46 protein-coding genes and 2 tRNA genes (2 of these 48 cut by a window edge) are annotated in these 57,671 nt (G+C 60.3%); 15 read left to right on the forward strand and 33 right to left on the reverse strand.

Features of this window, described 5'->3' with window-relative positions; translation table 11 throughout:
* Together pncB and nadE are read left to right on the forward strand one after the other, a co-directional pair.
* Nucleotides 1–967 carry the 3' portion of a nicotinate phosphoribosyltransferase gene (pncB, locus tag E3O56_RS14055; protein WP_005784275.1) on the forward strand. The gene continues 248 nt to the left of window position 1, outside the view, so 967 of the gene's 1,215 nt are visible here — the last part of the coding sequence; the start codon falls outside the window, past its left edge; it ends in the stop codon at nt 965–967.
* Nucleotides 968–970: 3 nt separating this feature from the next.
* On the forward strand, nt 971–1,798 hold the full coding sequence (nadE, locus tag E3O56_RS14060) for an ammonia-dependent NAD(+) synthetase (RefSeq protein ID WP_248128440.1): 828 nt from the start codon (nt 971–973) through the stop codon (nt 1,796–1,798).
* Nucleotides 1,799–1,907: 109 nt separating this feature from the next.
* Here the strand turns inward: nadE and azu are convergent, their stop codons facing one another.
* A complete protein-coding gene (azu, locus tag E3O56_RS14065) occupies nt 1,908–2,354 on the reverse strand; it encodes an azurin (protein WP_122732382.1) in 447 nt (148 codons plus the stop codon).
* Between the two features lie 332 nt (nt 2,355–2,686).
* On the opposite strand from azu, the gene E3O56_RS14070 reads away from it, so the two are divergent.
* Nucleotides 2,687–2,869: a hypothetical protein gene (locus tag E3O56_RS14070; protein ID WP_005784271.1), complete on the forward strand. Its 183-nt coding sequence runs from the start codon at nt 2,687–2,689 to the stop codon at nt 2,867–2,869.
* A gap of 46 nt (nt 2,870–2,915) precedes the next feature.
* Here E3O56_RS14070 and E3O56_RS14075 read toward each other — a convergent pair whose 3' ends face one another.
* The 8 genes from E3O56_RS14075 to E3O56_RS14110 all read right to left on the reverse strand — a co-directional run bounded on the left by E3O56_RS14075 (nt 2,916) and on the right by E3O56_RS14110 (nt 14,963).
* Nucleotides 2,916–3,806 (reverse strand): transglutaminase family protein, encoded by an 891-nt coding sequence (locus tag E3O56_RS14075; protein ID WP_223018753.1) that lies wholly within the window; start codon nt 3,804–3,806, stop codon nt 2,916–2,918.
* Nucleotides 3,806–6,292 carry a circularly permuted type 2 ATP-grasp protein gene (locus E3O56_RS14080; protein WP_032878180.1) on the reverse strand — a complete coding sequence of 829 codons (2,487 nt, stop codon included), beginning with the start codon at nt 6,290–6,292 and terminating at the stop codon, nt 3,806–3,808. The genes E3O56_RS14075 and E3O56_RS14080 overlap by 1 nt, the downstream gene beginning before the upstream one ends.
* Before the next feature lie 158 nt (nt 6,293–6,450).
* A complete protein-coding gene (locus E3O56_RS14085; protein ID WP_248128441.1) occupies nt 6,451–9,741 on the reverse strand; it encodes a transglutaminase family protein in 3,291 nt (1,096 codons plus the stop codon).
* A 201-nt stretch (nt 9,742–9,942) separates the two neighbouring features.
* Nucleotides 9,943–10,434 (reverse strand): hypothetical protein, encoded by a 492-nt coding sequence (locus E3O56_RS14090; RefSeq protein ID WP_103733903.1) that lies wholly within the window; start codon nt 10,432–10,434, stop codon nt 9,943–9,945.
* A complete protein-coding gene (locus E3O56_RS14095; RefSeq protein WP_248128442.1) occupies nt 10,431–10,871 on the reverse strand; it encodes a hypothetical protein in 441 nt (146 codons plus the stop codon). Before E3O56_RS14095 ends, E3O56_RS14090 begins: the two co-directional genes overlap by 4 nt.
* A gap of 206 nt (nt 10,872–11,077) precedes the next feature.
* Nucleotides 11,078–11,527 (reverse strand): hypothetical protein, encoded by a 450-nt coding sequence (locus E3O56_RS14100; protein WP_103733905.1) that lies wholly within the window; start codon nt 11,525–11,527, stop codon nt 11,078–11,080.
* Nucleotides 11,524–12,456, reverse strand: coding sequence for an NAD synthetase (locus E3O56_RS14105; RefSeq protein ID WP_103733906.1), 933 nt, complete (start codon nt 12,454–12,456; stop codon nt 11,524–11,526). The genes E3O56_RS14100 and E3O56_RS14105 overlap by 4 nt, the downstream gene beginning before the upstream one ends.
* 203 nt (nt 12,457–12,659) lie before the next feature.
* Complete coding sequence (locus E3O56_RS14110) at nt 12,660–14,963, reverse strand: YgiQ family radical SAM protein (RefSeq protein WP_005784258.1); 2,304 nt, start codon at nt 14,961–14,963, stop codon at nt 12,660–12,662.
* Between the two features lie 314 nt (nt 14,964–15,277).
* Here E3O56_RS14110 and E3O56_RS14115 point away from each other — a divergent pair, with 314 nt between their 5' ends.
* Nucleotides 15,278–21,580 (forward strand): NEL-type E3 ubiquitin ligase domain-containing protein, encoded by a 6,303-nt coding sequence (locus tag E3O56_RS14115; protein ID WP_248128443.1) that lies wholly within the window; start codon nt 15,278–15,280, stop codon nt 21,578–21,580.
* A 12-nt stretch (nt 21,581–21,592) separates the two neighbouring features.
* Here E3O56_RS14115 and dnaB read toward each other — a convergent pair whose 3' ends face one another.
* The 7 genes from dnaB to rnr all read right to left on the reverse strand — a co-directional run bounded on the left by dnaB (nt 21,593) and on the right by rnr (nt 28,867).
* Complete coding sequence (gene dnaB, locus E3O56_RS14120; protein WP_003188079.1) at nt 21,593–22,990, reverse strand: replicative DNA helicase; 1,398 nt, start codon at nt 22,988–22,990, stop codon at nt 21,593–21,595.
* A gap of 111 nt (nt 22,991–23,101) precedes the next feature.
* On the reverse strand, nt 23,102–23,548 hold the full coding sequence (gene rplI, locus E3O56_RS14125; RefSeq protein ID WP_003171376.1) for a 50S ribosomal protein L9: 447 nt from the start codon (nt 23,546–23,548) through the stop codon (nt 23,102–23,104).
* 18 nt (nt 23,549–23,566) lie between these two features.
* Nucleotides 23,567–24,460: a hypothetical protein gene (locus E3O56_RS14130; protein WP_005784252.1), complete on the reverse strand. Its 894-nt coding sequence runs from the start codon at nt 24,458–24,460 to the stop codon at nt 23,567–23,569.
* Between the two features lie 36 nt (nt 24,461–24,496).
* The gene (gene rpsR, locus E3O56_RS14135) at nt 24,497–24,727 is read right to left on the reverse strand and encodes a 30S ribosomal protein S18 (RefSeq protein WP_002551829.1); all 231 of its coding nucleotides are present in this window, start codon (nt 24,725–24,727) and stop codon (nt 24,497–24,499) included.
* Nucleotides 24,728–24,756: 29 nt separating this feature from the next.
* On the reverse strand, nt 24,757–25,173 hold the full coding sequence (gene rpsF / locus E3O56_RS14140; RefSeq protein WP_005784250.1) for a 30S ribosomal protein S6: 417 nt from the start codon (nt 25,171–25,173) through the stop codon (nt 24,757–24,759).
* Between the two features lie 311 nt (nt 25,174–25,484).
* Nucleotides 25,485–26,240, reverse strand: a complete 756-nt coding sequence (gene rlmB, locus E3O56_RS14145; RefSeq protein WP_021493242.1) for a 23S rRNA (guanosine(2251)-2'-O)-methyltransferase RlmB — start codon at nt 26,238–26,240, stop codon at nt 25,485–25,487.
* Nucleotides 26,237–28,867: a ribonuclease R gene (gene rnr, locus E3O56_RS14150; RefSeq protein WP_248128444.1), complete on the reverse strand. Its 2,631-nt coding sequence runs from the start codon at nt 28,865–28,867 to the stop codon at nt 26,237–26,239. The genes rlmB and rnr overlap by 4 nt, the downstream gene beginning before the upstream one ends.
* A 225-nt stretch (nt 28,868–29,092) precedes the next feature.
* On the opposite strand from rnr, the gene E3O56_RS14155 reads away from it, so the two are divergent.
* From E3O56_RS14155 to E3O56_RS14170, 4 genes are all read left to right on the forward strand, one after another.
* Nucleotides 29,093–29,179 (forward strand) — tRNA-Leu (locus E3O56_RS14155).
* Nucleotides 29,180–29,333: 154 nt separating this feature from the next.
* Nucleotides 29,334–29,420: transfer RNA gene (locus E3O56_RS14160), tRNA-Leu, on the forward strand.
* Between the two features lie 145 nt (nt 29,421–29,565).
* On the forward strand, nt 29,566–30,591 hold the full coding sequence (locus E3O56_RS14165; RefSeq protein WP_032878194.1) for an iron ABC transporter substrate-binding protein: 1,026 nt from the start codon (nt 29,566–29,568) through the stop codon (nt 30,589–30,591).
* Entirely contained in the window at nt 30,591–32,144 is a 1,554-nt protein-coding gene (locus E3O56_RS14170) for an iron ABC transporter permease (protein ID WP_032878196.1), read from the forward strand. Before E3O56_RS14165 ends, E3O56_RS14170 begins: the two co-directional genes overlap by 1 nt.
* A 112-nt stretch (nt 32,145–32,256) precedes the next feature.
* Here E3O56_RS14170 and E3O56_RS14175 read toward each other — a convergent pair whose 3' ends face one another.
* From E3O56_RS14175 to E3O56_RS14230, 12 genes are all read right to left on the reverse strand, one after another.
* Nucleotides 32,257–34,191, reverse strand: a complete 1,935-nt coding sequence (locus E3O56_RS14175) for a methyl-accepting chemotaxis protein (protein WP_032878197.1) — start codon at nt 34,189–34,191, stop codon at nt 32,257–32,259.
* A gap of 139 nt (nt 34,192–34,330) precedes the next feature.
* Nucleotides 34,331–35,620 (reverse strand): adenylosuccinate synthase, encoded by a 1,290-nt coding sequence (locus E3O56_RS14180; RefSeq protein WP_005784238.1) that lies wholly within the window; start codon nt 35,618–35,620, stop codon nt 34,331–34,333.
* A 54-nt stretch (nt 35,621–35,674) separates the two neighbouring features.
* Nucleotides 35,675–36,862, reverse strand: coding sequence for an ATP phosphoribosyltransferase regulatory subunit (locus E3O56_RS14185; protein WP_032878199.1), 1,188 nt, complete (start codon nt 36,860–36,862; stop codon nt 35,675–35,677).
* A gap of 293 nt (nt 36,863–37,155) precedes the next feature.
* Nucleotides 37,156–38,022 carry a protease modulator HflC gene (gene hflC, locus E3O56_RS14190; protein WP_003188064.1) on the reverse strand — a complete coding sequence of 289 codons (867 nt, stop codon included), beginning with the start codon at nt 38,020–38,022 and terminating at the stop codon, nt 37,156–37,158.
* Nucleotides 38,022–39,197: an FtsH protease activity modulator HflK gene (gene hflK, locus E3O56_RS14195; protein WP_005784234.1), complete on the reverse strand. Its 1,176-nt coding sequence runs from the start codon at nt 39,195–39,197 to the stop codon at nt 38,022–38,024. The genes hflC and hflK overlap by 1 nt, the downstream gene beginning before the upstream one ends.
* A gap of 96 nt (nt 39,198–39,293) precedes the next feature.
* Nucleotides 39,294–40,595, reverse strand: coding sequence for a ribosome rescue GTPase HflX (gene hflX, locus E3O56_RS14200; protein WP_032878202.1), 1,302 nt, complete (start codon nt 40,593–40,595; stop codon nt 39,294–39,296).
* Between the two features lie 12 nt (nt 40,596–40,607).
* Entirely contained in the window at nt 40,608–40,868 is a 261-nt protein-coding gene (gene hfq, locus E3O56_RS14205) for an RNA chaperone Hfq (RefSeq protein ID WP_003188059.1), read from the reverse strand.
* A gap of 94 nt (nt 40,869–40,962) precedes the next feature.
* Nucleotides 40,963–41,934: a tRNA (adenosine(37)-N6)-dimethylallyltransferase MiaA gene (gene miaA, locus E3O56_RS14210; RefSeq protein WP_103733910.1), complete on the reverse strand. Its 972-nt coding sequence runs from the start codon at nt 41,932–41,934 to the stop codon at nt 40,963–40,965.
* Nucleotides 41,934–43,835: a DNA mismatch repair endonuclease MutL gene (gene mutL / locus E3O56_RS14215; RefSeq protein ID WP_164699556.1), complete on the reverse strand. Its 1,902-nt coding sequence runs from the start codon at nt 43,833–43,835 to the stop codon at nt 41,934–41,936. The genes miaA and mutL overlap by 1 nt, the downstream gene beginning before the upstream one ends.
* Before the next feature lie 14 nt (nt 43,836–43,849).
* Nucleotides 43,850–45,271, reverse strand: a complete 1,422-nt coding sequence (locus tag E3O56_RS14220) for an N-acetylmuramoyl-L-alanine amidase (RefSeq protein ID WP_032878208.1) — start codon at nt 45,269–45,271, stop codon at nt 43,850–43,852.
* 17 nt (nt 45,272–45,288) lie between these two features.
* Nucleotides 45,289–45,759 (reverse strand): tRNA (adenosine(37)-N6)-threonylcarbamoyltransferase complex ATPase subunit type 1 TsaE, encoded by a 471-nt coding sequence (tsaE, locus tag E3O56_RS14225; RefSeq protein WP_032878210.1) that lies wholly within the window; start codon nt 45,757–45,759, stop codon nt 45,289–45,291.
* Nucleotides 45,747–46,607: an NAD(P)H-hydrate dehydratase gene (locus E3O56_RS14230; RefSeq protein ID WP_032878212.1), complete on the reverse strand. Its 861-nt coding sequence runs from the start codon at nt 46,605–46,607 to the stop codon at nt 45,747–45,749. The genes tsaE and E3O56_RS14230 overlap by 13 nt, the downstream gene beginning before the upstream one ends.
* Nucleotides 46,608–46,670: 63 nt before the next feature.
* Between E3O56_RS14230 and queG the strand changes: the two genes are divergently transcribed.
* Complete coding sequence (gene queG, locus E3O56_RS14235) at nt 46,671–47,735, forward strand: tRNA epoxyqueuosine(34) reductase QueG (RefSeq protein ID WP_032878214.1); 1,065 nt, start codon at nt 46,671–46,673, stop codon at nt 47,733–47,735.
* Here queG and E3O56_RS14240 read toward each other — a convergent pair.
* Entirely contained in the window at nt 47,732–48,349 is a 618-nt protein-coding gene (locus tag E3O56_RS14240) for a trimeric intracellular cation channel family protein (RefSeq protein WP_172833454.1), read from the reverse strand. The genes queG and E3O56_RS14240 overlap by 4 nt on opposite strands.
* A gap of 119 nt (nt 48,350–48,468) precedes the next feature.
* The gene (gene orn / locus E3O56_RS14245) at nt 48,469–49,011 is read right to left on the reverse strand and encodes an oligoribonuclease (protein WP_005784217.1); all 543 of its coding nucleotides are present in this window, start codon (nt 49,009–49,011) and stop codon (nt 48,469–48,471) included.
* Between the two features lie 108 nt (nt 49,012–49,119).
* Here orn and rsgA point away from each other — a divergent pair, with 108 nt between their 5' ends.
* A complete protein-coding gene (gene rsgA, locus E3O56_RS14250) occupies nt 49,120–50,151 on the forward strand; it encodes a small ribosomal subunit biogenesis GTPase RsgA (protein ID WP_005784215.1) in 1,032 nt (343 codons plus the stop codon).
* A gap of 240 nt (nt 50,152–50,391) precedes the next feature.
* Complete coding sequence (locus E3O56_RS14255; protein WP_248128445.1) at nt 50,392–50,601, forward strand: hypothetical protein; 210 nt, start codon at nt 50,392–50,394, stop codon at nt 50,599–50,601.
* 61 nt (nt 50,602–50,662) lie between these two features.
* Here the strand turns inward: E3O56_RS14255 and motB are convergent, their stop codons facing one another.
* Complete coding sequence (motB, locus tag E3O56_RS14260; protein WP_032878216.1) at nt 50,663–51,682, reverse strand: flagellar motor protein MotB; 1,020 nt, start codon at nt 51,680–51,682, stop codon at nt 50,663–50,665.
* Between the two features lie 3 nt (nt 51,683–51,685).
* Complete coding sequence (gene motA, locus E3O56_RS14265; protein WP_005784209.1) at nt 51,686–52,537, reverse strand: flagellar motor stator protein MotA; 852 nt, start codon at nt 52,535–52,537, stop codon at nt 51,686–51,688.
* A gap of 166 nt (nt 52,538–52,703) precedes the next feature.
* On the opposite strand from motA, the gene E3O56_RS14270 reads away from it, so the two are divergent.
* From E3O56_RS14270 to asd, 3 genes are read left to right on the forward strand one after another with little or no spacing between them, the layout of a single operon-like run.
* Entirely contained in the window at nt 52,704–54,239 is a 1,536-nt protein-coding gene (locus tag E3O56_RS14270; RefSeq protein ID WP_248128446.1) for an HDOD domain-containing protein, read from the forward strand.
* Between the two features lie 57 nt (nt 54,240–54,296).
* Nucleotides 54,297–55,112 (forward strand): thiosulfate sulfurtransferase, encoded by an 816-nt coding sequence (gene rhdA, locus E3O56_RS14275; RefSeq protein ID WP_032878220.1) that lies wholly within the window; start codon nt 54,297–54,299, stop codon nt 55,110–55,112.
* A 15-nt stretch (nt 55,113–55,127) separates the two neighbouring features.
* The gene (gene asd / locus E3O56_RS14280; protein WP_032878223.1) at nt 55,128–55,988 is read left to right on the forward strand and encodes an archaetidylserine decarboxylase; all 861 of its coding nucleotides are present in this window, start codon (nt 55,128–55,130) and stop codon (nt 55,986–55,988) included.
* A gap of 141 nt (nt 55,989–56,129) precedes the next feature.
* Here asd and serB read toward each other — a convergent pair whose 3' ends face one another.
* Nucleotides 56,130–57,344, reverse strand: a complete 1,215-nt coding sequence (serB, locus tag E3O56_RS14285; protein WP_057702577.1) for a phosphoserine phosphatase SerB — start codon at nt 57,342–57,344, stop codon at nt 56,130–56,132.
* A 133-nt stretch (nt 57,345–57,477) separates the two neighbouring features.
* On the opposite strand from serB, the gene E3O56_RS14290 reads away from it, so the two are divergent.
* Nucleotides 57,478–57,671, forward strand: the 5' end (the start) of a protein-coding gene (locus E3O56_RS14290; RefSeq protein ID WP_032878227.1) for a HAMP domain-containing protein. The gene runs 1,342 nt beyond the window's last position; 194 of the gene's 1,536 nt are visible here — the first part of the coding sequence; its start codon is at nt 57,478–57,480; its stop codon lies beyond the right edge, outside the window.

Genomic DNA, 57,671 nt, shown 5'->3' on the forward strand with positions numbered 1-57,671 from the left:
GCCGGATTTTTTGCGCTTCCTCGGGCTGTTCCGTTTCAACCTGCGCTATGTGCAGACCGGCATCGAGAACGGCGAGTTGTTTATCCGCCTGCGCGGACCGTGGCTGCATGTGATCCTGTTTGAAGTGCCGATGCTGGCCATCGTCAGCGAAGTGCGTAACCGCTATCGCTACCAGACCGTGATCCTCGAACAGGCCCGCGAACAGCTGTACCGCAAGTTCGATTGGCTGACGGCCAATGCCGCCAGCGATGAACTTTCGGAACTGCAAGTGGCCGACTTCGGCACGCGCCGCCGCTTCTCGTACCGCGTGCAGGAAGAGGTTGTCAGCGTGCTCAAGCACGATTTCCCCGGCCGCTTTGTCGGCACCAGCAACGTGCACCTGGCCCGCGAGTTCGATATGAAACCGTTGGGCACCATGGCCCATGAATGGATCATGGCCCACCAGCAACTGGGCCCGCGCCTGATCGACAGCCAGATCGCCGCCCTGGATTGCTGGGTACGCGAGTACCGTGGCCTGCTGGGCATCGCCTTGACCGACTGCATCACCACGGACGCCTTCCTCGGTGACTTCGACTTGTACTTTGCCAAGCTGTTCGACGGCCTGCGCCACGACTCCGGCGATCCGATTCAGTGGGCGGAAAAAGCCATCGCTCACTATCACAAGCTGGGCATCGAGCCGATGAGCAAGACCCTGGTGTTCTCCGACAGTCTGACGCTGCCCAAGGCGTTGGAAATATTCCGCGCATTGCGGGGTCGGATCAATGTGAGCTTTGGTATCGGCACCAACCTCACCTGCGACATTCCGGGGGTGGAACCGATGAGCATCGTGCTTAAAATGACCGCCTGCAATGGCCAGCCCGTCGCCAAGATTTCCGATGAAGCGGGCAAGACCCATTGCACCGACCCGAATTTTGTCGCCTATTTGCGTCACGTTTTCAAAGTACCTGCCCTATCCAGCAAGGAGTGAAGCATGCAAGCCGTACAGCGTGAGATTGCGCAGCAGCTCAAGGTGCAAGCGCCGTTCAAAGACCAGGCCGCACTGGAGGCAGAAGTCGCCAGGCGCGTAGCCTTTATCCAGGACTGCCTGCGCAATTCCGGGCTCAAGGCCCTGGTGCTGGGCATCAGCGGCGGCGTCGACTCCCTGACCGCAGGCCTGTTGGCCCAACGTGCCGTGCAGGAACTGCGCGCCCGCACTGGCGATGAGGCTTATCGTTTTATCGCCGTGCGCCTGCCCTATGAAACCCAGTTCGACGAACACGAAGCCCAGGCTTCGGTGGACTTCATCGAGCCGGACGAGCGCCACACCGTCAACATCGGCCCGGCGGTCAAAGCCCTGGCCAATGAAGTAGCAGCGTTTGAAGGCAAGGCGGCGGTGTCCCGCGACTTCGTACTGGGTAACACCAAGGCGCGTATGCGCATGGTGGCGCAGTACACCATCGCCGGCGCGGCCAGTGGCCTGGTCATTGGTACCGACCATGCGGCGGAAGCGGTGATGGGCTTTTTCACCAAGTTCGGTGATGGTGCCTGCGATCTGGCGCCATTGAGCGGGCTGGTGAAAAACCAGGTGCGAGCGATTGCCCGGCATTTTGGTGCGCCCGAGTCACTGGTAGAAAAGATCCCGACGGCGGACCTGGAAGACTTGTCGCCGGGCAAGCCGGACGAAGCGTCACATGGCGTGACCTATGCAGAGATTGATGCGTTCCTGCACGGTGAGCCGGTGCGTGAGGAAGCGTTCAGGATTATCTGCGAGACGTATCGCAAGACTGAGCACAAGCGGGTGATGCCGTTTGCGCCGTGAGGTAGACCGCCATCGCAGGCAAGCCAGCTCCCACACTTGACCGAGTTCCAACATGAGAATGCGGTCGAATGTGGGAGCTGGCTTGCCTGCGATGAACGATAACGCGGTCTTACTTCAGAACCACAGTGCCTTTCATCATCGAGATGTGGCCAGGGAACGAGCAGAAGAAGCTGTACTTCTCATCGGCTTTGAGCTTGGAGACGTCGAAGGTCACCGAGTCTTTCTCGCCAGCACCAATGATCTTGGTGTGGGCGATGATGCGCTCATCACCGGCTTTCAGATAATCCTTATCGATACCTGCAGCCATACCGTCAGTAGCCACAGGCTGCATGTTGGCTTCAGTGGTCAGCACCCAGTTATGCCCCATCACGTTCTTGGGCAGGTTGCCCGAGTGAGTCAGCTCAACGGTGAACTGCTTGCAGCTCTTGTCGATGGTGATTTCTTTGGTATTGAAAGACATCTGGTCGGTGGAGTCGACAGTGACCTTGCACTCTGCAGCAAGCAACTGGCCGCTAGCCAGAGTCAGCAGGGAAACAGCAACGAGTTTGGCGAACATGTGAATCTCCAGGGCAGGGTTAGAAAACGCGTATTGCGACAAGGGTGCCTCAAGCAGGCTTAGTTTCTTATGATCTGCATCAACAGATTGTATACAACTTTAGGCTATCAGGTTGATCAACACAATCAACCAGCCAAACTGCCGCACCCTGCCTATGATCGCCCCATCACTCACGGGAGTTCATGCCATGCACCTCAATCACCTGTTCAACGGCCTGCTGGCCGCCTACGCCTGCGGTAAGTGAAAGCAAAGGGCCCCCTGAAGCTGCTACCATGACGACCCAAGGCAGCTGCGCGCCGCCTACCCTCACCTTCGACCCTAGAGGATCGCCCATGGCCAAACCTAATTACTCCTTCGCCAAACGTCAGAGAGACTTGGCAAAGGAACAGAAGAAAGAGGAAAAGCTGCAACGCAAGAAAGCCGCTGCAGACGAAGAAGCCGGCGCGCTGAACCCGGATGCGGAAGGTGAAGCAGCAACTGACGAGACCGAAACCCCGAAAGACCCGGCTGAATAAATTTTGTTGAGGTGAGCAGGCCCTCCCTGTTCACCCCAACCCACCGCTACTCCAGCGGCATCACCGTCACCCGCACCTCCGGGTCATGGCTCCCTCCTCCCAGAATCACCCCACGCAACGGCGACACATCGGAGAAATCCCGGCCCCAGGCCAGAGTGATGTGCTCCAGTGCCGGCTGCACATTGTTGGTCGGATCGAAATCCACCCAGCCCGACCGCGGGCAGAACACCGAGACCCACGCATGGGACGCATCGGCGCCGATCAGCCGTGGCTGGCCGGGCGGTGGCTGGGTCAGCAGGTAGCCGCTGATATAGCGCGCCGCCAGGCCCCGTGAGCGCAGGCAGGCGAGCATCAGGTGGGCGAAGTCCTGGCACACACCGCGACGGCGCTCCAGCACCTCCACCAGCGGCGTGGCGACCTGAGTGGCTTCGGCATCAAAAGTGAATTCGCTGAAAATCTTTTGCATCAACGCCTGCGCGCCGACCAACAACGGCTCGCCAGGCGGGAAGCAGCTTTCAGAGAACTCGACGAAGGTTTTTTTCAGATGCACGTAAGGCGATTCGAAGCGATAGCGGCAGGCTTCAATCACCTCCATCGACAGCGCCTGGCTGCTGTAGGTAAAACTGTCACGGGTGCGGTCCCACGCCGGCGATTGCCCCAGATCCAGCGCGGGTCGCGCCAGCACTTCCACGGTCAACCCGGCATTGACCAGCAGCTCATCATGAGGACGCTCGAACGCCAGGCGCGTGATCGGGTTGCCAAACACGTCCAGCTCATCACGGCGTGAAGAGGGCGGCGGGCTGATGTCCAGGGTTTGCCAGGTGCAACGCTGCCACGCACACGGCCGTGGCCACAAATGCGCCAGCTGCTGGGCCAGGGACACCGGGCTGTCGTAGTGGTAATGGGTATCGTGAAAAATCTGATAGCGCGCACTCATCACACCGACACCGTTTGCTGGCTGACATCATCCACATGGGCAAAATGGCGCAGCGCCAGGCGATCCGACACTTGCCCGCTCTCATCGGCGACCGCTTGCAGCAGGTCGGCCAGGCCATCCAGCGCGGCACGCACGCTGGGCTCGCCAAACAACGGGTTCTCCAGGCACCCCAGGTCAAAGCGCCCCAGGCGCTCCACCAACGGCGCGAGGCCGGTTTCCCTGGGCACCCCAAAATCATCATTGAGGCGACGCACGGTACGGCTCACCAGTTTGAGCTGGAACAGCACCGCATGGGGATTCTGCTCATCGAGCAACAACAGGTCGAGCACCGGGATCAGCTGCGGCACCGCCAGGTAGCGCGAGCGATAGGTGATGCTGCTGTTGCCCAGCTCCAGCAACCACTCCAGCCCCGCCTGATCGAACACCGCCACACCGCGCAGGAACGCTGCCAGGCTGGTACTCAGAAATTGCAGACGCTCAATGCGCCGGCCCATCATCAAAAAGCGCCAGCCTTCATCGCGGGTCATATCATCCAGGGCAAACCCGGACAGCGCCGCCAAAGACATCACCAAACGGTTGAGAAAATCCAGCAGCTCGCCGAAGTCCGGGGCCTGGCTTTCCAGCTCCATGGCTTCGCGTTGCAGCTCCACCAGGGCCTGCCAGTTTTCCCGCGACAGCTTGCCGCGTACCTGGGACGCTGCCCACTGCAAGCGCTGCAAATTGGCGCGCAGGCTTGAGGGCCAGTCATCACCGAGCAAGGCCGCGAGCAGACGCTCCGGTAGCTCGCCCTCCTCCGGCAACAGGCGCAGGCTTTCTCCAAGTTCGACCGCCGCCTGCAATGCCAACGGATCGTCGCCGTCGACATAACGCGCCAGCACAATGCGCAGCCAGCGCGCACTGTCATCGCAGCGTTCGCAATAACGGCCAAACCAGAACAGGTTTTCCACCACCCGCGACGGCAGATACGGGTCGCGGCGCACCAGATCATGCACGCCAATGGCGCGCTGGGCACGCCACTGCTCACCAGCGCTGGCGCGCTCGCCGAGTACCCATGTGTCCTTGCTCGCACCGCCGCGTTGCATCGACACCACTTCGGCATCGGCGTCGGCGGCCACACGGGTCAGGCCACCGGGCAACACGCGATACCCCTCATCGCTGGCTACCGCGTACACACGCATCCCGATGGCGCGGTGTTGCAGATGATCTTCTTCGGTATGCCACACCGGCGCCTGGGACAACTGCGCCAGCTCCTGGGCGACATAGGCGTAAGGCCGCGCGCGCATCCGCTCGGCCAGGGCCTGGCGTTGTTGTTCATTCAAATCACGACCGAACACCGGGGCGAAACTTTGCGAAGGAAACGCCGGCTTGATCAACAGTTCCGGGAGCTTCTCCAGTGCCTCGGCCAGCACCGGTGCCTCGCCGCACCACCAGGTGGCAATCGACGGCAGGATCAGCGCTTCACCGAACAGGAACTCGTTGATCTTCGGCAGGAACCCCAACAAGCCCGGCGACTCCAGCACGCCGCTGCCCAAGGCATTGGCCACCAGCACATTGCCTTGGCGCACGGCGTCAAGCAGGCCGGGCACGCCCAGGGCCGAGTCGGTACGCAGCTCCAGAGGGTCGCAGAAATCGTCATCCAGGCGTCGCATGATCGCGTGGACCCGGCGCAGACCGCTGAGGGTTTTCAGGAACACCGTGCTGTCGCGCACGGTAAGGTCGCCGCCTTCTACCAGTGGGTAGCCGAGCTGGCGGGCGAGATACAGATGTTCGAAATAGCTTTCGTTGAAACGCCCCGGCGTGAGCAGCACGATCAGTGGCGGCTGGTCATCGCCGGGCGCCTGGCGGGCCAGGGTTTCCTGCAAGGTGCGAAAAAAACCGGTGAGGTGCTGCACCTGCAAATCACGGTACAGATCCGGGAAGGCGCGAGACACAATGGTGCGGTTTTCCAAGGCGTAGCCGGCGCCCGACGGCGCCTGGGTACGGTCGGCGGTGACCCACCAACGGCCATCGGGAGTACGCGCCAGATCCACGGCGTACAGGTGCAGAAAAGCACCGTCCGGCGGCTGGATACCCTGGCATGGCCATAAAAAGTTGTTATGCCCAAATACCAGCTCGGCAGGCAACAGCCCCTCTTTGATCAGGCGTTGCGGACCATAGAGGTCGGCGAGTACCGCATTGAGCAGACGCGCGCGCTGGGCGATACCGGCCGACAACTGCCGCCACTCATCAGCGGCCAGCACATGGGGCAGCAGGTCCAGCTCCCACGGGCGATCAGCGCCCTTGGGGTCGGCGTAGACGTTATAGGTCACGCCGTTTTCCTGGATCTGCCGCGTCAGCAACGCCTGGCGCTGGGCCAATTGTGCGGGCGTACTGCGTTGCAGATGGTCGAGCAGGCGCTGCCAATGGGCACGCACCGCGCCGCCGGCGTCCAGCAGTTCGTGATAGGTGCCCGCGGTCAGCGGGTAACGGTCGAGCAAGTCGGACATGGAACGCTCGGCAGAGGCAAGGGAAGTCAGGTTAACTCAAATTCACTACGATCCAATGTGGGAGCTGGCTTGCCTGCGATAGCGGTGTGTCAGTCACCAGAACTATCGACTGAACCACCGCTATCGCAGGCAAGCCAGCTCCCACACTTGGATCATGTTCATTCCTTATTTTTTGTAAAACGCCGCAAATCCAGGGTCATTGGCAATTCACCGTTCACCACTACAGTCGGCACCACAAGCTTGCCCGGGCTATGCCCCAACCGGAAAAACCGCGCCATCCGCCGGCTCTCTGCCTCATTGGCATTGACCGGCAAGCTGTCGTAATTGCGCCCGCCCGGATGCGCCACATGGTATTGGCAGCCACCCAGCGAGCGCTGCATCCAGGTGTCGAGCAGGTCGAACACCAACGGCGCATGGACTGCAATGGTCGGTTGCAGGCAGTTGGCCGGTTGCCAGGCGCGGTAACGCACACCGGCAACAAACTCTCCCACCCGACCGGTCGGTTGCAGCGGCACGGGTATGCCGTTGCAGGTCAGTAGATAGCGCTGCGCCGGCAGGCCACTTAACTTGACTTGCAGGCGCTCCAGGGACGAATCCACATAACGTACCGTGCCGCCTACCGCGCCCTCCTCACCCAGCACATGCCAAGGCTCCAGGGCCTGGCGCAGTTCCAGTTCGATACCGCTGACGGCGTAATCACCCACTTTGGGAAAGCGGAACTCCAGATGCGCGGCAAACCATTCGGCCCGCAGCGGATAACCGGCAGCGTTGAGCTCGACAATGACGTCGGCAAAGTCCTGTTCGATAAAATGCGGCAACAAAAAGCGGTCATGCAGTTCGGTGCCCCAACGCGCCAGCTTCGGAGGCGCATAAGGTTCGCGCCAGAACCGTGCGACCAGCGCGCGCAGCAGCAATTGCTGAGTCAGGCTCATGCGCGCATGGGGTGGCATTTCGAAAGCGCGCAACTCCAGCAGCCCCAGGCGGCCGGTGGCACCCTCCGGCGAGTAGAGTTTGTCGATACAAAATTCGGCGCGATGGGTGTTGCCGGTCACGTCGATCAGCAAGTTGCGCAACAGGCGGTCCACCAACCACGGCGGGCATTCCTCGCCCGGTGCCGGCATCTGCGCGAAGGCGATTTCCAGTTCATACAGCGCATCGTTGCGCGCCTCATCCACCCGTGGCGCCTGGGAGGTCGGGCCGATAAACAGGCCGGAGAACAGGTAGGACAGCGACGGATGGTTATGCCAGTAGCTGATCAGACTGCGCAGCAAATCGGGGCGACGCAGGAATGGTGAGTCCTTGGGCGTCGCACCGCCGAGGACGAAGTGGTTACCACCGCCGGTGCCGGTGTGGCGCCCGTCGATCATGAATTTCTCGGTGGTCAGGCGGGTTTGCCGGGCTTCTTCGTAAAGAAATTCGGTGCGTTCCACCAACTCATCCCAGGTGGCGGATGGCTGCACGTTGACCTCGATCACACCCGGGTCCGGCGTCACGCGAAAATTGCTCAGGCGTGTGTCGGCGGGTGGCTCGTAGCCTTCCAGCAACACGGGGCAATGCAGTTCCTGGGCGGTGGCCTCGATGGCCGTCACCAGCTCCAGATAATCCTCCACGCGTTCCAGCGGCGGCATGAACAGGTACAGGCGTCCTTCCCGCGCTTCAGCGCACAGCGCAGTGCGGGTCAGCCAATCGGCGGATTCGTCGACCTTTGGCACACGCTCATCACTTGGGGCCGGCTCGTCGTGGCTGTGCAACTGCGCGGTCGTGGGCAGCTGCGGCTGATCCTGGTTCGGGTCGGTCGGGTGTATGAACGGATACTCCGCCGCTGTCACCCACGGCTGCGAAGCCAACGGCAGCCGATAACCCAACGGCGAATCGCCCGGCACCAGGCGGCAGTGGTCATCGCGCAAGTACCAGCGCCCACTCTGCCAGCGATCATTGGCGGCGGTGCGCGCCAACGGCAGCACTTGGCCGATGACCTTGTCCAGGCCCTGCACGAAGACTTTGCGCAAGCGTTCGCGCTCCAGTTCGTCGCTTAAGCGCGGGTCCTGGGCGCTAACGTTTTGCGGCAGTGTGCCTTCGCGCCACAGGTAGTAGAAGTTGTCCTCAAAGGCAGGGAACACAAAGCGCGCCGGCAACTTCAGACGCTCGGCGACGCTGGCCAGGAAACGTCCGGCCATCGCGCCGTCAGCCCCATAGTCCTCTTGCTCATCGGCGATCAGCGCACTGTTGTGCCAGATCGGCACCCCATCGCGGCGCCAGTAGCAATTGAGCGACCAACGCGGCAGTTGCTCGCCGGGGTACCACTTGCCCTGGCCGAAATGCACCAGGCCCTGGGGCGCATAGTGCCGGCGCAGGCGCTGGAACAGCTCGGCGGACAGGCGACGCTTGTCCGGCCCCAGGGCGGCGGTGTTCCATTCGGCGCCGTCGGGGTCGTCGATGGACACGAAAGTTGGCTCGCCGCCCATGGTCAGGCGCACGTCATGCTTGAGCAGGTCGCCGTCAATCTGTCGGCCCAGGGCCTGGATCGCCAACCATTGTTCTTCGGTGTAGGGCTTGGTTACCCGAGGGGCTTCCCATATACGCTCCACCGACATTTCGTGGGTAAATTCGCATTCGCACGGTTCCACCAACCCACTGATGGGTGCGGCAGACGATGGATCGGGGCTGCAGGCCAATGGGATATGCCCTTCACCGGCAAATAAACCGGAGGTGGCATCCAGGCCGATCCAGCCAGCGCCGGGCAAATACACTTCGCACCAGGCGTGCAGGTCGGTGAAGTCCACTTCGGTGCCGGAGGGGCCGTCGAGGGCTTTGACGTCAGCGGTGAGCTGAATCAGATAACCAGAGACAAATCGCGCCGCCAAGCCAAGATTGCGCAGCAATTGCACCAACAGCCAGGCCGAGTCGCGGCAGGAGCCGGAAGCGTTTTCCAGGGTGAATTCCGGGGTTTGCACGCCCGGTTCCATGCGGATCAGGTAGCCGATATCGGCGGCCAGGCGCTGGTTCAGCCCAACCAGGAAATCCACCGCGGGCAAGGGTGTGCGGTCAATACCGGCCAGGTAGGCGGCAAACCTTGGCATCAGCGGCAAGGTTTCCAGGTACGGCGCCAGCTCGCGATGCTCATCGGCGGCGTAGCTGAAGGGGATTTTTTCGGCGTAGGGTTCCAGGAAAAAGTCGAACGGATTGAACACCGCCATCTCGGCGACCAGATCGACTTCGATGCGCAGTTGGTCGGTTTTTTCCGGGAACACCAGGCGCGCCAGGTAATTGCCCTGGGGGTCTTGCTGCCAATTGATGAAATGCTGCTCGGGCAGCACTTTCAGCGCGTAAGACAGGATCCGCGTGCGGCTATGGGCTGCCGGGCGCAAGCGCACAATTTGTGGGCCGAGTTCGACAGCACGGTCGTAGCGGTAATGCGTAACGTGGTGCAACGCGACATGTATCGACACGGCGGCCTCCTGCGAGCCTGGGCATGAGTACAACGCGCGCAAGACTTATGCCACAGCGGCCGTCATTGCGCTTTATCGTGGAGCCCGGTGCAGTACAGCACCAAAACAGCGCCGTGCCTGCGGTTGTGGTGCAAGGGTTGCACAAATTTGTGGCGGGTGTGGGTGCAGAGGTAGCGATTGGGTGGACGGTGAGGTGGGGGATCACCTCGGTTTTTTTATTCTGATAATTGCGCACTCGTGTTTGCGGCGCTTTTTAACAGCTGCCACGACTTTCGCGCGCATGTGGCGAAGTTCTACGTAGGCGGCACGCATTTCCCGATGGCGTTTGCTGCGAAGCAGTAGCAGGCCGAGGATCGGCCAGAAGAAGCACTCAGCGTAAAGGAAGTTCGGCGAAAAATGATAACCTGGCACAGCAACCAACAGGCAGGCGATAAAAAGGGCATACATGCCCCAGGTCCACTTAGGACGCCCACAGACAATCATGAAATTGCAGTGGGTGATAAAAACGACCAACACCAAACCGGTAATCTCAGCAGCCGCGTTCGATAACAAGGGGAAGTAATAGTTTTCCACTAGCACCACAACAGCGGAGCTGCCAAATAGCCCCGAAAGAATTACGCCAATAAACACGGGGAAGTTACGAATCAGAAAAGGGCGGATGGGGACAAGATACCTCCTTGTGATAAGCCTCATTCTGGGCCCCCCTCATACAACCCAACTGCTATGGGCCGGATATTTCCGGACCGTAAGTTCCCAGCAACCGCCGATGCAGAATCAAGGGCATCAAGCATCTGAAAGATCGTTCCATTCCTGACTTCGGCCGAGGTGTAACGCTTTGGCATCTCTGCGGCGATTTGTTTGAGCTTGATCATTTTTCGGGGCATTTCCGGATGGTTGATCACCGCCGACGTACACGCCAATCCCGTATTCACCGCCTCGAACGCCACCTGCGACTCACGCGACACAATCGCCCGCATCTGAGCATCGAGATACACCACCCTCGCGGCGACAACGGCCGGATCAGCATCAATGGCCGCAAACAACTTACCTGGATCAATACTGCTTTCGACCCACTGCCGTGTCGTCAAATGCGCCCTGGGAAACCCGTCTTTCAACACGCTGGAAGTCATCCCTTTACTCCGGTTTTTCACAAGAGTGCAGAGATTAAAGAGTGGCAGTCCTCAAAAAATGTCAGAAGCTTCGCTTTAGCACGACAGGCACTTCCTGATCATGCCGAGCCGGCCAAGGGATTGCCCATGGGTGTTCTTCCTTGAAACGGTGGAGACTGGATTGATTTTCTGGCGAAGGCGCAGCCACAGCTGGTGAATCTACCCAATCAACGAGCTTTTCGCTGGGCAATCACCGCCTGGCGCAGGTGGCGTATTTCGAGTAACCGCTGGCGCATTTCACGATGGCGCTTGCTGTTGAGCAACAGCAATCCCAGCAGCGGAAACAACACCGCCGAGCCGTACACCAGGCGATTGAGGTCGTATTGAATCATCGGTAATACGAACAGCAGGCACGTGCCAAGGTAACCCGCCACCAGGCGCGCCGCCCATGGATAACCACGCGCGATCATCACATTGCCAAATACCAGCACCGCCACCAACACCAGGATCGCAGCCCCTGAACAGCTGGACTTGAGCGCAGGCTCAACACTGCGCAAATACGTCACCCCTGCCGTTGAGACCGCAACTGAACCAGAGAAAATCGCCATGAAGACGGTGCCCATGAACACGGGAAAATAACGGGCAAGAAAACTGCGCATATCGGGAACGCCGTTCATTCGGTCAAGTCCTCGTACAAGCCGATCGCTATGGTGCTGGCCGTACCGACATGCCCCGTTCGATAGCTGCCGACGACACCCAATACGCCGCCCAGCGCATCCTTCAACTGAGTCAGGGTGGCGTGGCGGATTTCAGTGTTGCTGAAGCTCTTGGTCAGCTTACCGGCGCGCTGTTGCAGTTTGAGCAACTTGGGCGTCAGGCTTGGATCCTTGAGGCTAAGCAGTTCCTTGGTCAACTTCTTGCGCTCCTGGCGGCTCAGGCCTTTGAGCAACTGATACCAGCTCTTGCCCAATGCAGCGGCCTTGTTGGCCTTGAGCAGTCTTAGCGTGGTAAAGGCCCCCGTGCCGATGCCTACCAAAGAGGCCGCATCCAGAATAGGTGAAACCGCGTCATACCATTGCGCATCGTCCATGCGGTCGTTGGCATCGGGATCGAGTATCTCGTTATAGGTACGCGCCACACCGAACCCGCATTGAGCGCTGCTGGCCAATGCCGCCGTGATGCCAATGCCCACCACAAAAGCACTGGCACCGGCCGTGAACGGTACCGCGACGCTGCCGCTGAACACCACGATCCAACCAATCACCGCCGCGCCGCAGGAAAGGCCCATATCAAAGGCTTCCTTTTGGAGGCGTCCTTCACGGGGATCGGTCTTCACCTGTTCTACAAACTGGGCAGGCGAGATGTACTTCTGCGCCTCGCGCAAAATGATGCGCTTGGGCCTGATGCTGCAAATGGGCTTGAATTCGCGCAGGGTTATTACGTTGAAGTCGGCGTCGATGTACACCACGCCGGCGCCGACAATGCCGGGGTCTGCGTCGATAGCCGCGAACAGCCGCGGCAGGTTGATCTGGCTTTCGATGCGCTGGCGCGCCATGAACTGGGAGCGGTTGGAGTCCATGCCGATGTTGAGCAAGGGGTTGCCCATAAGTGTTCTTCCTTGAAATTGATAGTGCCCAGACCGGCCTCATCGCAGGCAAGCCAGCTCCCACAGGGGAATGCATTCCAAGTGTGGGAGCTGGCTTGCCTGCGATAGCAATCTAATGGACGCCACCTTACCAAACAGGCTCACCCTCGACCAGAAAGCAAAACGCCAGCACGAGGCTGGCGTTCTGCATATTCAAGCGATGATCAACGCGGCACTACCGGCTTGCGCGCAGGCTTGCCGCCCTTGCCCTTGGCCGCATCGGCACGCTCTTTGGCGGCCTGCTTGTTACGCGCCTGAGCAGCCGCCTTGGCTTGCTCACGCTTGTCCCACGGGTTGCTGCCGTCGCTGCCACGGGGCGGCAGGCCGGTGTGCTGGGTAAGGATCCTGGTGGTGGTTTCCTTGGCGACCTTGTGGCTGCCGGCCGGCGTCGAGTTCTTGCGACGGGCGCTCTGGTAGCTGTCGGTGGCCGGCTGGTGCAGCGGGATCAACTGGTCTTTACCCGGCCCGATCAGGTCGGCGCGGCCCATGCGCGTCAGTGCTTCACGCAGCATTGGCCAGCCTTTCGGGTCGTGATAACGCAGGAACGCCTTGTGCAGACGGCGCTGCTCTTCGCTCTTGACGATGGTCACCGCGTCGCTCTTGTAGGTGACCTTGCGCAGCGGGTTCTTGCCCGAGTGGTACATCGCGGTGGCGGTGGCCATCGGCGACGGGTAGAACGCCTGCACCTGATCGGCACGGAAGCCGTTGCCCTTGAGCCACAGGGCCAGGTTCATCATGTCTTCATCGGTGGTACCCGGGTGGGCGGCGATGAAGTACGGGATCAGGTACTGCTCCTTGCCCGCTTCCTTGGTGTACTTCTCGAACATGCGCTTGAACTTGTCATAGCTGCCGATGCCCGGTTTCATCATCTGGTTGAGCGGGCCTTCCTCGGTGTGTTCCGGGGCGATCTTCAGGTAGCCACCCACGTGATGGGTCACCAGCTCTTTCACGTACTCAGGCGACTCGACGGCCAGGTCGTAGCGCAGGCCGGAAGCAATCAAAATCTTCTTCACACCCGGCAATGCACGGGCGCTGCGGTACAGCTGGATCAAGGAGGAGTGGTCGGTATTCAGGTTCGGGCAAATGCCGGGGAACACGCACGACGGCTTGCGGCACGCGGATTCGATTTCCGGGCTCTTGCAGGCAATGCGGTACATGTTCGCGGTAGGCCCGCCGAGATCGGAGATCACCCCGGTGAAGCCCGGCACCTTGTCACGGATTTCTTCGATTTCGCGAATGATCGACTCTTCGGAACGGTTCTGGATGATGCGGCCTTCGTGCTCGGTGATCGAGCAGAAGGTGCAGCCGCCGAAGCAGCCACGCATGATGTTTACCGAGAAGCGAATCATGTCGTAGGCCGGGATCTTCTCGTTGCCATACGCAGGGTGCGGCACGCGGGCATAAGGCATACCGAACACGTAGTCCATTTCTTCGGTGGTCATCGGGATGGGCGGCGGGTTGAACCAAACGTCCACGTCACCATGCTTCTGCACCAGGGCGCGGGCGTTGCCTGGGTTGGTTTCCAGGTGCAGCACGCGGTTGGCGTGGGCGTAGAGCACCGCGTCACCGCGGACTTTTTCCACCGACGGCAGGCGGATCACAGTCTTGTCGCGGGTCATGCGCGGGCTGGCCAGGATCTGCACGACCTTGGCTTCTTCCGGGTCATCCACCGGACCTTTCTCTTGCTCGATGGCGCAGGCCTGGGTGTCCTGGGTGTTCACGTACGGGTTGATGATCTTGTCGACCTTGCCCGGACGGTCGATGCGCGTGGAGTCCACTTCGTACCAGCCCGCGGGTGTATCACGGCGAATGAACGCGGTGCCGCGCACGTCGGTGATGTCTTCAATCTTGTGGCCCCACGACAGGCGCTGGGCGACTTCGACAATGGCGCGCTCGGCGTTGCCGTACAGCAGGATATCGGCGGTAGCGTCGATCAGGATCGAGTTGCGCACCCGGTCCTGCCAGTAGTCGTAGTGGGCGATGCGGCGCAGGGAAGCTTCGATGCCGCCAAGCACGATCGGCACGTTCTTGTAGGCTTCCTTGCAGCGCTGGCTGTACACCAGGCTGGCGCGGTCCGGGCGTTTGCCGGCCATGCCGCCTGGGGTGTAGGCGTCGTCGGAGCGGATTTTCTTGTCGGCGGTGTAGCGGTTGATCATCGAGTCCATGTTGCCGGCCGCGACGCCGAAGAACAGGTTCGGCTCGCCGAGCTTCATGAAGTCGTCTTTGGACTGCCAGTTCGGCTGGGCGATGATCCCGACGCGAAAGCCCTGGGACTCCAGCAGCCGGCCGATGATCGCCATGCCGAACGATGGGTGATCCACATACGCATCACCGGTGACGATGATGATGTCGCAGGAATCCCAGCCAAGCTGATCCATCTCCTCCCTGCTCATCGGCAGGAATGGCGCAGGACCGAAACATTCGGCCCAGTACTTGGGATAGTCAAATAACGGCTTGGCTGTTTGCATGACGGTGACCGGTGTTGAGATGAAAAATCGCGGGCGCGGAATATAGCACAAATTTTGACCAATTCCGACGGCAATGGTCGGCTTTTAGCCACACCGCGCCCGACGGTGCTTATAGCCCGGTTTTGCTGGGGGGGCGAGGCCCACATAGGCGCGCTGATCACGCGTCGTCATTGAGGGTGCAACTACCAGGCGTTTTCAGCGCACAGCTTTATGCACCTCTTCTTCTGGTACTGCCGGCCCTAATGTCGCTCAATCTTTCCAACAGAGCGCCTGCCACGCTGCTGTGCCAAGCGCTCTCTTCCCGAGCACACACCATGACCAACTCAGTCACCTTTGATGCAGAGCAACCTGCATTACTCACCCACGAAAGCTGGGCCGAACAACAGATCTTTCAACTGATACAGGAAAACGTAAATGCCTTCATGGGCAAAATGGGCGTGGACGAGCAAAAAGAATACCTGCGTCTGAGCAAGGATCTGGTGGAGCGCGAGCAAACCCTCGGCAACGCCCTCACAGATCTTTACAACGACTTGAGCCAGCAAATGGTCGACGCTCTCGACAGCGCGCTGAAGAGCAAAACCGGCACGGTCATCAACTCGCGTACCACTTACCTGAAGACGCGGATCCGGCAGCTACCGGCCTCCCAGGATGACCTCCCCGCCAACGACCGCCTGGGCAACAACGTGCGCATCTACAAAGAGGACCTGGGCATACGTGAGTACGAACGCTCGATCACCTTGCTGGAGGCGGCGTATCGCAACTTCGGGTTTACTGCGTATTTCTCCACCGAAGAACAACGCGCCAGCTCTATCAGCGGCGACGTCATCAGCGTCAAAGCCTTCGTGGCCGTCGCAAGGAGCGTGGACATCGGCACGCGCATCAGCGACTACATCGAAAAAGAGTTCAAGAAGCGTCTGTCCAATCCGCTATTCGGCCTGCAAAGCACCAAGCTGCTGGTCGCATTGAGGGACGCCTACCGCACCAATGAGTCCTGGAGTATCAGCGAATGGGAATTCAATGAACTTAAAGACTGGCTGTTCGACACCAGCGTGTATTGGGACCTCTACCAACTGGACGCCGGCGGCGAAAAGATTGCCCTGCCGTTCTTTACTCGTCGCTTTGACACGCCCGACGGCTCTTGCGTCTACAGCTACTTCCCGGACCGCCCCAATGGCGCGTTACGCCGACATGCCTCCAGGCAAGAAGCCGTGGACTCGCTGCAGGACCAGATCCGCAACGACGTGGGGCTGGCACACTTCAGTTGGTTCATGAAGGCCATCTCCCTGAACAATCAGGAAAAGCTGCGAGCCTTTATCAAACCGCTGAAGGTCAACCGGGACGAGCTCGCCTGGCATGCCAAAATTCTGTATGACCTGTTCGCCAGCAAGACCCCAAACAGACAAAAACTGGCGGTGGAAAAAATCGGCACGGACATCCGTTGCCTCGCCCACACCTTGCCGATCCACCAGGCGTGGCCTATACAATCGGACCTTATCCGACTGGCCCGCACCGATAAACTCGCCGACCAGGAGGCCGCCGTTGCGTTGGCCACCTATCTGGTCAGCGAAACCTTGTCGATGCTGCTGATCCCCCTCCCCGGCGGTGTGACGGGCTTGGGCAAAATCATGTTGGTCGCAATGCTGGGCGCCCTCGTCTATCAGACCTGGTCTGCCATTGCGGCGCTGCGCCGAGGCCAGCAGGCCGAGCTGGTGCAAGCTGTCGGCGACATCCTTGACCTGCTGGTGGGGCTGCGCTTGCAGGGGGCGGCAGCCAAGTTGTCTGCACGCCGCACCCGTCAGTTGATGAACGCGCTGGGTAACCCCAACTATGCTCTTGGCACGAACGGCAAGCCTGGGTTGTGGTTCATCAACGACTACACACAAATCGACCCCAACTACCTGTCGGGAGTTGAACAAAACCCTCAAGGCCTGTTTGAAAAGGACAACCGAAGCTACATCAAGCTACAGGTCGACAACCAAACCAGATTCGCCCAGGTCACCCTCGAAAAAATCTCCGGGCGCTATCAACTGGACATGCACGGTTCTTCAAGCATTCAGCCCTACGTTACCTATTCAGCCAAGCATGACCGCTGGACACTCGACCCGATCGATACCCGTGCGCTGAACGAAGCCCAACTGTTGCAGCACATGATCTCGCCCAGCGAGCTGCCGCTGAGCCCGACAGCTTGTAAGCGCTCGCTGGATGTCGCGCGGGTGGATCGCCAGGATCTGCTGGATATCTGGTTCGATCGCCGGCGCGCGCCCGTCGCACTGACGCAGGCCATAGAGAATCAGCAACTGCGCGAAGGGCTCACCCAGTTACAAGCGGCGCTCAGGCAGAGCGATGGCCCGCTGCCGCCCATTGCCGATCAGGTCATGCCTGCGCTACTGGCCGACCTGGGCACCTGCACGATCAAACTGTATGCCCCTGACGGCAAAACCTTGCTGTCCAGCCACGCACCGGTGCTCGCGGGCAACACACAGCCCTTGGCCACAATCGAACTACGCCAGGACGGCCGCGATCGTTACCTGGCACTGGCATTTGGCTCGCCGGTGGGCTCGCTCATGCAACAGGTATTGCAGGAACATGAACGGCTCGTCCCCAATAGCAGGTTGGGTAAGACAGGCCACAGCAGTGAAGACCAACACCTGGCGAGCCGATTGCTTGAGCTGAGAAAAAAAATAGCGACACACCTTCAAGCACATCAAGCCGCTGTGTATGAGGCGTTACGCGACGGCCAACCGCGCGACCACCTGAATGCAAAAAATTCAGCAGCTCGGTTTGCACCCACGGCGCTGTCCGGCCAGCCCACCAGTGATGACCTGGCAATCGGCCTGTTGCGGCGTCGCTTTCCGGACCTTTCACGGGCAATGGCTGCAGACTTGCTGCGTCGTCATCCCTCATTACGCGACGTCGGCCTGTACTCCTTCCTGGAAGCTCCGGTACGCGAGGCCATTCACAAAAGTCTTCAACAAAGCATCATCACCGAGGCGCTCAACGCACTTTCGGACCCAAGCGGCCTCGGCCTCAACGCGCACAGTGAAGCCCTGTTCTGCAACCTGCTGACGCTCTTGCCAGGTTGGCCAAGCGATGTCGGCGTGCAGGTGTATCAAGGCTCTACCGATCAGACCGGGCGGACCATCCGTCGAGGATCCCTGCTGGACACCTATGGGAGCGAAGACGCAGACGGCTTCCTCATGTTGGTCAAGTCCGGCACTGAATATGCTGGCTACCGACCGGACAGTGGCGATCTGAAAACGGCGGCCGTCGGGGAAAACAGCTTACTCGGTGCCACCTTGCGCACTCTCACCGAAACCCAACGCAATGAGCTGGGCCTTGGGCGCCACGACACCGCCGTGCTGGCTCAGGACGTGCTTGAGCAAGCGCGCGTACAGCAAGCGTACCTGCCAGAATTCCTCACACAATCGCGGGAGTCGCCGCTATCGAACCAGAGCATCAGTGGTTTGCGGATACTCCACAAGCAGGTGCCGGACAATGCCGATGCAGACGGCGTCCATGCCCTGAGCGGGCGTCAATACGTGACGATCGACGGCGGCACCTATCAAGTCATGCTCGACCGCGATGCTTCCTCGGCGGCGGGCAAAGTCTGGCGCATCGTCAAACCTGGCGATCCCGTGGCGATGGACGCGGCTAACGTCTACAACAGCAGTCGCCTCGGTGCAAGCCACGCCATCAGGCGCAACGCCGCCAATGTCTGGGTCAGCGCTATCGTCGGCGCACCGGGGGGCGTACGAGGCGAGAGACATGACTGGTCGTTCTTCCGGCAAGTGGCCGACAGTGCCAGCGCAGCCTTAAATCAACTGCGCAGCCCGCAGCGTCGGGTACACAGCTTGTTCCCGTCATTTGACGAAGGACAGATCAACGCGTTTATCCAGTCTCTTGGCAATGACATTGCTGGCGGGCTGGATAGACGAGAAGCCGAGTACAGAAACCTCAGCAGGGAGTTGAAGGCATGGCGACATGCAAACGCTTCCGAATCTACAAGCTGGGCCAAGCTTGCTACCGATGAGATCAAGCGCTGCTGGCGTCGTGAGACCGGGACATCATTCACAATGCCGTCGGGCACCTCCGCGCTTCCCGGGTTGAAAGCCGACTTCAGCCATGTGCGGGAGTTGGATCTTGTGTCGATTAACTGGTCGGATGCGACGGATACGTTCATGGGAAATTTCTCCAACCTGGAGCGACTGAGCATCACACACTCCAAGCTCGACAAACTCCCCACCGCGATCGGCAACATGAGTCAATTGACCACGCTGAACTTGAGTTCGAACCAGATCAGGCTGGATGTACCCAGTGCTGAAAAATTGGCCGGCCTTACCCAGCTTGAACATATCGATCTATCGGAAAACCCGCTGGGGATAACGCCCGACTTCAGCGGTATGTCGAAACTGCAAACATTGGACCTCAGCAGTACAAAGATCGATCAGTGGCCCACCGGCCTACTGAGTCAGACCAACCTGAAAAGCCTCAACTTGCTCAATAACAAACTGCGTGCAGTTCCCGAAACCTACCTGAAACCGCCGGCCGACCAGCTGGAAACCATCGTCCGGATCAATAACGTCACCCAGCTACAAGGCAATGACTTTCCCTCTCAATACTGGAGAAAATTCGAAAGCTACTGGCGCAATCTGCATGAAAACCATCCGGACCTGATCAAAGACGCAATTGACAGCGCGTTTGACTCGGGTAACCCCAGGATAGAAAGGTATCAGCGGCTATATCCGGGCAAGACCCTCAAGCAGGCTAGGGAGTTTCTTTGGAGCTTGCCCAAAGGAACAGTGGCGGCAGAGTTGGACAGACTCGAACTTGAGTTCCATAAGCTCCAAACCCAACTGGACGCCTGGGCGTTTTCAGGCGGTGTTCGCCGCCAGGGTTATGTTCGCTCTGGCCAACTCGCAACCAATGCAGTGACTTGGGACGATCGTAACATCGCCCTGGAACGCATTTTGAGTTGCTGGAGACAGGAAACACCGCAGATGCTGGCCAAGGATGGCACGCCGATTGGCCTGGAACTCGATCTCAGTGGCCTGAGGCTGCCGAGTCTGCCGGACCTGGACGTGGACTTCAGCCACGTAGGCTCACTCAAACTGAACAACATGTACCTAAGCGTTTCTCCAGAAAGCTTCCTGACACGATACCGACACGTACGCTGGCTCGACCTGGCAGACAATCAGCTCAGGGACCTTCCTCCAGCCTTGGGCGAAATGCATGGGCTCACCCGTTTATATCTGCAGAACAACCGGATTCGCCTGACCCCGGACACCGCCCGCATCCTGGCGGAACGCGTCACGCTCAGAGGCCTCGTATTACAGGGAAACCAACAACTAGGCGTGACACCCGACTTCAGCCAGATGCCCGACATCCGCTCGATTGATCTGTCGGGTACAGGCATTGAGACATGGCCGACCGGCCTGGCAGAGCAACCGCTACTGGACACGATCGACCTGAGTGCCAATCAGATAACAGAGATTCCTGACTCCGTCATCGCGCCTACAGACGCGCTCCTGCCCCGTTCGGCACGGCTCAATAACTTGACCTCTGTCACCGGTAATCCGTTGTCCGATCAAACGTTGGCACGGGTCAGGCGTTACGCAGCCCGGTTGATCACAGCCGGACTCGCCGAAGTGGGGCAGCCAAACCGTTTAGTGGTCACATCCACGCTAAACAGACCGCCAGCACCCTTTAGAAATCGGGGCGACGAGTCGTTTCGACGCTTGACCAAGGGATTGGACTCAGCTCAGGTTTCGGCCAGGCGATCGCAATGGACTACGCTACGCGAACAGCAGGGGGCGGATCCCTTCTTCGACCTGCTCAAGCGTCTAGAGCAACTGGGTACGGGCCAGGAGGATCATCGGCGAAGAGTCTGGGAGTTGATCGACGCTATTACCGAAAACAGTTCGGAGTCCGAACAGTTGCGCAAAGAAATCTTCGATCGAGCCGGCGAACCTGCGTGCTGCGACCGAGCGGCCTTCTCGTTCGGCAACCTGGAAACCGCAGTCCTGGTATACAGGGCCCAAAGTCAGGCGATGGATCAGTCACAAGGCAAGCCGTTATCGGCATTGTCCAGAAGCCTGTTCCGATTGCATGAAGTGGACAAAATCGCCTCAGCCGACATCCTGCGCAGCGAAACGATTGTCAACGATCCGACGGTATCGGAAGAAGCGAAGCGCCCGCATCGCCTGCGCCTGGGCGAGGAGGTCGAGATCAGACTGGCTTATCGCTACGGCCTTAAAGACCGCCTCCAACTGCCCGGGCAGCCTCAGCGGACGGCATACACCCATATGGGTGGAGTCACACAGGGTATGCTAGACAGCGCCTATGAAAAAATAGTGGCGCTGGATAATTCACCCGAGGAATTCCAGGCGCTACTTTCCAGAGAGTTCTGGCAGGTCTATATAACCAACAAATACCAGGCGCAATTCGAAGCGCAGCGTCAGCCCTTTCAGGAACGACTTGAGGCACTACGCGATAGTCTTACCGCCGGTTTACTGTCGAAAGCGGCCTACAAGGAGCAAACCGATAGCCAGCAGGCCCTGCTTGCGATTGAAGAAGCCGAGCTGATCCAGACACTGACTCGACAAATCCTGGCCGAGTGACTCGGCCAACGGTTACTCGTCGTCGTCGAAGTTGTAACTGCCCGGCGCCAGGTTCTCGAAGCGCGTGTACTTACCGATGAACGCCAGGCGAATAAAGCCGATCGGGCCGTTACGCTGCTTGCCGATAATGATCTCGGCAATGCCTTTGTGTTCCGTTTCGGGGTGGTACACCTCGTCGCGGTACACGAACATGATCACGTCGGCGTCCTGCTCGATCGCTCCGGATTCACGCAAGTCGGAGTTCACCGGACGCTTGTTGGGGCGTTGTTCCAGGGAGCGGTTGAGCTGGGACAGCGCCACCACCGGGCAGTTGAATTCCTTGGCCAGGGCTTTGAGGGACCGGGAGATTTCGGAAATCTCGTTAGTACGGTTATCGCCGCTGGAGCCCGGAATCTGCATCAACTGCAGGTAGTCGATCATGATCAGGGCGATATCGCCGTGTTCACGTACCAGGCGGCGGGTACGCGCACGCATCTCGGACGGGCTGATACCGGCCGTGTCGTCGATGAACAGCTTGCGGTCATTGAGCAGGTTGACAGCCGAGGTCAAACGCGGCCAATCGTCGTCTTCCAACTGGCCGGAACGCACTTTGGTCTGGTCGATACGACCCAGGGACGAAAGCATACGCATGATCAGCGATTCGCCTGGCATTTCGAGGGAGTACACCAATACCGCCTTGTCGCTGCGCAGTACGGCGTTTTCCACCAGGTTCATCGCAAAGGTGGTCTTACCCATGGACGGACGGCCGGCGACGATGATCAGGTCGGACGGCTGCAGGCCGCTGGTCTTTTCGTCGAGGTCGGTGTAGCCGGTGGAAATACCGGTAATGGCCGCGTCGGTGTTGAACAAGGTATCGATACGGTCGATAGCCTTGGTCAGCAGGTCGTTGACACTGACCGGGCCACCGGTTTTGGGCCGCGCTTCGGCGATCTGGAAGATCTGGCGTTCGGCTTCATCAAGGATCTCGGCGGCGGTACGGCCTTCCGGGTTGAAGGCGCTGTCGGCGATTTCGGTGCTGATGCCGATCAACTGGCGCAGGGTGGCGCGCTCGCGGACGATCTGCGCATAGGCCTTGATGTTGGCGACGGACGGCGTGTTTTTCGCCAGTTCACCGAGGTAGCCCAGCCCGCCAACCTGGGAGGTCTGGCCTTCCTTGTCCAGCTGCTCGGCCAGGGTCACCACGTCGATCGGTGAGTTCTGGTCGGCCAGCTTGGCGATGGCGCGGAAGATCAGGCGGTGGTCATGGCGATAGAAGTCACCGTCCGAGACTTGATCCAGCACGCGTTCCCAGGCGTTGTTGTCCAGCATCAAGCCACCGAGCACGGCCTGTTCGGCCTCGATGGAATGCGGCGGCACCTTCAGGGCAGCGGTTTGCAGATCGTATTGCTCAGGAGCGGAGATTTCGTTCATGGCCACTTGGAATTTAAGGGTGTGTAGAAAAACAAAAGGCACGACCTGTAAACAGGATCGTGCCCGATGTTAACCGGCTGACACGCGAGGTGCCAGTCAGTTAGGTGCGACTTAAGCTGCTACCACGACAACGCGTACGGTGGCTTCAACTTCGGCGTGCAGGTGCACGGCTACGTCGAATTCGCCTACGTTGCGGATGGTGCCGTTCGGCAGACGAACTTCGCTCTTCTGCACTTCAACGCCGGAGGCGGTCAGTGCATCAGCGATGTCGTGGGTGCCGATCGAACCGAACAGCTTGCCTTCGTCACCGGCGGTGGCAGTGATAGTCACTTCCAGCTCAGCCAGTTGGGCAGCGCGAGTTTCGGCCGAAGCTTTTTTGTCTGCTGCGGCTTTTTCCAGCTCAGCACGACGCTCTTCAAACGCAGCCAGGTTGGCAGCGGTTGCAGCGGTGGCTTTGCCGTATGGCAGCAGGTAGTTACGACCGTAGCCGGCCTTAACGTTCACTTTGTCGCCCAGGTTGCCCAGGTTGGCGACTTTTTCCAGAAGGATCAGTTGCATGTGAAAATCCTCTAACTTTTAACCTTCACCGTTCGCGCTATCGGCATCTTTCGACGCCAGACGTCCGCGAAAATCAATCAGGCCGTCGACAATGGCCAGAACCACGAGTAACGGATAGATCAGCTGCATGAACAGCAACAGCGTGACGTACAACCCCACCAGCCAGAACCTGGCCAGGCGCTTTCGCGCAACCAGCCCGTGAATCAGGGCCAGCCCGGCAAACACCAGCGGTACGCTGCAAATCGGCGCCAGCAAGGCCATCTGTGGACCGAAGTTCGGTCCGACAACCATGCACGCCAGCAGCAACATCGCCGGCCCCGCAGGGATTCTGATACTGCGAAACTCGCGACCAAAACCACCCGGGTTGTACAACAACGCCTGCCAATAACGCCCAAGAATCAGGCTCAGCACGCTGACGACCTGCAACAATGCCGCAATCAGGCCGGTCAGGACCGGGGCAATCAGTGACGCAAACCGCGCTCGCTCATCTACCGACAACTGCTGGTAGAGATCCCCGAGAGCCAGTGGCAGGATCTTGACGATCTCCTGCGACAGCGCCTCGATTTGCGGGCGGAAAGCCGCGCCAAGCATCACTGAGTACACCAACCCCAATGCCACGCTGACCAGCAGCGTACGGACCCAGGACTCACTTGCGCGCAGAACCAACGCAAGGCTCGATGACCCCAGCAGTACCAGAAGTACCCGTGGATCACCCATTTGCAGCCACCAGATCAAGGCCGGCAACAAACCCAGGGCAAGAACGCCAAGGGCGTCCTTCAAACCGCGCCGCAGCAGCACAAGGCAACCTGCGGCAGCACCCAACCAATAAAGCAACGGCAATGCCGCACAGCCAGCCACTACCAGAGTGGCCTGCACGCGACCGCGCATGATGAACTCAGCTAAGGCGCGCATGCATTCAATCCCTTACTACTTGTCGACTGCCCGGTCTCAGCGGCCGTGGCTGTCGGTGTAGGCCAGCAGGGCCAGGAAGCGGGCGCGCTTGATAGCGGTGGCCAGCTGACGCTGATAACGTGCTTTGGTACCGGTGATACGGCTTGGAACGATTTTGCCGGTCTCGGATACGTAAGCTTTCAGAGTGTTGAGATCTTTGTAATCGATCTCTTTCACGTCTTCAGCGGTGAAGCGGCAGAATTTACGACGACGGAAGAAACGTGCCATTTGATAGGCTCCTTAATAAGGTCCGTGGATTACTCGTCAGCGTTATCGCTGTTGTCACTGTCATCAGCGCTATCATCAGCGCCTTCTTCAGGACGGTCGCGACGCTCACGGCGCTCACTGCGGTTTTCTTCAGCCTTGAGCATCTCGGATTGGCCGGTAACGGCTTCTTCGCGACGGATGACCAGGTTACGGATCACTGCATCGTTGTAGCGGAAGTTGTCTTCCAGCTCGGCCAGGGCCTTGCCAGTGCACTCAACGTTCAGCATCACGTAGTGAGCCTTGTGAACATTGTTGATTGCGTAGGCCAGTTGACGACGGCCCCAATCTTCCAGACGGTGGATTTTGCCGCCGTCTTCTTCGATCAGCTTGGTGTAACGCTCAACCATGCCGCCGACTTGCTCGCTTTGATCCGGGTGGACCAAAAAGATGATTTCGTAATGACGCATGAATGCTCCTTACGGGTTGTAGCCTGCCGCTCAAAAACGGTCAGACAAGGAGTGAATGACACTTATGGATCTTGCCGTAGGGGAGGCACATCGGTGCCTGCCAGGAAGGCAAGGGGCGCAATTGTAGAGAAGGGGGAGAAGCGGCGCAAGGTGATTGGTGATTATTTGAACAACTTTCCAAACACCACAAAATTAAATGTGGGAGGGGGCTTGCTCCCGATTGCGAGAGTTCAGTCACATCATCTGTAACTGACCCACCGCTATCGGGAGCAAGCCCCCTCCCACATTTTGGTTCTGTGCCAGGCTCGGGATTACTTCTTGGCTTTGACCTTGGCACCACGCTGACGCTGGGCTTCAAACAGGCACACGCCCGTCGCCACCGATACGTTCAGGCTGCTGACGCTACCGGCCATCGGCAAGTGCACCAGATAATCGCAATGCTCACGGGTCAAACGACGCATGCCTTTGCCTTCGGCGCCCATGATCAGGATGGTCGGGCCGGTCAAGTCCTGGTCATAAATGCTGACCTCGGCCTCGCCTGCCGTACCCACGACCCACAGGCCGCGCTGCTGGAGTTTCTCCAGGGTGCGCGCCAGGTTGGTCACGGCCACCAGCGGAATCACTTCTGCCGCGCCGCAAGCCACTTTGCGCACCACCGGCGTCAAGGTTGCAGACTTGTCTTTAGGCACGATCACTGCAAGCGCGCCGGCAGCATCTGCCGAACGCAGGCAGGCGCCGAGGTTGTGCGGGTCGGTCACGCCGTCCAGTACCAGCAACAGAGGCGCGCCTTCGGTACGGTCGAGCAGCTCGTCGAGCATCGCCTCGCCCCATACCTGGCTCGGGCTGACGTCCGCGACCACGCCCTGGTGTACACCTTCAACCCACACGTCCATTTCGCGACGCTCGGCCTGGCCGATGGCAACCTTGTTTTGGGTGGCCAGTTCGACCAGCGCCTGCACACGCGGCTCACTGCGGCCTTCGGCCAACCAAACCTGCTTGACCCGCTTGGGGTGATGACGCAGCAGTGCTTCTACGGCGTGCACGCCGTAGATTTTTTCCAGACTCATGACTTGGCCTTAGGTTTGCGCGACCCGCCGCTTTTCGCGGGGGCAGAGCCCGCTTTGGGTGGGCCTTTACGATGTTTACTTGGCTTGCTCGACGGTTTTTCCGCCCCTTGGGACTTTCCCCCAGACGCCGCTTTACCACCACTTTTGGCTTCGTTGAGCAGCTGCTGCTTCAACTCGCGGCTCTTGCGCAGCTCGGCGTTTTTCGCCGCGGCATCGCTTGGGCGGTAGGCTTCAGGAGCCTTGTCCTTGGCGGAAGAGCGACGCCCCGACTTGGCAGGTGCAGGCTCGGCAGCCGTCTTCGCGCCAGCGGCCTTGCCTTTGGAAGCCGGCGCTGCGGTTTCGCTGCCACGCTTTTTGCGGCCAGCCGGCTCAGCGGGCTTGTCAGGCATACCGAAGTCGATCTTGCGTTCGTCCAGATCGACGCGCATGACCTGCACTTCGACGGTATCGCCCAAGCGGAAGCTGCGACCGGTGCGCTCGCCCGCCAGACGGTGGTGCACAGGATCGAAGTGGTAGTAGTCACCCGGCAAGGCGGTGACATGCACCAGGCCCTCGACGTAGATGTCGGTCAGTTCCACGAACAGACCAAAGCCCGTCACAGCAGTGATCACGCCCGGGAACGATTCGCCCACGCGATCCTTCATGAACTCGCACTTGAGCCAGTTCACTACGTCGCGGGTGGCTTCGTCGGCGCGGCGCTCGCTCATGGAGCACTGCTCGCCCAACTGCTCCAGGGCCGCCTCGTCGTACGGATAGATCCGCGCCTTCGGAATGGTCATGGCACCGGCGCGCTTGACGTGCGGGGTGTTCTGCCTGGAGTGGATCACGCTGCGGATCGCCCGGTGCGTGAGCAAATCCGGGTAACGACGGATCGGCGACGTGAAGTGGGTGTACGCTTCGTAGTTGAGGCCAAAGTGACCCTGGTTATCGGCGCTGTACACCGCCTGGCTCAGGGAACGCAGCATCACGGTCTGAATCACGTGGTAATCCGGACGATCCTTGATGCTGGCCAGCAAAGCCTGGTAATCCTTGGGCGTCGGGCCGTCCTTGCCTTTATGCAGGGACAGGCCAAGCTCACCAAGGAAGGCGCGCAGTTTTTCCAGACGTTCCGGCGGCGGGCCGTCGTGGACGCGGTACAGCGCAGGAATTTCGTGCTTCTTCAGGAACTCGGCAGTGGCCACGTTGGCCGCCAGCATGCATTCCTCAATCAACTTGTGCGCGTCGTTACGGGTGGTCGGGGTGATAGCGGCGATCTTGCGCTCGGAACCGAAAACAATCCGGGTTTCCTGGGTTTCAAAATCGATCGCGCCACGGGTATGACGGGCGCCCAGCAGCACCTTGTACAGCGAGTACAATTGCTTGAGGTGTGGGACCACGCCAGCGTACTCGGTACGCAGGGCCTTGGCTTCGCTGGTCTTCGGTGTTTCCAGAATGGTGCTGACCTTGTTGTAGGTCAGGCGTGCCTGGGAGTGAATCACCGCTTCGTAGAACTGGTAGTCGGTCATTTCGCCGGTTTTGGAGATGGTCATCTCGCACACCATGGCCAAACGGTCGACTTTCGGGTTCAGGGAGCACAGGCCGTTGGACAGCTGCTCAGGCAGCATCGGGATCACGCGCTCAGGGAAGTACACGGAGTTGCCGCGCACCTGGGCTTCGTTATCCAGGGCCGAACCGATCTTCACGTAGCTGGACACGTCGGCAATCGCGACGTACAGCTTCCAGCCGCCGGAGAACAGGCGCAGCTTGCCAGGCTTGGCTTCGCAGTAGACCGCATCGTCGAAGTCGCGGGCATCTTCGCCGTCAATGGTGACGAACGGCAGATGACGCAGGTCGATGCGTTTTTCTTTGTCTTTCTCTTCGACTTCCGGCTTGAGCTTGGCGGCTTCCTTGAGCACGGCATCAGGCCAGACGTGAGGAATATCGTAGGTGCGCAGCGCAACGTCGATTTCCATGCCGGGCGCCATGTAGTTGCCGACCACTTCAACGATATCGCCCTGGGGCTGGAAGCGCGCCGTTGGCCAATGGGTGATTTTCACCTCGACGAACTGGCCGACCTTGGCGGCACCGTTGCGGCCGGGGGTGATCAGCACTTCCTGCTGGACCTTCGGGTTATCCGGAACCACAAAGCCGATGCCGCCTTCTTCGAAGTAACGGCCGACGATGGACTCGTGGGCACGGGACACCACTTCGACGATCACGCCTTCGCGACGACCGCGACGGTCCAGACCGGAAACCCGCGCCAGGGCGCGGTCGCCATCGAACACCAGGCGCATTTGCGCCGGGCTCATGAACAGATCGTCACTGCCGTCATCCGGGATCAGGAAGCCGAAACCGTCACGATGGCCGGCAATGCGGCCCAGGATCAGGTCGAGCTTGTCTACCGGCGCGTAAGTGCCACGACGGGTGTAGATCAATTGAGCATCGCGCTCCATCGCACGCAGACGGCGGCGCAGGGCTTCGAGCTGGTCTTCGGTGGTCAGACCGAATTCTTCGACCAACTGCTCGCGGCTAGCAGGCGAACCACGATCGGCGAGGTGCGCCAGGATCAGTTCGCGGCTAGGAATAGGGTTTTCATATTTTTCCGCTTCACGAGCGGCCTCGGGATCGAGGGACTGCCAATCGGCCATTAGAGAGTTTTCACCTTGTCTATATGTGGGTTAGTTTGGCATACGCGTATTGAAACGGGAAATTTCAGGTATCAACAAGCGTTTAAAAGACCTTTACGCCCCCCACCGCGCACCTTGCACGACCACTGGCGAAATTTTCCAGGGTTTTTTCATGGCAGGGGTTTACAGCTCAAATATCGCTCCGTATAGTGCGCGCCATCGACGACGGCAACGTTGTCAGATAATGCCCAGGTGGTGAAATTGGTAGACACGCCAGCTTCAGGTGCTGGTGATCGCAAGGTCGTGGAAGTTCGAGTCTTCTCCTGGGCACCAAATTCAGATCAAACCCGCGAAAGCGGGTTTTTTCGTTTCAGACCTTTGATTTTTAACGGAAAAATTGATTTATATTTTTCGAATCAGGGGTTTACAGATCAAAAAGCCCGCCGTATAGTTCGCCCCATCAACAGCGGCAACGTTGTTAGATAATGCCCAGGTGGTGAAATTGGTAGACACGCCAGCTTCAGGTGCTGGTGATCGCAAGGTCGTGGAAGTTCGAGTCTTCTCCTGGGCACCAAATTCAGATCAAACCCGCGAAAGCGGGTTTTTTCGTTTCTGATGCTCGAAAAACTCCCCAGCGATTTCCCCCCCTCGTCCGCACTTGAGAAGTTTTATCGTTTATCCTTGCAATGATTTGTTGCATATAGCGAGGAACACTTCGGATGATGATCCGCGATAACCGTCTCAAAACATCCCTTCTGCGCGGCCTGAGCCTCACCCTGCTCAGCCTGACCCTGCTCTCGCCCGCCGCCTATTCTGCCGACAAGATCGCCCTGACCTTGTACAACGGCCAACACAAGGAAGTCGGCGATGAACTCGCCAAAGCCTTTGAAGCCAAGACCGGCATTCACGTCAACGTGCGCAAAGGCAGCAGCAATCAGTTGGCCAGCCAGGTCGTCGAAGAAGGTGACCGCTCCCCCGCCGACGTGATCTATACCGAAGAATCGCCGCCGCTGAACAAACTCGGCGAGCAAGGCTTGCTGGCGAAGATCGATGCCAGCACCCTCGACGTGCTGCCCAAGGATTACGTCGGTCGTAATGGTGATTGGATGGGCGTGACTGCACGCACCCGCGTGGTGGCGTTCAATCCAAAACTGATTGCTGAAAAGGACCTGCCCAAATCCGTCCTGGATTTCGCCGGCCCCGAGTGGCAAGGCAAGGTTGGCTTCGTGCCCACCAGCGGTGCCTTCCAGGAACAAGCCGTGGCGATCATCAAACTGCACGGTCGCGAAGCCGCCGAAGAGTGGCTGACCGGCCTGCGCGCCTTCGGCAAGGTGTACAGCAACAATATGGTCGCCCTCAAGGCCGTTGAAAATGGCGAAGTGGCCACCGTGCTGGTGAACAACTATTACTGGTTTGCCCTGAAAAAGGAAAAAACCAACCTGGACTCCCAACTGCACTACTTCACCGATGGCGATGCTGGCGGCCTGATCACCGTATCCTCCGCTGCCGCACTGAAATCCAGCAAACACCCCAAAGAAGCTCAGCAACTGCTGGCATTCATGGCCAGTGAAGAAGGCCAGCGCGTGATCACCAACACCTCGGCCGAGTACCCGCTGCGCAAGGGCATGCAATCCAACCGTGGCCTCAAGCCCTTCAGCGAGCTGCAGCCGCCGAAAGTCACCCCAGCCGACCTTGGCAACGCCGAAGAAGCCCTGGAACTGGAACGTGACGTTGGCTTGAACTGATGACCGCATCGCTAACGGCCGGGGCATTCAGCCCACGGCGCAAACGCCCGTCGATCTGGCTGTTGCTGCCAGTACTGCTGCTAGTGGGCCTGAGCCTGCTGCCGCTGGCGTATGTCGGGCTCAAGGCCTGGCAAGCGGGCTGGGCAGAGGCGGTGCATCTGCTGTGGCGGCCTTATGTGTTTGGCCTGCTGCGCAACACCCTCGCGCTGATGGTCGGCGTGACCGTGACCTGTGGTGTGATCGGCCTGTCCCTGGCTTGGCTGCTGGAACGCAGCAACCTGCCGGGACGAAGGATCTGGGGCGTAATCCTGTGCCTGCCGTTTGCGGTACCTGCGTTTGTCAGCAGCTTTACCTGGGTGTCCCTGAGCGCGAGCTTCGAAGGGCTCGGTGGCGCGATTCTGGTGATGAGTCTGTCCAAGTACCCGCTGGTATTTCTACCGGTGGCAGCAACCTTGCGCAACCTTGACCCGTCCCTGGAAGAGTCCGCGCGCACCCTGGGACTGAATCGCTGGGGCGTGTTCTTTCGCGTCACCTTACCGCTGCTATGGCCGTCGCTATTGGCCGGGGCACTCCTGATAGCCCTGCACATGCTGGTGGAGTTCGGGGCCTTGTCGATCATCGGCCTGCAGACCTTTACCACCGCGATCTACCAGCAATTCGAACTGGAATTCAGCAACGCCAATGCCGCGATGCTCTCGGCGGTGTTGCTGGTGATGTGCCTGACCTTGCTGTGGCTGGAGTTGCGCGTGCGTGGCAAAGGCCGACACGTGCGCATTGGCCAGGGCGCGGCGCGACATGCCGAGCAGGTCCGGCTGGGCAAGTGGGCACCATTGGGGCAGGTGTATTGCCTGGCGCTGGCGATCATTGGCAGCGGCATTCCACTGGGGATGCTCGGTTATTGGTTGGCCGTCGGATCTTCCGCCGCGTTTCCACTGGCTGAAATTGGCGAGGCGTTGCTCTCCTCACTTGCCTTGTCGCTGGGAGGCGCGGCGTTGTGCCTGGTACTGGCGGTGCCCGTAGGTTTGCTGGTGGTGCGCTACAAAGGCCAGTTGGCACTGTGGGCCGAACGCCTGCCTTACCTGCTACACGCCCTGCCCGGCCTGGTGATTGCACTGACACTGGTGTATTTCGCGCTGCATTACGTGCCCGCACTGTACCAGACCTCGGCGTTGTTGCTGATCGCTTATGCGTTGCTGTTTTTGCCATTGGCCCAGGCGCCGATTCGTACGGCCTTAAACAAAGCGGCACCACAACTGGAAGAGGCGGCGCGCACGTTGGGCGCTTCGTCGTTCAGTGCGTTTTGCCGAGTGACGTTGCCGATTATCTTCCCGGCGTTAGGGGCGGCATTTGCGCTGGTGTTTCTGGATGCGATGAAGGAATTGACGGCGACTTTGCTTCTGAGCCCGACCGGGTTGAATACCTTGGCGACGGCCGTGTGGGCGCATACTTCGAATGTGGAGTTTGCGGCGGCGGCACCGTATGCAGCGTTGTTGATATTGGTGTCGGGGTTGCCGGTGTATCTACTTACGACTCGGATGTATCTGAGTCGCTGAGACCGCTATCGGGGGCAAGTCGAATCGTCGCACCGCCCCTCCCACATTTGAATGTGTTCGCAAATCAAGTGTGGGAGGGGGCTTGCTCCCGATGTGGCCGGTATGGACACCACTAAGCCCGGAACTGCCCCAGGCTCGCCTTCAACTGCGCCGCCAACCCATCCAGCACCTTGCCACTGGCCGTCGTCTCCACCACAGCCTGCGCCGCACGCTCGGCCTGGGCATGGATCACTTCCACCCGCCCACGCACCGCATGGGCGCCCTGAGCCTGGTGCTCAGCCGCACGCGTCGCCAGACCAATCGCGGCGTGCACCTGCTCCACCGACGCTTGTACTGTCTGCTGCAAACGCACACTGTCGCGCAACACCAGCAAGCCCTCATTGGCCTGGCGGCCAGCCTTGCCGATTGTTTCCACCGCCTCACGCGCGCCCTGTTGCAACGCCACGATATGCGCCTGGATGTCGCCGGTAGAGCTTTGGGTCTTGCTGGCCAGCGCACGCACTTCGTCCGCCACCACCGCAAAGCCACGTCCAGTCTCGCCCGCCCGCGCCGCTTCGATAGCCGCATTCAGGGCAAGCAAATTGGTTTGCTCGGCGATACCGTGGATCACGGTTAGCACGACTTCGATCTGCTCGCTTTGCTGCGCCAGCCGCTCAATCACCTGGGAGCCAGCCTGCACCTGCCCCGCCAACGCCTCGATCAAGCTGCCGACCTCAGCCGAGGTGCGCGAGTTCTCATCCGTGGCCTGGCGAATATCCACCACCTGCTGCAAGGCCGCTTGCATGGCGTGACTTTCGGCCTGGGCCTCGTCAGCCATTTGCGAAAGTGCGCGCAAGCTCTCTGCAACCTCGTCGCGCTGCAAACCCGCTGCCGCGTCGGCGCCCGCGTTACGCAATGTCATGGCGCCGATTTCCACACCGGTACGCTGGGCCACATCGCCCGCCTCACGCACGATGGGCTGCAACTTATCCACAAAGCGATTGACCGCCGAAGCCATATCACCGATTTCGTCCTTGCTGTTGATCTGCACACGCTTGGTGAGGTCGCCCTCGCCTGCCGCCAGGTCGTCCATGGCGGCAATAAGCAGCTTGAGACGATTGACCACGCGCCGGCCCAACACAACAGCGAGCAACAGCAATACGCCAAGCCCCACCAATGCCAGGCCCATGCCGATACGCCAACGCAGGGCGCCCGCCGCTTCTTGCACGGCGCTGGAGGTGTTTGCAGTCATTTGGGTGGCAGTTGCCTGTGCCGACTGCAGCCTGGCGCCCATGGCGCTGGCACTATCAGCCGCCGCCCCCTGGAGGCTATCGCCCACCAGTTGATCACCGCTGGCGATCAGCGCGGCAAAGCGCTTATCCAACGCTTGCAGGTCGGCCTCAACCGCAGCGGTCGACACGCCCATGCGCACCTTGCCGATTTCCACACCATTTGGGCTGATGGAGGCTTCGACGTAGTACACCGACGGGTCTGTCTTGGCCGCGTTCAGCACTTTATCGAGGGCACGCTCACCCGCACCCTTTGCCAGCAACGCCTGGTTGATCGGGTTATCACGGTTCAGATAACGCGTCAGGTGCTCACCCGCGGCGTCGTCATACACGACGAACAACACGTTGGGATTGCGTTGGGCACGCCGGGCAAATTCCGAGAGTGTTGGCACATCGCTGTCCCACATGGCGCGGGGCGCGACCGAGGCCAGCAACTGCGCCATGTCATTGGCGGAGTCCTTCAGGTCTTTTTCCAGGGTCGCACGCAGTTGCTTCTGCTCTTCCTGCAGACGCGTGGAAAGCCCGGCTGTTAGGCGCTGGCGCGTGCTGGAGGACAAGCTGTCGAGGCTGGACGTGACCTCCTTGCCGGCCTGGGCCAATTCGCCAGACAGTTTCTGACTATCGATGCCCAGACGATTACCCAAATCAGCTTCCAGCGCGGTCACGGTGCTCCGCGTCAGCGCGACGGCAACCAGCACTTGCACCAAAAGGGCGATACCAAGGGTAACGAACACCGGCCGCAACAGACGGCTTTGTAACAACGAGAGAACGGCAGACACTGGAAACCCCTCCACCACGGGTGCCACTAATTTGATAGCACCTCGAAAGGGGGAAACACAGCAAGGGTCGTGCCGTTTGCCAGGCAGAAACGACAAAGGGCTCCCGAAGGACCCCTTTGCTTTTTACATCAACACTTTATTAAGCGAACGGGTGACGCAGAACGATGGTCTCGTTGCGGTCCGGGCCGGTCGAAATAATGTCGATCGGTGCACCGATCAGCTCTTCCACACGCTTGATGTAAGCGCGGGCGTTGGCTGGCAGTTCTTCCAGGGTCTTGGCGCCCACGGTCGATTCGGTCCAACCTGGCACTTCTTCGTACACAGGCTGCAGGCCCACGTAGCTGTCAGCGTCGGTCGGGGCAACGTCGTTGCCTTGCGCGTCTTTGTAGCCGACGCAGATGTTGATGGCTTCCAGGCCGTCGAGTACGTCCAGCTTGGTCAGGCAAATGCCCGAAATGCTGTTCACATCGATAGCGCGACGCAGGATAACGGCGTCGAACCAACCGCAACGACGAGCACGGCCAGTGGTGGCGCCGAATTCGTGACCTTGCTTGGCCAGGTGCGCGCCAACGTCGTCGAACAGCTCAGTCGGGAACGGACCCGAGCCTACACGGGTGGTGTAAGCCTTGGTGATGCCCAGGATGTAGTCCAGGAACATCGGACCAACGCCTGAACCTGTGGCAACGCCGCCAGCAGTGGTGTTGGAGCTGGTCACGTACGGGTAGGTGCCGTGGTCGATGTCCAGCAACGAGCCCTGGGCGCCTTCGAACATGATGTCTTTGCCGGCGCGACGCAGGTCGTGCAGCTCGGCGGTCACGTCCAGCATCAGCGGCTTGAGCAGCTCTGCGTATTCCTTGCACTCGGCCAGGGTCTTGTCGAACTCGATGGCAGGCTCTTTGTAGTAACCCACCAGCATGAAGTTGTGGTAATCCACCAGTTCACGCAGCTTGTCTTCAAAGCGCGGCATGTTGAGCAGGTCGCCCACACGCAGGCCACGACGCGCAACCTTGTCTTCATAGGCCGGACCGATGCCGCGACCGGTAGTGCCGATCTTCAGCTCGCCACGGGCCTTTTCACGGGCCTGGTCCAGTGCAACGTGGAAGGACAGGATCAGCGGGCAGGACGGGCTGATGCGCAGGCGCTCGCGCACCGGTACGCCTTTCTCTTCCAGCTTGGTGATCTCGCGCAGCAGGGCGTCAGGTGCAACTACCACGCCGTTGCCGATCAGGCACTGCACGCCTTCGCGCAGTACGCCCGACGGAATCAGGTGCAAGACGGTTTTTTCGCCATCGATGACCAGGGTGTGGCCAGCGTTGTGGCCACCCTGGTAGCGCACTACGGCGGCAGCATGTTCGGTCAGCAGATCAACGATCTTGCCTTTGCCCTCATCACCCCATTGGGTGCCCAGGACTACGACATTCTTACCCATAACACTTGTCCTCATTCGCGCAAACTTGGTGCCGGCGATGGCCGGCAGGAAAACTCAAGAAGCCAGTGGCGATACTTGCCAAAGCCCGTTCTGCTGAATCAATTGCCGGTCGCAGTCCGCTTCACGGGCGGCGGCCAATGGCTGCCCAGGCAAGGCCTGGACCACACGCTGACCCTCACTGCGTAACTGGCAAACCTGCTGCCAGAGCGCCGCGTCCGTACTGTCGGGCATCCAGATGCCACCAGACGGCAGCTCGACCTCAGCACGCCCCAGGGTCACCAGGGTTTTCAAATCGGTGGAAAAACCAGTGGCCGGACGCGCGCGACCGAAGTCGGCGCCGATATCGTCGTAACGACCACCTTGGGCGATGGCCTGGCCAACACCCGGGACAAATACCGCGAACACCACACCGGTGTGGTAGTGGTAGCCGCGCAACTCGCCCAGATCAAAATACAGCGGCAGCTGCGGGAACCGCGCCGACAAGCGTTCGGCAATCGCCAGCACGTCATCCAGTGCCGCCAATACCGGCGCCGGCGCATTGGCCAGGCGCTCACGCGCAGCCACCAGCACTTCACGACCACCGCACAGGTCCACCAGCGCACGCAGCATACCGGCCAGTTCAGCCGGCACACCCTCGGTCAGGGCGATCACTTCGTCGATCGCCTTGCGCTGCAGGGCATCGAACAACTGTTGCTCCACCTCACCGGACAAGCCGGCCGCACGGGCCAGACCACGATAGATACCGACGTGGCCCAGGTCCATGTGGACATCCGGCACGTCAGCCAGTTGCAGCATGGCCAGCATCAGGCTGATCACTTCAACGTCGCTGCTCGGGCTGGCATCGCCGTACAACTCGGCACCCAACTGGATCGGGCTGCGCGAAGACGACAAGGCTCGCGGCTGGGCATGCAACACGCTGCCGGCGTAGCACAGGCGGCTCGGACCTTCGCGGCGCAGGGTGTGCGCGTCGATGCGCGCCACTTGCGGCGTGATGTCGGCACGGAACCCCATTTGCCGGCCCGATTGCGGGTCGATCACCTTGAAGGTGCGCAGATCCAGGTCCTGGCCCGCGCCGGTCAGCAGGGATTCCAGGTACTCGATATGGGGAGTCACGACAAACTCGTAACCCCAGCTCTGGAACAGATCCAACACCTGGCGACGCGCTACTTCAATGCGCGCAGCTTCTGGTGGCAGTACTTCTTCGATGCCATCTGGCAGCAGCCAGCGGTCTACCGTTGCCATTACGCCATTCCCCTTTGATCCGGGCGGCCAGCCCTCGGCCGAGCCTTGAGTGAAGCAGAAAATACCCGCCTCCTGCATAAACCACGCGCAAGAGCGACGTGACGAACGGCCTGCAAACGGCCTCGTCGGGCACTTTCCTCGAAAAACCTGTCACGCCTGCCGAATCAAACATGCAGACGCAAAAAAGCCGGGAATTTCCCGGCTGCCGCATCATACACCCGTTTTCTGAAAGGATCACCCCGCCAGGCATTTTAGCCGCCCGACGGAGTGCCCCCTACAGAATCACAGGCCTGTTACTTGGACTTTTCCAGGTAGCGGAAGAAGTCGCTGCTTGGGTCCAGCACCAGTACGTCGGTTTTGTTCGCGAAGCTTTCACGGTAGGCACGCAGGCTACGGTAGAACGCGTAGAACTCCTGGTCCTGGCCGTAAGCCTTGGCGTAGATCGCCGCCGCTTGAGCATCACCATCACCGCGGGCCTCTTCAGACTCACGATAGGCCTCTGCCAGCAGGACTCGGCGCTGACGGTCAGCATCGGCGCGGATACCTTCAGCCAGCTCGTTACCCTTGGCACGGTGCTCACGAGCTTCACGCTCACGCTCGGTGCTCATACGTTCGAACACGCTGCGGTTCACTTCCTTGGGCAGGTCAATGGCCTTGACCCGGACATCGACGACTTCGATACCCAGCTCTTTTTCCGCCATGGTGTTCAGCGAACGGGTGATATCCGCCATCAGCGCATCACGTTCACCAGAAACCACCTCATGCAGGGTGCGCTTACCAAACTGGTCACGCAGGCCCGATTCCAGACGACGGGACAAACGCTCGTCGGCAATCTGCTTGAGGCCGGAGGTCGCGGTGTAGAAGCGCTCGGCATCCTTGACGCGCCACTTGGCGTAGGCGTCAACCATCACGGCTTTCTTTTCCAGGGTCAGGAAGCGCTGTGTCGGTGCATCCAGGGTCATCAGGCGGGCGTCGAACTTGCGCACCTGGTTGACGTAGGGGACTTTCACATGCAGGCCTGGCTGGACATCCGCCTGGACCACGCGACCGAATTGCAGCAGCACCGCACGCTCGGTCTGAGCCACGATGTAGAAGCAGTTCCAGGCAGCGATGACCACGACGACGCCCACAATCAGGGCGGTCAGCGATTTATTGCTCATCAACGACTCTCCCTGGTACGTGTTTGCTGTTGCAGCAAGTCAGCGGCCGCACGGGCGCTCGCTTCGTTGGCAGCGGCATTCGAACCGGTGGACGGTGCGCTGGTGCCGCTACGACCACTTTCGATCATCTTGTCCAGCGGCAGGTACAGCAGGTTGTTCTGCCCACCCTTGTTGCCGGTCACGAGAACCTTGCTGGTGTTGCTGAAAACTTCCTGCATGGTGTCCAGGTACAGACGCTCACGCGTGACTTCCGGCGCCTTGCGGTACTCGGCAACCAGCTTGGTAAAGCGATCTGCCTCACCCTTGGCGCGCGAGACCACTTCGTCGCGATAACCGTTGGCATCTTCAAGGATGCGCTGGGCCTGACCACGGGCTTCCGGCACAACGCCGTTGGCATAGGTTTCAGCCTGGTTGCGCGAACGCTGCTCGTCTTCACGGGCGCGGATCACATCGTCAAACGCTTCCTGCACTTCACGCGGTGCCGCGGCGCTCTGTACGTTCACCTGAGTGACAGTGATACCGGTGCGGTAGGTATCGAGGAACCGTTGCAGGCGCTCCTTGATTTCACTGGCCATCAATTCACGACCTTCGGTCAGCACCTGGTCCATGGCGGTGGAACCCACCACATGGCGCAGGGCACTTTCGGTTGCGTGTTGCAGGCTGATCTCCGGCTGATCAACGTTCAGCACGAAATCCTGCAGGTTGCTGATCTTGTACTGCACGGTCAGCGGCACTTCGACGATGTTCTCGTCTTCGGTCAGCATCTGGCCCTGCTTGGTGTACGCACGCTCACGCGTGACGTTTTCCATGTACTTCTTGTCGATCGGCGGGAAATAGATGTTCAGGCCCGGCCCGACAGTCTCGTAGTACTTGCCGAAGCGCAGCACCACGGCTTGCTCCTGCTCGTCCACCACGTAGACCGCGCTGTACAGCCATACGGCCGCGAGCACGACAAGACCCAGGCCCAGCAGGCCGTAGCCGCCGCCCTTGCTGGTGCGACCGCCGTCGTCACCGCCACGTTTTTTTCCACCACCGAACAACCCATTCAGGCTTTCCTGCAGCTTTCGGAAGGCCTCGTCGAGATCCGGTGGCCCCTTGCGGTCGCCATTATTGCGGCGCTTACCACCCCAAGGATCCTGATTATTCGAGTTGCCACCCGGCTCATTCCAAGCCATAGCGCTCTCCATCTGATAAAGCAAAGACGCACCCACGGCGCGCCGACCAATGCTACAGAATGCCTGCTACTGCGGCACAACCGCTTTCTCAGGCTTTTATTGCAAAGTGTGTTGTTCAATGAACTCCGCCGGCACAACACCCTCGCGACTGACCAGTCGATTGAGCTCCGAGCGTGGCAATCGAACGGCCAGCAAGCTGACACCTTCTTCGTCGTGTTCTTCTTTCTGTACCGCACCCAGTTCGAAAAACTGTGCCCGCAGTCGAGCAAAACGCTGCGGCAAGCGCAAGGTGCCGACAAACAAATCGCTGCCCAGCAGTTCGGCAATCGCTTGCTCAAGCAGGTCCAAACCACTGCCATCACGCGCCGACAGCCAGACCCGCTGGGGCTTGCCGTTTTCGTCACGCTGGATTTGTGGCTCAACACCTTCAAGCAAATCGAGTTTGTTATAGACCTCGAGGATCGGCAAGTCCTGGGCACCAATCTCGCCCAGCACCACCATGACCTGTTCAATCTGCAACATGCGATCCGGTTCGGCCGCATCGATCACGTGCAGCAGCAGGTCGGAATTGCTCGACTCTTCGAGCGTAGACCGAAATGCCTCGACCAGCTTGTGCGGCAAGTGACGAATGAAACCCACGGTATCGGCCAGGACAATCGGCCCCAGGTCGTCTATGTCCAGACGGCGCAAGGTCGGGTCGAGGGTGGCGAACAGTTGGTCGGCCGCGTACACGTCCGATTTCGTCACGTTGTTGAACAGCGTGGACTTGCCGGCGTTGGTATAGCCCACCAGGGACACGGTAGGGATATCCGCACGGGAACGGCCACGGCGCGATTGTTCGCGCTGGCTGCGGACTTTTTCCAGGCGGCCCTTGATCTGGCGCAGGCGAACCCGCAGCAGACGCCGGTCGGTTTCCAGCTGGGTTTCACCCGGACCGCGCATACCGATGCCGCCACCTTGACGCTCAAGGTGAGTCCAGCCGCGAACCAGGCGGGTGCTCATGTGATCAAGCTGGGCCAGTTCGACCTGGAGCTTGCCTTCATGGGTACGGGCGCGCTGGGCGAAAATATCGAGAATCAGGCCGGTACGGTCGATCACGCGACACTCGAAAACACGTTCGAGGTTACGTTCCTGACTGGGCGTGAGGGTGTGATTGAAGATCACCAGATCGGCTTCTTCAGCGTGAACCAGGTCGCGCAGTTCCTCGACCTTGCCGCTGCCGATCAGGTATTTGGCGGTTGGCCGATGACGCGGCACGTTAAAAAACGCAACGGTCTCGGCGCCGGCCGAATTTGCCAACTCCTGAAACTCCTGCGGATCTTCGCGCGCCTCAGGGTCCTGTCCATCCAAGTGAACGAGGATTACTCGCTCACCACCACCGTGGCGCTCAAAGAACAAAGGAGACTCCTATCAGGCGTTACCTGGCTCAGCGTCACCCTGTTCATCACCTGCTGCGCTAGGCAGACGGATTGGACGAACTGGAACGACTGTCGAGATAGCGTGTTTGTAGACCATCTGGCTGACGGTGTTTTTCAGCAGGATCACGAACTGGTCGAACGACTCGATCGTGCCTTGCAACTTGATACCGTTGACCAGATAGATGGAAACCCCAACTTTCTCTTTACGTAAAGTATTCAAGTAAGGGTCTTGTAGCGAATGCCCTTTTGACATGTGCCGCACTCCTTTAAGGATCAATAATAAAAAATCGGAAAATAGATAGCTTATGGCCGTCACACCCCCAAGGATAGACGGCAATTGCAAGGACTCAGCTCAATATGGAGACCGTTCCCAAGTATTTCAAGGCGCGTGACAGATTGTCGCTGTCCAGGCTGTCCAACCAGTGCAAATCGCTCCAGCTGCGCAGCCAGGTGAACTGGCGCTTCGCCAATTGGCGCGTGGCGATGATGCCGCGCTCCTGCATTTCGGCTGACGTCAGCTTGCCATCCAGATGATCCCAGACTTGGCGGTAGCCTACAGCACGTATCGAAGGCAGCCCGGCATGCAGGTCACCTCTTGAACGCAGTGCTACGACCTCGTCCACAAACCCCTGTTCCAACATAATTGTGAATCTTTGTGCAATTCGTTCATGCAGCACCTGGCGATTTGCCGGAGCGATGGCCAGATTCGCCACAGTATAGGGCAATTGTGACTGTCCAGATGCGCCTGCATCAGCACTTTGCGCACTTTGTTTCAGCCGATGTTCAGTCATGGTCTGGCCGCTGACACGCCAAACTTCCAGGGCACGGGTAAGGCGCTGGGGATCATTGGGGTGGATGCGCGCTGCGGACACGGGGTCCACCGCTGCCAACTGGTCGTGCAGGGCTTGCCAGCCAAGGCGTACAGCCTCTTCTTCGAGTTCGGCGCGCACCTGGGCATCGGCAGGCGGCATATCGGCCAGCCCCTCCTGCAATGCCTTGTAGTAGAGCATGGTGCCACCCACCAGCAGCGGGATATTACCGCGCGCGGTGATCTCGGCCATGGCCGCCAGGGCATCGGTGCGAAAATCCGCAGCCGAATAGCTCTGCGCCGGGTCGATGATGTCGATCAATTTATGCGGATATTGGGCCAATAGCGCTTTGGACGGCTTGGCCGTGCCGATATCCATGTCCCGGTAAACCAGGGCAGAGTCGACACTGATCAACTCGCAGGGCAGCACCTTGGTCAGCTCGATGGCCAGGTCGGTCTTGCCGGCGGCCGTGGGGCCCATCAGGAAGATCGCGGGGGGCAAGGCGCTCATCAACGGCCGCGCAAGAACAGTTTGTCCAGATCGTCCAGGCCCATTTGGGTCCAGGTCGGTCGGCCATGGTTGCATTGGCCGCTGCGCTCGGTGTTTTCCATGTCACGCAGCAGGCCGTTCATTTCCGGCAGGGCCAGGCGGCGATTGGCGCGGATGGCGCCGTGGCAGGCCATGGTGCCGAGCAATTCGTTGATATGCGCCTGGATACGGTCACTGGTGCCGTATTCCATCAGGTCTGCCAGCACGTCGGCCACCAGGCGGTTGGCTTCGGCCTGCTTGAGCAGCGCGGGAATCTGACGGATCGCCAGGGTTTCCGGGCCCAGGCGTTGTAGCTCAAAACCCAGCTTCTGGAACACGCTGTGGTGTTCTTCGGCGCAATCGGCCTCGCGCTGGCTCACGGCCAGGGACTCCGGCACCAGCAGCGGCTGACCGCTGAGGCCTTCGCTGGCCATGGCGATCTTCAGGCGCTCGTACATGATCCGTTCGTGGGCGGCATGCATGTCCACCAGCACCAGGCCATGGGCGTTTTCCGCAAGGATGTAGATGCCCTTGAGCTGCGCCAGGGCATAGCCCAGCGGTGGGATATCACCGCCGCCTTCCGGCAACGAGGGAGCAGCACCCGGCTCGGCACCCGGCAGCGGCGCGAAAAACTCCCGGTAAGCCGCCTGGGCCTCGGCCACCGGCACCGTCGATTGCGGGCGCGGTGTGTATTGGTACTGATAACCCGCACCGGCGCCCGAGTTTGGCGCCGTGTAGGCTGGCTGCGACGGCGTCGATTGCAGCAGGTTGGCCGCCAGGCTCATTTCACCTTGCGGACCGAACTCACCGGCCTCAGGACCGCTCGGGCGCACCACCGCCGTGACAATCGGCGCTGACAGTTGATCATCCGGGCGCACATCGCCCAAGGCGCGGTGCAGCGTGCCATACAGGAAGTCATGCACCATGCGCCCGTCCCGGAAGCGTACTTCGTGCTTGGTCGGGTGCACGTTGACGTCGACCACCGACGGGTCGACCTCGAAGAACAGCACAAACGTGGGGTGCCGGCCGTTGAACAGCACGTCGCGATAAGCCTGGCGCACCGCGTGGGCTACCAGCTTGTCGCGAACCGCACGGCCATTCACAAAGAAGTACTGCAAGTCGGCCTGGCTACGGGAGAACGTCGGCAACCCCACCCAACCCCACAACCTCAGGCCATTGCGCTCGATTTCAATCGGCAGCGCCTGCTCCAGGAAACCGCTGCCGCACACGGCTGCCACACGTCGTGCGCGGGCGGCGTCGTCGTTGGCTTCGTGCAGACTGAGGATGGTCTTGCCGTTGTGGCGCAGGTGAAACGCCACATCGAAACGGGCCAGGGCCAGGCGCTTGATGACTTCTTGCAGGTGATCGAATTCGGTTTTCTCGGCCTTGAGGAATTTGCGCCGCGCCGGGGTGTTGAAGAACAGGTCGCGCACCTCCACCGAAGTGCCCACCGGGTGTGCAGCCGGCTGGACCCGAGGCGCCATGTCGCGGCCTTCGGTTTCCACTTGCCAGGCTTGCTCGGCGTCGCGGGTGCGGGAGGTCAGGGTCAGGCGCGCCACGGAACTGATGGAGGCCAGGGCTTCACCGCGAAAACCCAGGCTCATGACCCGCTCAAGGTCTTCCAGATCACGGATCTTGCTGGTGGCGTGACGGGCCAGAGCCAGCGGCAGATCATCGGAGGAGATGCCGCTGCCGTCATCACGTACCCGCAGCAACTTGACGCCGCCCTGCTCCACGTCGACATCGATGCGCCTGGCACCAGAGTCGATGCTGTTTTCCAGCAGCTCCTTGATCACCGACGCAGGGCGCTCGACCACCTCACCCGCAGCAATCTGGTTAGCCAGGCGCGGGCTGAGCAATTCGATGCGCGAGCCGCTGTTCAACAAGGATTCGCTCATTACTGTGCCGCCAATTCAGTGCCGGGAATGGTCAACACCTGGCCGATCTTCAACTCATCGGTTTTCAGGTTATTGGCGCTGCGCAAGGCCGCAGGCGTGACCTGGAAACGTACCGCCAGCATGGCAACGGTGTCGCCGGGCTGCACACGATGGTCACGCGGGCCCTGGGCGATTTTGCCGGAATCGCGTAGCCAGGCGATATAAGTGCCCGGTGGTGGGTTCTGCTGGAAGAACTGCCGCACGCCCGCACTGATGGAACGCGCCAGCGCTTGCTGGTGGCTGGCGCTGGCCAGCTTGGAGGCCTCGTTGGCGTTGGAGATAAACCCGGTTTCCACCAGGATCGACGGGATGTCCGGCGACTTCAACACCATGAACCCGGCTTGTTCCACCCGCTGTTTATGCAGCGACGTCACACGACCGATATTGCTCAGGACTTTCTGGCCAACGTTAAGGCTGGAGGTCAGCGAGGCGGTCATCGACAGGTCGAGCAGCACACCGGCGAGCATCTTGTCCTTGTCATCGAGGGACACGTTGCCGGCCCCGCCGATCAAGTCGGAGCGGTTTTCACTGTCGGCCAGCCAGCGGGCGGTCTCGGACGTGGCACCGCGATCCGACAGGGCAAATACCGAGGCACCAAATGCAGCAGTTGAAGGCGCGGCGTCGGCGTGAATGGACACGAACAGGTCAGCGCCCTTCTTGCGCGCAATTTCGGTACGGCCACGCAACGGAATGAAGTAGTCACCGGTGCGGGTCAGCTCGGCGCGGTAGCCTTTCATGCCGTTGACCTGGCGTTGCAGCTCGCGAGCGATGGCCAGTACCACGTCTTTCTCATGCTGGCCGCGTGAGCCGGAAGCCCCCGGATCTTCGCCGCCGTGGCCGGCGTCGATCACCACGATAATGTCGCGCTTGCCTGCCGGCGCGGGCGGCGGCGGTGGCAATTTGACCTGGGGTTGCGACGGGTTGACCGGCACCGCAGGCACGGTAGCCACGCTTGGCGTCGGCGCAGGCGGTGGTGCCGCGTCGGCGGGGTTGTCGAACAGGTCGACCACCAGTCGGTTACCGTATTGGGCGTTGGGCGCCAGGGAGAAGCTCTTTGGCGTCACGGCCTTTTTCAGGTCGATGACCACGCGCAAGTCGGTCGGCGTACGCTGGGCCGAGCGCATGGCGGTAATCGGGGTATTGGCGGTAGACACCTTCAGCGGCGCGGCCAGGCTCGCACCGTTGATGTCGATCACCAGGCGATCAGGCGCCGTCAGGGTAAAGACGCTGTGCTGGACCGGGCCAGACAGGTCGAACACCAGTCGCGTGTTATCCGGCGCTCGCCACAGGCGAACGCTCTTTACCTGTGAAGCAGCCAGAGCATTGACAGTCATTGCCGCAAGCAACACCCCCACGACAGCAACCAACGCGCGAAAGCGCATACCTAACCCCACCAATTTTATTTGAATTCCAATGCCAGAGCGGTGCACCACGCTTCAGCGCGCACGCTCTGGGGCAACAACTTCAGCTGACGTCCGTGCTCATGCGGCGTAATGGTAATGGTCATGTCTGGCTTTGGCAAAAAGCCTGTGCCTTTATCTGGCCATTCGATCAGGCACAGCGCATCTTCATCGAAGTAATCACGGATGCCCATGTACTCCAGTTCCTCTGGATCTACCAGGCGATAAAGATCGAAGTGGAAAGCACGCACGTCGCCGATCTCGTAGGGCTCGACCAACGTAAAGGTCGGGCTTTTTACCGCGCCGGTATGGCCCAGGCCGCGAATAATCCCCCGGGACAATGTGGTTTTGCCTGCGCCGAGATCGCCTTCGAGAAAGATCAACCCTGCCCCTTGCGTGACCTGCGAAAGACGCTGCCCCAACGCGACCATGGCCTCTTCATCTGCCAGGAAAAGAATTACTTCAGGCACGGCGACTGCTCCTCCAGCAATTGACGAATGGCAGGGATCAGGTCGCTGGCAGCCAGCCCCCGACCAAAACTGCCCTGGCGGTCGCCAGCGGTAGCGTGCAACCACACGGCCAGGCAGCTTGCCTCGTACGCGGGCATACCCTGAGCCAATAGCGCGCCGACCAGACCAGCCAAGACATCCCCAAGCCCCGCCGTCGCCATCGCCGGGTGGCCTTGATCACAACGGGCAAGCCGTCCATCCGGGCTGGCAATCAAACTGCCAGCACCCTTGAGGATAGCCACTGCATTGAATTTTTGGCTCAACGCGCGCGCCACATTAAGGCGATCGGCCTGAACCTCGGCTGTCGATAGCCCCAACAAACGCGCAGCTTCGCCCGGATGAGGAGTAATCACACAGTTGGCCGGCAGCTCGACGCTGCCAGTGGCCAGTTGATTGAGCGCGTCGGCGTCCCACACCTGCGGCTGGCGGGCATTGGCCGCGACCGACAACAGGCTTTTGCCCCAAGCGGCATCGCCCAGGCCTGGGCCAATGACGATCACCGAGATTTTTTCCAGCAGGCCCATCAACTGGTTGGCCGAGCTCACGCCGACAGCCATGACTTCCGGCAGCCGGGCCAGAGCGGCTGGCACATGTTCCGGTCGAGTTGCCAGCGAGACCATGCCGGCGCCACCGCGCAGGGCACTTTCGGTGCTCAGCAGCGCCGCACCGCCAAAGCCACGGTCACCACCGATGACCAGCAGGTGGCCGAACTGGCCCTTATGGGCGTCCGGAGAACGCGCAGCCAGTTGCGGCAAATGGCCGGGCAACAACAGCTGAACGTCGGTAATTGGGTGTTTTGTCTGAGGCATGCGTCTTCAAGCTCCGATGTCTGGCAGAATTATACGCATCTAACCTGTGGTTTCCCGTGTCTCATGCCTGCTATTACCTCCGATCTGCCCGCCCTCGCCCAATCGATCAAAGACTGGGGCCGCGAGCTGGGCTTTCAACAAGTCGGCATCAGTGGCCTGGACCTGGCTGAGCATGAACAGCACCTGCAACGCTGGCTCGACGCGGGCTACCACGGCGAGATGGACTACATGGGCGCCCACGGCAGCAAACGCTCCCATCCCGAGGAACTGGTACCCGGCACCTTGCGCGTGGTGTCACTGCGCATGGACTACCTGCCCGGCGACACCCAGATGGCGCAACTGCTGGGCCAGCCGGAAAAAGCCTATATCTCGCGCTACGCCCTGGGCCGCGACTACCACAAGCTGATCCGCAAGCGCGTGCAACAGCTGGCCGACCGCATCCAGGCGCAGATCGGGCCGTTCGGCTTTCGCGCCTTTGTCGACAGCGCGCCGGTCCTGGAAAAAGCCATCGCCGAACAAGCCGGACTGGGCTGGATCGGTAAAAACACCCTTGTGCTCAACCGCAAGGCCGGCAGTTATTTCTTCTTGAGCGAACTGTTTGTCGATTTACCGTTGCCGGTGGACCCGCCCCACACTACCGAGCACTGCGGCCGTTGCACGGCGTGCCTGGACATCTGCCCCACCAACGCCTTCGTCGGCCCTTACGTGCTGGATGCCCGGCGCTGCATTTCCTACCTGACCATCGAGCTAAAGAGCGCCATTCCCGAGGACCTGCGCCCACTGATCGGCAACCGCGTCTTTGGCTGCGATGACTGTCAGATCGTTTGTCCATGGAATCGTTTCGCTCGACCCACTGCCGAAAGCGATTTCAAGCCCAGGCACAACCTGGATAACGCCGAGTTAGCCGAACTATTTATGTGGGACGAGGATAAATTCCTCAGCAGCACCGAAGGCTCCCCCCTGCGCCGCGCCGGTTACGAGCGCTGGTTACGCAATCTGGCGGTGGGCCTGGGCAATGCGCCGTCAAGCATTCCGGTATTGGAAGCCTTGAAGGCGCGGCGGGACTACCCCTCAGAGCTGGTTCGCGAGCATGTGGAATGGGCGCTGAACCAGCACGCGGCCCGCTAGTGTACGTCGTCGTTGTAGACGAACTTGGGCATTTCCCAGTGAAAACGGATCGCCAGCAGGCGCAATAGAAAGCCGCTGAACAGCGTCAACAGAATCGCCTGTTCGCTCGGCAGTTCCAGATACAGGCACAGCAAGTAGAACCAGGCGGCCAGGAACGACACGCTGGCGTACAACTCGCGACGGAAGATCAGCGGGATGTCGTTACAGAAGATATCCCGCAGGATGCCGCCGAATACGCCGGTGATGACCCCGCTGACGGACGCCACCAACATGCCGTGACCCATTTCCAGGGCGGTCATGCAGCCGATCAGGGTGAATGCCACCAACCCCAAGGCGTCCAGCGCCAAAAACAGTGAGCGCAGGCGGCGCATCAGCGGCGCGATAAAGATCGTCACCAGCGCCGCGACAGAGGTCAGCACCAGGTACTCCGGGTGCTTGACCCAGGTCAGCGGGTAGTGGCCGAGCAGCACATCGCGCACCGAACCACCGCCCAGGGCCGTCACGCAGGCGATGAGCACCACGCCAAACCAGTCCATGCCGCGCCGACCGGCGGACAAGGCGCCGGTCATGGCTTCGGCGGTGATGGCGATGAGGTAGAGCATCAACAGCATGATGGCGATCCTTGCAGGGAGGCCGGCAGTCTAATCATTTGCTGATGGCACCAAAAGGGGGCAAACGCTCTCCAACACTTGGATTTGCAAACCCCTCCCACATGTTCAGCAGTCGCCCGTTTTCAAGCCTTGATGAAATGCTTGCGGTAATGCTGCAACTCGGCGATCGACTCACGAATATCATCCAGCGCCAGGTGCGTGCTGCCTTTATGGAAGCTGTCTTTGACTTCCGGCGCCCAACGCGCAGCCAGCTCTTTAAGCGTCGATACGTCCAGGTTGCGATAGTGGAAGTAGCTCTCCAGCGCCTTCATATGCGTATAAAGGAAGCGACGGTCCTGGCAGATGCTGTTGCCGCAGATCGGCGACTTGCCCTTGGGCACCCATTTTTCCAGGAATGCGATGGTTTCGGCTTCGGCTTCGGCCATGCTGATGCGGCTGTCGCGCACACGCTGGGTCAGCCCGGAGTTACCGTGGGTGCGGGTGTTCCACTCATCCATGGTGGCGAGCACGGCGTCGCTGTGGTGGATGGCGATCACCGGACCTTCGGCCAAGGTGTTGAGGTTGCTGTCGGTAACAATCGTCGCCATCTCGATGATGACGTCGCTGTCGGGGTTCAGACCGGTCATTTCCAGATCGATCCAAATCAGGTTCTGTGGGTTTTGCATGGCTTGATTCTCTTGGCACCTTGGCGTAGCTGCGCAGTTTAGCAGGCGGGGCCGTGCTAGACTCGCGACCGTTTTACCCAACTTTTGCATTATCGACACGGAACACCAATGGCCAAACGCCAGCTCAACCGTCGCCAAAACTGGCGCATCGAAAAGATTCAAGGTGAACGCGCAGCGCGTGCCGCCAAACGTGAATCCTCCGCCGTGGAAGCGCTCGAGGGCGGCGACCTGGGCCCCGAACAAACGGGCCTGGTGATCGCGCACTTTGGTGTGCAAGTCGAAGTCGAGGCGCTGGAAGGCGAACTCGCAGGCTCGGTGTCCCGTTGCCACCTGCGCGCCAACCTGCCTGCGCTGGTGACCGGCGACAAAGTCGTGTGGCGCGCCGGCAACCAGGGCATCGGCGTGATCGTCGCCCAGTTGCCGCGTAGCACCGAACTGCGTCGCCCCGACAGCCGTGGCCAGCTCAAGCCGGTGGCAGCCAACGTCGACATGATTGTGATCGTGTTCGCACCGTTGCCCGAGCCCCATGCCAACCTGATCGACCGCTACCTGGTCGCGGCCGAACACGCCGGCATCCGCCCGCTGTTGCTGTTGAACAAATTCGACCTGATCGACGAGCAAAACGCCCCGGCGCTCAATGCGTTGCTGGCGGTCTATCGCACCCTGGGCTACCCGGTGCTGGAAGTGTCGGCCCATCACGGCAACGGCATGGAACAGCTGCAACAGCAGCTGGACGGGCGCATCAGCGTGTTTGTCGGCCAGTCTGGCGTGGGCAAGTCATCGCTGGTCAACAGCCTGTTGCCGGAAGTCGATACCCGCGTGGGGCCGCTGTCGGAGCTTTCCGGCCAAGGCACCCACACCACCACCACTGCGAGGCTGTTCCACTTCCCCGGTGGCGGCGAGCTTATCGACTCCCCGGGTATTCGTGAATTCGGCTTGGGCCACGTCAGCCGCAGCGATGTGGAAGCGGGCTTTATCGAGTTCAACGACCTGATCGGCACCTGCCGCTTCCGCGACTGCAAACACGACCGCGAACCGGGCTGTGCATTGCTCAAGGCCCTGGAAGATGGCCGCGTGCAACAGCAGCGGATGAACAGCTATCGGTCGATTATTGCGAGCTTGCCTGAGAGCAGTTATTGACGGTCAATTTCTTGATACACATAAACCACGGCGCTGAACGCCCTAGCCCATTGATTTAACAGGAGCGGGAATCAAGAATCCGGATCAACTGGGTGGCTCATACACACAAGCCAGCTTGTATTCAGATTTCCTGATGCCCATAATTGCTCCGTCACCAGCGAAAGCTGGCAGGAGTCTGGATCCTTTTCGGGGTTGATCCAGCGGCGCAGAAGGGGCGAAGCAAGCTCCGCTGCGTGTCGAATGAAGCCGCCTTCGGGCGGCTTTGCTTTTTGTGGGGAATTAACATTGGCTCTCTACTATCACCCCAAACAAGGCGACGTGCTGCTGTGTGACTTCACACGAGGTTTTGTTACACCGGAAATGCTGAAAATCCGCAAGGTTGTCCCACGCCTGTGCGCCGACGACATGCGAGGCGTAGTTAATGGTGTCAAAGCCTACCTGCCACTCTGACCGCCAATGAAAACGCCCCGAATGATTCGGGGCGTTTTGGTTTCTGCTGTAGAGAGATAAGTTACGAGGCCGGCGCAGGCACCGTAGGATCCTTCATCCCACCGTCATCAAACAGGTTCAGCTTCTGCCGCAACTCATGGGCCGGCAGTGGTTCCTGCTCAGGCGGCAGTGCGTTGGGGTCGGCCGGCACTTCGCCAGGGGCACCATCGCCCTGAGTCGGTACCGGTGGCGGTGGCTGGTCGCCTTCAATCGCACGCTGGGCTTTTTTGGTCAGCACCACGATATCGATACGGCGGTTGACCGGGTTGAACGGGTCTTTGGGATCAAATAACTGCGATGAGGCAAAGCCCACCACCCGTGCCACTTGTGGGTCCGGATAGCTGCCGGCCACCAGCGCACGGCGGGCGGCGTTGGCGCGGTTGGCCGAGAGTTCCCAGTTGCCGAAGTCGCCCTGGCCCGCGTAGGGCTTGGCGTCGGTATGGCCGCTGATGCTGATCTTGTTCGGTACCGCCTTGATGGTGTCGGCCATGGCCAGCAGGATGTCTTCAAAGTACGGCTTCAAGCGCGCACTGCCGGAATCGAACATCGGCCGGTTGGCGGCGTCCGTGATCTGGATGCGCAGCCCTTCGGGCGTGATCTCGAACGAAATCTGGTCCTTGAACTTCAGCAGTTGCGGGTTTTCCTCAACCTTGGTCTGCAACTCCTGCAGCAACAGTTCCAGGCGTTCCTGCTCGACCTGCTCGGCCATGGTTTCGACGGTATCGCGCTCAATCGGGATTTTTTCCTGGGGCGACTCAGTTTGCACTTCCGGGTTGATGGTGCGCTCTGGCGCCAGTTGCGGTGAACCGCCCAGATCGATGACAAATGGCGTACCGCTTTCCGAAAAGCCAATCGGGTCTTTGAAGTAACCGGCGATGGCGATCTTCTGTTCCGGTGTGGCGGTGGACATCAGCCACAGCACCAGGAAGAACGCCATCATCGCCGTGGCAAAGTCGGCAAACGCGATTTTCCAGGCACCACCATGGTGCCCCGCAGCGAAGCGCTTGACGCGCTTGATGATGATCGGCTGGTTGTTTTCCATGGCTTAGCGACCGCGAACCGCTTGTTCCAGCTCGGAGAAACTTGGGCGATGCTTGGGGTACAGCACCTTGCGCCCGAACTCCACGGCCAGCGATGGCGGCATCCCCGATGCTGATGCCACCAGGCACGCCTTGATCGCTTCGTAGAGGTTGACCTCTTCCTTGGCATCGTGGGCCAGGGAAGTAGCGAGCGGGCCGAAGAAGCCATAGGCCGCGAGAATACCGAAGAAGGTACCCACCAGCGCCGCACCCACGTGCATGCCGATGGCCGCTTGATCGCCCTCGCCCAAGGACGCCATGGTCACCACGATACCCAGCACCGCCGCGACAATGCCGAAACCGGGCATGCCATCGGCGATGCCGGTCACGGCATGGGAAGGATGCTCCAGCTCTTCCTTGAGGCTGAACAACTCCATGTCGAACAGGCCTTCCAGCTCGTGGGGAGCCATGTTGCCGGAGGACATGATGCGCAGGTAGTCACAGATATAAGCGGTCATGCGCTCATCTTTGAGCACGGCCGGGTACTTGGCGAAAATCGGGCTGGCGGCGGCGTCTTCGATGTCGCCTTCGATCGCCATCATGCCTTCGCGGCGGCTCTTGTTGAGGATCTCGTAGATCAGCCCCAGCACTTCCAGATAGAAGGTGTGGGAAAAACGCGAACTGAACATGCCCAGCGATTTCTTGATCACGTGCATGGTCATGTAGCCGGGGTTGGCCTGCAAGAATGCGCCAAACGCGGCGCCGCCGATGATCAGCACTTCGAAAGGTTGGATCAATGCGGCGATTTTACCGTGGGAGAGGACGTACCCTCCGAGCACACTTGCGATGACGACAATGATGCCGATAATTTTAGCCATAGGAGATGGGTACTTGCGCCGTCGGGTTCATGGACATAGTGGGTGCAGCAGAAAACTCTTGTTCTACTTATCGGCAAAACTGCGCCAGACTATAGCCCGTTAAGGCGAAAAGCCAATTCGGCCCGTTCCGGGTGTGTTGAACACAAGTGATGATCGCGCCCCAATCATGGCAATCGAAACGACAGTCCCAACGAACCGCCCCACCACCCTCGCCGCTTGGATCAAGCGCCTGGACGACGTGCTGCTGCCCGTTCCCCAGGCCAACCATGAGCGCGTGTGCAAAGCCATCCGCGACAGTCGCAGTTCATTGCGAGATATTGCCGAGCTGATGCAAAACAGCCCGGCGCTGGTGCTGAGCGTGATGCGCGAGGCCAACAGCCAAGCCCATGGGAGCCTGGCCGAGCCCGCCGAAAACCTCGAAGTAGCGCTTAACCGTCTCGGCCTCAAACGTGCCGAGGAGTTGCTGGCACGCCTACCTTCGGTGCCGGCTGGAGAAATCCCAGCCGCATTGCGCCAACTGCTGCTGGTCAGCCAGCACGCGTCCCAGCAAGCCAGCGGCTTGTTCGGCAGTCGCCTGGCGCGGCTATGGCAGGACATCCACTGGGGCAGCCTGCTGTTTCTGTCGCCACTGTGGCCGATGGCCGTCGCCTACCCCAAGCTTTTGGAGGAATGGGAGCTGCGGGTGATTCACAAGGGCCAGTCGGCGCGCCAGGTCGAGCAGGAACTGTTCGGTGTGCGCTTGCTGGACCTGTGCCTGGGCCTGACCGAAGCCTGGCACCTGCCGATCTGGGTTTCGCAGGGCTACAAGCTGCTGCTGGCCGAGCAACGCCTGCTGGTCAAGGCGCTGCACATTGCCCGCGAAGACGACGCCTTGCGCCACCAGCAATTGCTCGACGCCGACCCCAACCTGCGCCGCTGGCTGAACCAGCCAGCCAATACCGTGTTGCTGGCCAACGGCCTGGCGATGTCCGCCCAGGAATCCTGGACCTGCCCGCACACCGAACGCTGGCAATACCTCACCGCGCTATACCTGCAAGTGCCCTTGAGTGATGTGCAACAACAGGCGCACCAGCAGGCAGTCACGAGCGCCCGCACCACCTTGATGCCCGACCTCTGGCACCCGGCGCTGTCGCTGATCTGGCCGTGGCATGTGCAAAAAGTCCATCGCGGCTTGTTGCCCGCGCCGCCGCCCACGGCTGAAGCCCTGGCCGTATGGCGCACTCATTGCACCGAGTTGCTGGTCGAGCCGAGCCGCTTTGCCAACGCCATGCACCTGACCACCTGCGCCAAGCACGCCTTGGTTGCCAGTGGCATGCAGCGGGTGTTGTTGTTCATGGCCGATCGCGCCCTGAGCACCCTGCGCGTGCATCAGGCCGACGGTTTGCCCAGGGACGCCGCGCACCTGAGCCTGGATGTGGTCAACAGCACATTGCTGCAACGCCTTCTGGAAAAGTCCGCTCAGGTGCGTCTGACCCCCGACAACCATGCGCAGTTTTCCGCCCTGCTGCCGCCTATCCTGCGTCGCCTGTTTACGGGCGAGCACTTGCTGCTGCGTTCGCTGAGCTGCAATGGCCGCGTGGTGATGCTGGTAGTGGCGGACCAAGGCGGCGGACCATTCTCGGAAACCACCGTGCAGGCGTTCGGCAAAACCGCCCAATGCATCGAAAAAGCCCTGCACAGCTTTACCAACCGCAGCGCCTGATGCTTGCGCTACAATCAGCGGCCTTTATCACCAACATTTGTGCCCAGGAGACCTCACATGCCTGACTTCTCTGGCTTGCCGCTGGTGATCGAATCCAGTGACCTGCTCGCTCAACTGGATGCCGAGCACTTGATTCTGGTGGACCTCACCAGTGCCGCCCGCTACGCCGAAGGGCATATCCCCGGCGCGCATTTTGTTGACCCCAAGCGCACCCAACTGGGCCAGCCACCGGCACCCGGCTTGCTGCCGAGCAAGGCCGACCTGGAAAAACTGTTCGGCGAACTGGGCCACACCCCGGACGCGACCTACGTGGTCTATGACGACGAAGGCGGCGGCTGGGCCGGACGCTTTATCTGGATGCTCGACGTGATCGGTCACCAGAAATATCACTACCTCGACGGCGGCCTGCTGGCATGGCTGGAGGAAAAGTACCCACTCTCCATCGAAGTGCCCGCGCCGGCAGGCGGCCCCGTCAGCCTCACGTTGCACGATGGCCCCACGGCTACCCGTGAGTACCTGCAAAGCCGTCTCGGCGCGGCCGACCTGGGCGTCTGGGATGCCCGCGGCCCGCTGGAATATTCCGGCGAAAAAGTGCTCGCCGCCAAGGGGGGCCATATTCCCGGCGCGGTGAATTTCGAATGGACCGCCGGCATGGACAAGGCGCGCAACCTGCGCATCCGTCGCGACATGCCACAGGTCCTCGAAGAGCTCGGGCTGACCCGCGATAAAGAAATCATTACCCACTGCCAGACTCACCACCGCTCTGGCTTCACCTACCTGGTGGCCAAGGCGCTCGGTTATCCACGAGTCAAAGGCTATGCCGGTTCCTGGGGCGAATGGGGCAACCACCCCGACACCCCCGTTGAGATTTAAGGTTTAAGGACAGTTATGAAAAAGCAGTTGTTTATCCTCAGCCAGTACTTGCTGCCACACCACTTGCTCTCGCGCCTGGCCGGCTGCATTGCCGAGTGCCGCGTGCGCTGGTTCAAGAACGCCTTCACCGCCTGGTTCGCCAAGCGCTATCAAGTGGACATGTCCCAGGCCCTGGTTGAAGACCTGAGCGCCTATGAGCATTTCAACGCGTTCTTCACCCGCGCCTTGAAAGACGGCGCCCGCCCGCTCGACCAGACTCCCGGTGCCGTGCTGAGCCCGGCCGATGGCGCCGTCAGCCAGCTAGGCCCTATCGAACATGGCCGTGTGTTCCAGGCCAAGGGCCACAGCTTCAGCGTGCTGGAATTGCTCGGTGGCGACGCGGCGCTGGCTGCACCGTTCATGGGAGGCGATTTTGCGACTATTTACCTGTCACCCAAAGACTACCACCGGGTGCACATGCCACTGGCCGGCACCTTGCGTGAGATGGTCTATGTGCCAGGTCGGATTTTCTCGGTCAACCAGACCACCGCCGAAAACGTACCGGAGCTGTTTGCGCGCAACGAGCGGGTTGTATGCCTGTTTGACACCGAGCGCGGCCCGATGGCCGTGGTGTTGGTGGGTGCGATGATCGTCGCGTCGATTGAGACGGTGTGGGCCGGGTTGGTAACGCCGCCCAAGCGCGAGCTGAAAACCTTCCGCTACGACGAAGCCGCACGTGCGCCGATTCATTTGGAAAAAGGTGCGGAGCTGGGCCGTTTCAAGCTGGGCTCGACCGCCATCGTGCTGTTCGGGCCGGATCAGGTGAAGTGGGCTGAAGAACTGGCAGCGGGTACGCCAGTGCAGATGGGCCAGGGTATCGCATTGCCGAAAGCCTGATATTGCTGGTGACATCCTATGTGGGAGCCGGGCTTGCCCGCGATAGCGGAGTGTCAGTCAACACATCATTGACTGAACTGCCGCTATCGCGGGCAAGCCCGGCTCCCACATTTTTGACTGTATTTCTACAGTGAGATCGGCTTATAACTGACCGTCGCGGTCGCGCAAGCCCAGCAGATACAACACGCCATCGAGCCCCAGCGTTGAAATCGCCTGTTTGGCCGACTGCTTGACCAACGGCTTGGCGCGAAACGCCACACCCAATCCTGCAATCGCCAGCATCGGCAAGTCATTGGCGCCGTCGCCGACCGCAATGGTCTGCTCCAGACGCAAGCCTTCCTTGTGCGCCAATTCCTTGAGCAGGTCGGCCTTGCGCTGCGCATCGACAATCGGCTCGACGGCCACGCCGGTCACTTTGCCGTCCACCACTTCCAGCTCGTTGGCGAACACGTAGTCAATGCCCAACTTCGCCTGCAACTGCTTGGCGAAGTAGGTGAAGCCGCCCGACAGGATGGCGGTCTTGTAGCCCAGGCGCTTGAGTTCGGCGAACAGGGTTTCGGCGCCTTCCGTCAGGCGCAGGGATGCGCCGATGGAGTCCAGCACGCTCACGTCCAGGCCCTTGAGCAACGCCAGGCGCTCCTTGAAGCTGGCACGGAAATCCAGCTCACCGGCCATCGCCCGCTCGGTAATCTCGCTGACTTGCTCGCCGACTCCCGCTGCCTTGGCCAGTTCGTCGATGACTTCGGCTTCGATCAGGGTGGAGTCCATGTCGAACACCGCCAAACGACGGTTGCGACGGAACAGCGAATCTTCCTGGAAGGCGATATCGACATTCAACTCCTGGGCCACGCTCAGGAATTCGGCCCGCAGCGCTTGCGCGTCAGCCGGTTCACCGCGCACAGAAAACTCGATGCAGCCCTTGCCTTTGTCGGCTGGGGTGTCCAAGGGCATACGACCCGACAGACGGTCAATGTGGTCGATATTCAATCCGTAGTGGGCCGTGATCGAGCTGACACGCTGCAATTGTTCAGCCGTTACCTTGCGAGTAAGCAACGTCACGATATGGCGTTTTTTGCCCTGGCCTTCTACCCAGTGCTGGTAATCGGCTTCGGACACGGGGGTGAAACGCACCTGTTGATCCAGCTTATAGGCCGTAAACAGGATGTCCTTGAGTACCGACGAAGCCTGTTCGGTGCTGGGGATCTCCACCAGGATGCCGAACGACAGGGTGTCGTGGATCACCGCCTGACCGATGTCGAGGATGTTCACACCACCCTGGGCCAGGACGCCGGTAATGGCCGCGGTGAGACCCGGCCGGTCTTCACCCGTGATGTTGATCAGGACAATTTCGCGCAAAGCGCACCCCCAGGCTGGAAAAAAACCGCATTCTACCCACTTTCAGTGACCATCGGGCACAGCCAGTGCTTTGCCGGTCATGGGCCTGTCGCTATACTGCGCGTCAACTTCACGGACCAAGAGCCGAGCGCAAGTGAACCGGCCCACGCCAGTAAAAACCGATAACTTCTTCCTGCTGATCTTCCGGGCACTGCGCCACCGCCGTGTACCGATCGCATTACGCATCGCCAGCCATAACGTGATCCTGGTCGCCTTGGCCCTGGTAATCTACGCCTGCGTGATGGGTTTGCAGTTCAAGCAGGCCATGCATGAGCAAGCCGACGCCCT

It is taken from the genome of Pseudomonas sp. W2Aug9 (assembly GCF_023127755.1).
Lineage (GTDB): Bacteria > Pseudomonadota > Gammaproteobacteria > Pseudomonadales > Pseudomonadaceae > Aquipseudomonas > Aquipseudomonas synxantha_A.

What these genes read in the sequence shown, in the direction of transcription:
- nadE (WP_248128440.1), top strand. Translation starts at nt 971, where the DNA reads ATGCAAGCCGTACAGCGTGAGATTGCGCAGCAGCTCAAGGTGCAAGCG.
- azu (WP_122732382.1), bottom strand. Translation starts at nt 2,354, where the DNA reads ATGTTCGCCAAACTCGTTGCTGTTTCCCTGCTGACTCTGGCTAGCGGC.
- E3O56_RS14070 (WP_005784271.1), top strand. Translation starts at nt 2,687, where the DNA reads ATGGCCAAACCTAATTACTCCTTCGCCAAACGTCAGAGAGACTTGGCA.
- E3O56_RS14075 (WP_223018753.1), bottom strand. Translation starts at nt 3,806, where the DNA reads ATGAGTGCGCGCTATCAGATTTTTCACGATACCCATTACCACTACGAC.
- E3O56_RS14080 (WP_032878180.1), bottom strand. Translation starts at nt 6,292, where the DNA reads ATGTCCGACTTGCTCGACCGTTACCCGCTGACCGCGGGCACCTATCAC.
- E3O56_RS14090 (WP_103733903.1), bottom strand. Translation starts at nt 10,434, where the DNA reads ATGAGGCTTATCACAAGGAGGTATCTTGTCCCCATCCGCCCTTTTCTG.
- E3O56_RS14095 (WP_248128442.1), bottom strand. Translation starts at nt 10,871, where the DNA reads ATGACTTCCAGCGTGTTGAAAGACGGGTTTCCCAGGGCGCATTTGACG.
- E3O56_RS14100 (WP_103733905.1), bottom strand. Translation starts at nt 11,527, where the DNA reads ATGAACGGCGTTCCCGATATGCGCAGTTTTCTTGCCCGTTATTTTCCC.
- E3O56_RS14105 (WP_103733906.1), bottom strand. Translation starts at nt 12,456, where the DNA reads ATGGGCAACCCCTTGCTCAACATCGGCATGGACTCCAACCGCTCCCAG.
- E3O56_RS14110 (WP_005784258.1), bottom strand. Translation starts at nt 14,963, where the DNA reads ATGCAAACAGCCAAGCCGTTATTTGACTATCCCAAGTACTGGGCCGAA.
- E3O56_RS14115 (WP_248128443.1), top strand. Translation starts at nt 15,278, where the DNA reads ATGACCAACTCAGTCACCTTTGATGCAGAGCAACCTGCATTACTCACC.
- dnaB (WP_003188079.1), bottom strand. Translation starts at nt 22,990, where the DNA reads ATGAACGAAATCTCCGCTCCTGAGCAATACGATCTGCAAACCGCTGCC.
- rplI (WP_003171376.1), bottom strand. Translation starts at nt 23,548, where the DNA reads ATGCAACTGATCCTTCTGGAAAAAGTCGCCAACCTGGGCAACCTGGGC.
- E3O56_RS14130 (WP_005784252.1), bottom strand. Translation starts at nt 24,460, where the DNA reads ATGCGCGCCTTAGCTGAGTTCATCATGCGCGGTCGCGTGCAGGCCACT.
- rpsR (WP_002551829.1), bottom strand. Translation starts at nt 24,727, where the DNA reads ATGGCACGTTTCTTCCGTCGTCGTAAATTCTGCCGCTTCACCGCTGAA.
- rpsF (WP_005784250.1), bottom strand. Translation starts at nt 25,173, where the DNA reads ATGCGTCATTACGAAATCATCTTTTTGGTCCACCCGGATCAAAGCGAG.
- rlmB (WP_021493242.1), bottom strand. Translation starts at nt 26,240, where the DNA reads ATGAGTCTGGAAAAAATCTACGGCGTGCACGCCGTAGAAGCACTGCTG.
- rnr (WP_248128444.1), bottom strand. Translation starts at nt 28,867, where the DNA reads ATGGCCGATTGGCAGTCCCTCGATCCCGAGGCCGCTCGTGAAGCGGAA.
- E3O56_RS14165 (WP_032878194.1), top strand. Translation starts at nt 29,566, where the DNA reads ATGATGATCCGCGATAACCGTCTCAAAACATCCCTTCTGCGCGGCCTG.
- E3O56_RS14170 (WP_032878196.1), top strand. Translation starts at nt 30,591, where the DNA reads ATGACCGCATCGCTAACGGCCGGGGCATTCAGCCCACGGCGCAAACGC.
- E3O56_RS14180 (WP_005784238.1), bottom strand. Translation starts at nt 35,620, where the DNA reads ATGGGTAAGAATGTCGTAGTCCTGGGCACCCAATGGGGTGATGAGGGC.
- E3O56_RS14185 (WP_032878199.1), bottom strand. Translation starts at nt 36,862, where the DNA reads ATGGCAACGGTAGACCGCTGGCTGCTGCCAGATGGCATCGAAGAAGTA.
- hflC (WP_003188064.1), bottom strand. Translation starts at nt 38,022, where the DNA reads ATGAGCAATAAATCGCTGACCGCCCTGATTGTGGGCGTCGTCGTGGTC.
- hflK (WP_005784234.1), bottom strand. Translation starts at nt 39,197, where the DNA reads ATGGCTTGGAATGAGCCGGGTGGCAACTCGAATAATCAGGATCCTTGG.
- hfq (WP_003188059.1), bottom strand. Translation starts at nt 40,868, where the DNA reads ATGTCAAAAGGGCATTCGCTACAAGACCCTTACTTGAATACTTTACGT.
- miaA (WP_103733910.1), bottom strand. Translation starts at nt 41,934, where the DNA reads ATGAGCGCCTTGCCCCCCGCGATCTTCCTGATGGGCCCCACGGCCGCC.
- E3O56_RS14220 (WP_032878208.1), bottom strand. Translation starts at nt 45,271, where the DNA reads ATGCGCTTTCGCGCGTTGGTTGCTGTCGTGGGGGTGTTGCTTGCGGCA.
- E3O56_RS14230 (WP_032878212.1), bottom strand. Translation starts at nt 46,607, where the DNA reads ATGCCTCAGACAAAACACCCAATTACCGACGTTCAGCTGTTGTTGCCC.
- queG (WP_032878214.1), top strand. Translation starts at nt 46,671, where the DNA reads ATGCCTGCTATTACCTCCGATCTGCCCGCCCTCGCCCAATCGATCAAA.
- orn (WP_005784217.1), bottom strand. Translation starts at nt 49,011, where the DNA reads ATGCAAAACCCACAGAACCTGATTTGGATCGATCTGGAAATGACCGGT.
- rsgA (WP_005784215.1), top strand. Translation starts at nt 49,120, where the DNA reads ATGGCCAAACGCCAGCTCAACCGTCGCCAAAACTGGCGCATCGAAAAG.
- E3O56_RS14255 (WP_248128445.1), top strand. Translation starts at nt 50,392, where the DNA reads ATGAAGCCGCCTTCGGGCGGCTTTGCTTTTTGTGGGGAATTAACATTG.
- motB (WP_032878216.1), bottom strand. Translation starts at nt 51,682, where the DNA reads ATGGAAAACAACCAGCCGATCATCATCAAGCGCGTCAAGCGCTTCGCT.
- motA (WP_005784209.1), bottom strand. Translation starts at nt 52,537, where the DNA reads ATGGCTAAAATTATCGGCATCATTGTCGTCATCGCAAGTGTGCTCGGA.
- E3O56_RS14270 (WP_248128446.1), top strand. Translation starts at nt 52,704, where the DNA reads ATGGCAATCGAAACGACAGTCCCAACGAACCGCCCCACCACCCTCGCC.
- rhdA (WP_032878220.1), top strand. Translation starts at nt 54,297, where the DNA reads ATGCCTGACTTCTCTGGCTTGCCGCTGGTGATCGAATCCAGTGACCTG.
- asd (WP_032878223.1), top strand. Translation starts at nt 55,128, where the DNA reads ATGAAAAAGCAGTTGTTTATCCTCAGCCAGTACTTGCTGCCACACCAC.